The sequence below is a fragment of the Pseudomonas rhodesiae genome, from assembly GCF_007858255.1.
In the GTDB taxonomy this organism is placed as follows: domain Bacteria; phylum Pseudomonadota; class Gammaproteobacteria; order Pseudomonadales; family Pseudomonadaceae; genus Aquipseudomonas; species Aquipseudomonas rhodesiae.
The window spans coordinates 284,233-340,788 of sequence record NZ_VFEU01000002.1 but is presented as its reverse complement, the minus strand read 5'-3'; the positions used below and the strand labels follow the sequence as shown (position 1 = coordinate 340,788).

At 60.6% G+C, this 56,556-nt stretch carries 56 protein-coding genes and 1 other RNA gene (2 of these 57 cut by a window edge); 24 read left to right on the top strand and 33 right to left on the bottom strand.

Going from position 1 to position 56,556, the window contains the following annotated elements; genetic code table 11:
• Positions 1–1,115, top strand: partial view of a phosphoglycerate dehydrogenase gene (gene serA, locus FIV35_RS03830; RefSeq protein WP_034101340.1) — the 3' portion only. 115 nt of this gene lie to the left of the window's left edge; the window shows 1,115 of its 1,230 coding nt (coding positions 116–1,230); its start codon lies beyond the left edge, outside the window; its stop codon occupies positions 1,113–1,115.
• Between the two features lie 67 nt (positions 1,116–1,182).
• Here serA and FIV35_RS03825 read toward each other — a convergent pair whose 3' ends face one another.
• Entirely contained in the window at positions 1,183–1,623 is a 441-nt protein-coding gene (locus FIV35_RS03825; protein ID WP_034139712.1) for a DUF4399 domain-containing protein, read from the bottom strand.
• A 134-nt stretch (positions 1,624–1,757) separates the two neighbouring features.
• Between FIV35_RS03825 and FIV35_RS03820 the strand changes: the two genes are divergently transcribed.
• Positions 1,758–2,237 carry a transporter substrate-binding domain-containing protein gene (locus FIV35_RS03820; protein WP_034101343.1) on the top strand — a complete coding sequence of 160 codons (480 nt, stop codon included), beginning with the start codon at positions 1,758–1,760 and terminating at the stop codon, positions 2,235–2,237.
• A gap of 36 nt (positions 2,238–2,273) precedes the next feature.
• On the opposite strand, the gene FIV35_RS03815 is transcribed toward FIV35_RS03820, so the two are convergent.
• Positions 2,274–2,768, bottom strand: coding sequence for a 2-thiouracil desulfurase family protein (locus tag FIV35_RS03815; protein WP_034101344.1), 495 nt, complete (start codon positions 2,766–2,768; stop codon positions 2,274–2,276).
• A 2-nt stretch (positions 2,769–2,770) separates the two neighbouring features.
• Complete coding sequence (locus tag FIV35_RS03810; RefSeq protein ID WP_034139713.1) at positions 2,771–3,403, bottom strand: 2OG-Fe(II) oxygenase; 633 nt, start codon at positions 3,401–3,403, stop codon at positions 2,771–2,773.
• Between the two features lie 132 nt (positions 3,404–3,535).
• Here FIV35_RS03810 and FIV35_RS03805 point away from each other — a divergent pair, with 132 nt between their 5' ends.
• Positions 3,536–4,288, top strand: coding sequence for a DUF2059 domain-containing protein (locus FIV35_RS03805; protein ID WP_034139714.1), 753 nt, complete (start codon positions 3,536–3,538; stop codon positions 4,286–4,288).
• Positions 4,289–4,329: 41 nt separating this feature from the next.
• Here FIV35_RS03805 and bipL read toward each other — a convergent pair whose 3' ends face one another.
• Positions 4,330–5,271, bottom strand: a complete 942-nt coding sequence (bipL, locus tag FIV35_RS03800) for a phospholipase BipL (protein ID WP_034139715.1) — start codon at positions 5,269–5,271, stop codon at positions 4,330–4,332.
• 90 nt (positions 5,272–5,361) lie between these two features.
• On the opposite strand from bipL, the gene FIV35_RS03795 reads away from it, so the two are divergent.
• Both FIV35_RS03795 and FIV35_RS03790 read left to right on the top strand, forming a co-directional pair.
• On the top strand, positions 5,362–5,937 hold the full coding sequence (locus FIV35_RS03795) for a DUF6436 domain-containing protein (RefSeq protein WP_034139716.1): 576 nt from the start codon (positions 5,362–5,364) through the stop codon (positions 5,935–5,937).
• 31 nt (positions 5,938–5,968) lie between these two features.
• Entirely contained in the window at positions 5,969–8,323 is a 2,355-nt protein-coding gene (locus tag FIV35_RS03790; protein WP_083377932.1) for a penicillin acylase family protein, read from the top strand.
• A 132-nt stretch (positions 8,324–8,455) separates the two neighbouring features.
• Here FIV35_RS03790 and FIV35_RS03785 read toward each other — a convergent pair whose 3' ends face one another.
• From FIV35_RS03785 to FIV35_RS03755, 7 genes are all read right to left on the bottom strand, one after another.
• Positions 8,456–9,340 (bottom strand): ABC transporter permease subunit, encoded by an 885-nt coding sequence (locus tag FIV35_RS03785; protein ID WP_034101352.1) that lies wholly within the window; start codon positions 9,338–9,340, stop codon positions 8,456–8,458.
• A complete protein-coding gene (locus tag FIV35_RS03780) occupies positions 9,337–10,257 on the bottom strand; it encodes an ABC transporter permease subunit (protein ID WP_034139718.1) in 921 nt (306 codons plus the stop codon). The genes FIV35_RS03785 and FIV35_RS03780 overlap by 4 nt, the downstream gene beginning before the upstream one ends.
• Positions 10,254–11,396: an ABC transporter ATP-binding protein gene (locus tag FIV35_RS03775; protein WP_034101355.1), complete on the bottom strand. Its 1,143-nt coding sequence runs from the start codon at positions 11,394–11,396 to the stop codon at positions 10,254–10,256. Before FIV35_RS03775 ends, FIV35_RS03780 begins: the two co-directional genes overlap by 4 nt.
• Before the next feature lie 66 nt (positions 11,397–11,462).
• Positions 11,463–12,557 (bottom strand): polyamine ABC transporter substrate-binding protein, encoded by a 1,095-nt coding sequence (locus tag FIV35_RS03770; protein WP_034139719.1) that lies wholly within the window; start codon positions 12,555–12,557, stop codon positions 11,463–11,465.
• 150 nt (positions 12,558–12,707) lie between these two features.
• Positions 12,708–13,802: a polyamine ABC transporter substrate-binding protein gene (locus FIV35_RS03765; protein ID WP_034139911.1), complete on the bottom strand. Its 1,095-nt coding sequence runs from the start codon at positions 13,800–13,802 to the stop codon at positions 12,708–12,710.
• Between the two features lie 184 nt (positions 13,803–13,986).
• Entirely contained in the window at positions 13,987–15,351 is a 1,365-nt protein-coding gene (locus tag FIV35_RS03760; RefSeq protein ID WP_034101357.1) for an aspartate aminotransferase family protein, read from the bottom strand.
• Between the two features lie 58 nt (positions 15,352–15,409).
• Positions 15,410–16,768: a glutamine synthetase family protein gene (locus tag FIV35_RS03755; RefSeq protein WP_034139720.1), complete on the bottom strand. Its 1,359-nt coding sequence runs from the start codon at positions 16,766–16,768 to the stop codon at positions 15,410–15,412.
• 608 nt (positions 16,769–17,376) lie between these two features.
• On the opposite strand from FIV35_RS03755, the gene FIV35_RS03750 reads away from it, so the two are divergent.
• Both FIV35_RS03750 and FIV35_RS03745 read left to right on the top strand, forming a co-directional pair.
• Positions 17,377–18,753, top strand: coding sequence for a glutamine synthetase family protein (locus FIV35_RS03750; protein WP_034101359.1), 1,377 nt, complete (start codon positions 17,377–17,379; stop codon positions 18,751–18,753).
• Positions 18,754–18,976: 223 nt separating this feature from the next.
• Positions 18,977–19,606: a TetR/AcrR family transcriptional regulator gene (locus tag FIV35_RS03745; protein ID WP_034139721.1), complete on the top strand. Its 630-nt coding sequence runs from the start codon at positions 18,977–18,979 to the stop codon at positions 19,604–19,606.
• A gap of 115 nt (positions 19,607–19,721) precedes the next feature.
• On the opposite strand, the gene FIV35_RS03740 is transcribed toward FIV35_RS03745, so the two are convergent.
• From FIV35_RS03740 to argE, 10 genes are all read right to left on the bottom strand, one after another.
• Entirely contained in the window at positions 19,722–19,937 is a 216-nt protein-coding gene (locus FIV35_RS03740; RefSeq protein ID WP_003176783.1) for a TOBE domain-containing protein, read from the bottom strand.
• Between the two features lie 29 nt (positions 19,938–19,966).
• Positions 19,967–20,773, bottom strand: a complete 807-nt coding sequence (ssuB, locus tag FIV35_RS03735) for an aliphatic sulfonates ABC transporter ATP-binding protein (protein WP_034101361.1) — start codon at positions 20,771–20,773, stop codon at positions 19,967–19,969.
• Positions 20,770–21,558: an aliphatic sulfonate ABC transporter permease SsuC gene (gene ssuC / locus FIV35_RS03730; protein ID WP_034139722.1), complete on the bottom strand. Its 789-nt coding sequence runs from the start codon at positions 21,556–21,558 to the stop codon at positions 20,770–20,772. Before ssuC ends, ssuB begins: the two co-directional genes overlap by 4 nt.
• A 9-nt stretch (positions 21,559–21,567) precedes the next feature.
• A complete protein-coding gene (ssuD, locus tag FIV35_RS03725) occupies positions 21,568–22,716 on the bottom strand; it encodes an FMNH2-dependent alkanesulfonate monooxygenase (RefSeq protein ID WP_034139723.1) in 1,149 nt (382 codons plus the stop codon).
• Positions 22,717–22,741: 25 nt separating this feature from the next.
• Positions 22,742–23,710: a sulfonate ABC transporter substrate-binding protein gene (locus FIV35_RS03720; protein WP_034101364.1), complete on the bottom strand. Its 969-nt coding sequence runs from the start codon at positions 23,708–23,710 to the stop codon at positions 22,742–22,744.
• A gap of 96 nt (positions 23,711–23,806) precedes the next feature.
• On the bottom strand, positions 23,807–24,400 hold the full coding sequence (gene ssuE, locus FIV35_RS03715; RefSeq protein ID WP_034139724.1) for an NADPH-dependent FMN reductase: 594 nt from the start codon (positions 24,398–24,400) through the stop codon (positions 23,807–23,809).
• 257 nt (positions 24,401–24,657) lie between these two features.
• A complete protein-coding gene (locus FIV35_RS03710) occupies positions 24,658–25,296 on the bottom strand; it encodes a peroxiredoxin (RefSeq protein WP_034139725.1) in 639 nt (212 codons plus the stop codon).
• Positions 25,297–25,566: 270 nt separating this feature from the next.
• Positions 25,567–26,937 (bottom strand): OprD family porin, encoded by a 1,371-nt coding sequence (locus FIV35_RS03705; RefSeq protein ID WP_034139726.1) that lies wholly within the window; start codon positions 26,935–26,937, stop codon positions 25,567–25,569.
• A gap of 644 nt (positions 26,938–27,581) precedes the next feature.
• Positions 27,582–28,883 carry an amino-acid N-acetyltransferase gene (gene argA / locus FIV35_RS03700; protein ID WP_034139727.1) on the bottom strand — a complete coding sequence of 434 codons (1,302 nt, stop codon included), beginning with the start codon at positions 28,881–28,883 and terminating at the stop codon, positions 27,582–27,584.
• Between the two features lie 135 nt (positions 28,884–29,018).
• Entirely contained in the window at positions 29,019–30,167 is a 1,149-nt protein-coding gene (argE, locus tag FIV35_RS03695; RefSeq protein ID WP_034139728.1) for an acetylornithine deacetylase, read from the bottom strand.
• A 158-nt stretch (positions 30,168–30,325) separates the two neighbouring features.
• Between argE and FIV35_RS03690 the strand changes: the two genes are divergently transcribed.
• A complete protein-coding gene (locus FIV35_RS03690) occupies positions 30,326–31,693 on the top strand; it encodes a CYTH domain-containing protein (RefSeq protein ID WP_034101370.1) in 1,368 nt (455 codons plus the stop codon).
• A gap of 87 nt (positions 31,694–31,780) precedes the next feature.
• Here the strand turns inward: FIV35_RS03690 and FIV35_RS03685 are convergent, their stop codons facing one another.
• Positions 31,781–32,251 carry an Lrp/AsnC family transcriptional regulator gene (locus FIV35_RS03685; protein ID WP_003195279.1) on the bottom strand — a complete coding sequence of 157 codons (471 nt, stop codon included), beginning with the start codon at positions 32,249–32,251 and terminating at the stop codon, positions 31,781–31,783.
• Positions 32,252–32,377: 126 nt separating this feature from the next.
• On the opposite strand from FIV35_RS03685, the gene FIV35_RS03680 reads away from it, so the two are divergent.
• The 6 genes from FIV35_RS03680 to FIV35_RS03655 all read left to right on the top strand — a co-directional run bounded on the left by FIV35_RS03680 (position 32,378) and on the right by FIV35_RS03655 (position 37,622).
• Entirely contained in the window at positions 32,378–32,716 is a 339-nt protein-coding gene (locus FIV35_RS03680) for a hypothetical protein (protein WP_034139729.1), read from the top strand.
• An 83-nt stretch (positions 32,717–32,799) separates the two neighbouring features.
• The gene (locus FIV35_RS03675) at positions 32,800–34,464 is read left to right on the top strand and encodes a GspE/PulE family protein (protein WP_034139730.1); all 1,665 of its coding nucleotides are present in this window, start codon (positions 32,800–32,802) and stop codon (positions 34,462–34,464) included.
• 91 nt (positions 34,465–34,555) lie between these two features.
• Positions 34,556–35,476, top strand: a complete 921-nt coding sequence (locus FIV35_RS03670) for an SPFH domain-containing protein (protein ID WP_034139731.1) — start codon at positions 34,556–34,558, stop codon at positions 35,474–35,476.
• A 10-nt stretch (positions 35,477–35,486) separates the two neighbouring features.
• Positions 35,487–35,933, top strand: a complete 447-nt coding sequence (locus FIV35_RS03665; protein WP_034101373.1) for an NfeD family protein — start codon at positions 35,487–35,489, stop codon at positions 35,931–35,933.
• Between the two features lie 69 nt (positions 35,934–36,002).
• Positions 36,003–36,317, top strand: a complete 315-nt coding sequence (locus tag FIV35_RS03660) for a DUF2388 domain-containing protein (RefSeq protein WP_003176799.1) — start codon at positions 36,003–36,005, stop codon at positions 36,315–36,317.
• A 162-nt stretch (positions 36,318–36,479) separates the two neighbouring features.
• Positions 36,480–37,622: a DegT/DnrJ/EryC1/StrS family aminotransferase gene (locus tag FIV35_RS03655; RefSeq protein ID WP_034139732.1), complete on the top strand. Its 1,143-nt coding sequence runs from the start codon at positions 36,480–36,482 to the stop codon at positions 37,620–37,622.
• Between the two features lie 54 nt (positions 37,623–37,676).
• On the opposite strand, the gene gcvH is transcribed toward FIV35_RS03655, so the two are convergent.
• The 9 genes from gcvH to FIV35_RS03610 form a co-directional block, all read right to left on the bottom strand.
• Positions 37,677–38,060, bottom strand: coding sequence for a glycine cleavage system protein GcvH (gcvH, locus tag FIV35_RS03650; protein ID WP_034101375.1), 384 nt, complete (start codon positions 38,058–38,060; stop codon positions 37,677–37,679).
• A gap of 51 nt (positions 38,061–38,111) precedes the next feature.
• Positions 38,112–39,194, bottom strand: a complete 1,083-nt coding sequence (gene gcvT / locus FIV35_RS03645; RefSeq protein WP_034101376.1) for a glycine cleavage system aminomethyltransferase GcvT — start codon at positions 39,192–39,194, stop codon at positions 38,112–38,114.
• 155 nt (positions 39,195–39,349) lie between these two features.
• Complete coding sequence (locus tag FIV35_RS03640) at positions 39,350–40,966, bottom strand: ABC transporter permease (RefSeq protein WP_034139733.1); 1,617 nt, start codon at positions 40,964–40,966, stop codon at positions 39,350–39,352.
• A 164-nt stretch (positions 40,967–41,130) separates the two neighbouring features.
• Complete coding sequence (locus tag FIV35_RS03635) at positions 41,131–42,135, bottom strand: extracellular solute-binding protein (protein ID WP_034139734.1); 1,005 nt, start codon at positions 42,133–42,135, stop codon at positions 41,131–41,133.
• A gap of 105 nt (positions 42,136–42,240) precedes the next feature.
• Entirely contained in the window at positions 42,241–43,458 is a 1,218-nt protein-coding gene (locus tag FIV35_RS03630) for a 2-octaprenyl-3-methyl-6-methoxy-1,4-benzoquinol hydroxylase (RefSeq protein ID WP_170245398.1), read from the bottom strand.
• A gap of 9 nt (positions 43,459–43,467) precedes the next feature.
• Positions 43,468–43,953 (bottom strand): DUF4442 domain-containing protein, encoded by a 486-nt coding sequence (locus tag FIV35_RS03625; RefSeq protein WP_034139736.1) that lies wholly within the window; start codon positions 43,951–43,953, stop codon positions 43,468–43,470.
• A complete protein-coding gene (gene ubiH, locus FIV35_RS03620; RefSeq protein ID WP_034139737.1) occupies positions 43,946–45,133 on the bottom strand; it encodes a 2-octaprenyl-6-methoxyphenyl hydroxylase in 1,188 nt (395 codons plus the stop codon). Before ubiH ends, FIV35_RS03625 begins: the two co-directional genes overlap by 8 nt.
• Positions 45,130–46,452: a Xaa-Pro aminopeptidase gene (gene pepP / locus FIV35_RS03615; protein WP_034139738.1), complete on the bottom strand. Its 1,323-nt coding sequence runs from the start codon at positions 46,450–46,452 to the stop codon at positions 45,130–45,132. The genes ubiH and pepP overlap by 4 nt, the downstream gene beginning before the upstream one ends.
• Before the next feature lie 20 nt (positions 46,453–46,472).
• The gene (locus FIV35_RS03610; RefSeq protein WP_034115420.1) at positions 46,473–47,030 is read right to left on the bottom strand and encodes a YecA/YgfB family protein; all 558 of its coding nucleotides are present in this window, start codon (positions 47,028–47,030) and stop codon (positions 46,473–46,475) included.
• A gap of 137 nt (positions 47,031–47,167) precedes the next feature.
• Between FIV35_RS03610 and FIV35_RS03605 the strand changes: the two genes are divergently transcribed.
• From FIV35_RS03605 to FIV35_RS03590, 4 genes are all read left to right on the top strand, one after another.
• A complete protein-coding gene (locus FIV35_RS03605) occupies positions 47,168–47,377 on the top strand; it encodes a TIGR02449 family protein (RefSeq protein ID WP_034101384.1) in 210 nt (69 codons plus the stop codon).
• A complete protein-coding gene (locus tag FIV35_RS03600; RefSeq protein WP_034101385.1) occupies positions 47,374–47,691 on the top strand; it encodes a cell division protein ZapA in 318 nt (105 codons plus the stop codon). The genes FIV35_RS03605 and FIV35_RS03600 overlap by 4 nt, the downstream gene beginning before the upstream one ends.
• 31 nt (positions 47,692–47,722) lie before the next feature.
• Positions 47,723–47,901, top strand: a non-coding RNA gene (gene ssrS / locus FIV35_RS03595) — 6S RNA.
• 58 nt (positions 47,902–47,959) lie between these two features.
• The gene (locus tag FIV35_RS03590; protein ID WP_034101386.1) at positions 47,960–48,589 is read left to right on the top strand and encodes a 5-formyltetrahydrofolate cyclo-ligase; all 630 of its coding nucleotides are present in this window, start codon (positions 47,960–47,962) and stop codon (positions 48,587–48,589) included.
• Positions 48,590–48,596: 7 nt separating this feature from the next.
• Here the strand turns inward: FIV35_RS03590 and FIV35_RS29540 are convergent, their stop codons facing one another.
• A complete protein-coding gene (locus FIV35_RS29540; RefSeq protein ID WP_094064348.1) occupies positions 48,597–48,743 on the bottom strand; it encodes a hypothetical protein in 147 nt (48 codons plus the stop codon).
• Between the two features lie 195 nt (positions 48,744–48,938).
• Between FIV35_RS29540 and FIV35_RS03585 the strand changes: the two genes are divergently transcribed.
• From FIV35_RS03585 to FIV35_RS03570, 4 genes are all read left to right on the top strand, one after another.
• A complete protein-coding gene (locus FIV35_RS03585) occupies positions 48,939–49,388 on the top strand; it encodes an EVE domain-containing protein (protein WP_034139739.1) in 450 nt (149 codons plus the stop codon).
• A gap of 139 nt (positions 49,389–49,527) precedes the next feature.
• A complete protein-coding gene (locus tag FIV35_RS03580; protein ID WP_034139740.1) occupies positions 49,528–50,493 on the top strand; it encodes an HlyD family secretion protein in 966 nt (321 codons plus the stop codon).
• The gene (gene rbbA / locus FIV35_RS03575; protein ID WP_034139741.1) at positions 50,490–53,207 is read left to right on the top strand and encodes a ribosome-associated ATPase/putative transporter RbbA; all 2,718 of its coding nucleotides are present in this window, start codon (positions 50,490–50,492) and stop codon (positions 53,205–53,207) included. Before FIV35_RS03580 ends, rbbA begins: the two co-directional genes overlap by 4 nt.
• Positions 53,207–54,325 carry an ABC transporter permease gene (locus FIV35_RS03570; RefSeq protein ID WP_034139742.1) on the top strand — a complete coding sequence of 373 codons (1,119 nt, stop codon included), beginning with the start codon at positions 53,207–53,209 and terminating at the stop codon, positions 54,323–54,325. Before rbbA ends, FIV35_RS03570 begins: the two co-directional genes overlap by 1 nt.
• A 19-nt stretch (positions 54,326–54,344) precedes the next feature.
• Here FIV35_RS03570 and FIV35_RS03565 read toward each other — a convergent pair whose 3' ends face one another.
• Positions 54,345–54,761 carry a flagellar basal body-associated FliL family protein gene (locus tag FIV35_RS03565; RefSeq protein WP_034101391.1) on the bottom strand — a complete coding sequence of 139 codons (417 nt, stop codon included), beginning with the start codon at positions 54,759–54,761 and terminating at the stop codon, positions 54,345–54,347.
• Between the two features lie 149 nt (positions 54,762–54,910).
• On the opposite strand from FIV35_RS03565, the gene FIV35_RS03560 reads away from it, so the two are divergent.
• Together FIV35_RS03560 and glpT are read left to right on the top strand one after the other, a co-directional pair.
• Positions 54,911–55,888, top strand: a complete 978-nt coding sequence (locus FIV35_RS03560) for an NADPH:quinone oxidoreductase family protein (protein ID WP_034139743.1) — start codon at positions 54,911–54,913, stop codon at positions 55,886–55,888.
• A gap of 216 nt (positions 55,889–56,104) precedes the next feature.
• Positions 56,105–56,556 carry the 5' portion of a glycerol-3-phosphate transporter gene (gene glpT, locus FIV35_RS03555; protein WP_034139744.1) on the top strand. Its footprint extends 886 nt past the window's final position, so 452 of the gene's 1,338 nt are visible here — the first part of the coding sequence; the start codon lies at positions 56,105–56,107; its stop codon lies beyond the right edge, outside the window.

The window sequence follows — 56,556 nt, the reverse complement described above, 5'->3', positions numbered from 1 at the left end:
CCAGTTCTCTGCCGGAAGCCCAGCTCAAGGAAAAGATCGCCGACGCGCACTTTATCGGCATTCGCTCACGCACTCAGTTGACCGAAGAGATCTTCGATCACGCCAAGAAACTCGTGGCGGTCGGCTGTTTCTGCATCGGCACCAACCAGGTCGACCTCAACGCCGCACGCGAGCGCGGTATTGCAGTGTTCAACGCACCGTACTCCAACACCCGTTCCGTGGCGGAGCTGGTGTTGGCCGAGGCGATCCTGTTGCTGCGCGGCATCCCGGAGAAGAACGCTTCCTGCCACCGTGGCGGCTGGATCAAAAGCGCGGCCAATTCCTTCGAAATCCGTGGCAAAAAGCTGGGCATCGTCGGTTACGGTTCGATCGGTACGCAATTGTCGGTCCTGGCCGAAGGCCTGGGCATGCAGGTGTTCTTCTACGACACCCTGACCAAGCTGCCGCTGGGCAACGCCACTCAGGTGTCGAGCCTGACCGAGTTGCTGGGCATGTCCGACATCGTGACCCTGCACGTTCCGGAAACCGCTGAAACCCAGTGGATGATCGGCGAGAAGGAAATCCGCGCCATCAAGAAAGGCGGCATCCTGATCAACGCCGCGCGCGGCACCGTGGTGGAGCTGGACGCCCTGGCCGACGCGATCAAGGACAAGCACCTGATCGGCGCCGCCATCGACGTATTCCCGGTAGAACCTCGCTCCAACGACGACATCTTCGAAAGCCCGCTGCGTGGCCTGGACAACGTGATCCTGACCCCGCACATCGGCGGTTCCACCGCTGAGGCCCAGGCCAACATCGGCCTGGAAGTGGCCGAGAAGCTGGTCAAGTACAGCGACAACGGTACGTCGGTCTCGTCCGTCAACTTCCCGGAAGTGGCCCTGCCGGCTCACCCTGGCAAGCACCGCCTGTTGCACATCCACCAGAACATTCCGGGTGTGATGAGCGAGATCAACAAGGTTTTCGCGGAAAACGGCATCAACATCTCCGGTCAGTTCCTGCAGACCAACGAGAAAGTCGGCTACGTGGTAATCGACGTCGACGCCGAATACTCGGACCTGGCGCAAGAGAAGCTGCAGCACATCAACGGCACTATCCGTAGCCGCGTGTTGTTCTAAGGCTTTAACCGCTGCACAAAAAATGGGAGACCCGCAGGGGTCTCCCATTTTTTTGTCCGCAGAACGCTTACTTGACGTTAACGGTGATGACTTTCGAGGCGACCGTTGGCTCGAACTGGCGATGCACGTTGTCGCCCGCCACCAGTTGCAAGGTGTGCTTGCCGGGGGCCAGGGTGAGTTCGGTTTCGGTTTGCGCCTTGCCGAAGTGGATCGAGGTGGCAGTGGCCGGGATCGCCTCGTCGGCTTTAAGCGCCGTCACGTCCTGGTCGACCAGCAGGTGATGGTGGCCGGCGTTAGGCACTTGCTTATCGATAGGTTCCAGGTCCAGGTTCTTGACGCCGAATTTGACGGTGAAGGTTTTGTCGACGGTCGCGCCATCCTTCGGCGAGACGATAAACACTTCGGCACCTTCAGGCGCCGGCGTACGTGGAAGGTCGGCGGCGCTGGCCAACATCGAGGCACCCAGCAACAGGCTGGCAATCGTTGCACGGGACAAAAGGGCTTTCATTCGCTTCTCCAGTTTTTCTGTGAAATCTGTAGGTTTATGACAACTTCGCGGCAAATTGCTGTCCAAGGCACTCAACACCATAGCAAAGCGATGCTGAACGGCGCCTCGCACATTCGAATTCTCTAGGAGTGACCATGCGCTTTTCGCCTGGCCTGTTACTGCTGCTTCCTCTTCTGAGCCCTTTGGCCCATGCCGAACTGATCGACGATGTGAACGATCGCGGCGAACTGCGCATCGCCCTTGAAGCCACTCACCCGCCGTTCAACTTCAAGGAGGGCGACAAGCTCACCGGCTTTGAAGTGGAGCTGGGCGAGCAACTGGCCAAGGAAATGGATGTGCGCCCGTCCTTCATCACCACCGATGACACTGACTTGCTGCAAGGGGTGGAAAGCGGCAAATACGACGTGGCCATCAACCATATCGCTATGACTGCCGAGCTGCGTGATCGGTTCGATTTCAGCGAGAGCTATAACCAGGCGCCTGACCTGGCGATTCCGTTCCAGAAGGGCAATCCGGCGTTCAAGGCCAGCCTGGACAAAGCCTTGGAGCGGGTGAAGGCGGATGGGCGGTTGAAGGCGCTGTCCCACAAGTGGCTTGAAAGCGACGCCCAGTAACGCCAACGCGCTGGCAGCCCTCTCCCGCCTTTTTGATTAGGTCGGGATTGAAAGCTGAGCCAGCGCGGCGGCAGCCTCGGGCAACTCCAGCTCGCTGAACACCTGCACGCCATGGCGCTTGAGTAGCGCCGCCGTGACCCCTTCGCCGCTGACTTTGACGCCTGTGAACGTACCGTCATAGGTCAGCAGATTGCCGCAGGAGGGGCTATTGGCCTTGAGCACAGCGATACGGATGCCGTGGCGCTGCACCAACGCCAACGCCTGGCGCGCGCCGTCGAGGAACGCGGCGCTGAAGTCTTCGCCCGCGGCGGTGAGCACCTGGGCCCGGCCTTCCCACACATCGATGCCCTGCCCGCCCGGAATCTCCGCAGACGGACGCGGCGTCGGCAAGCCGCCCGCGACTTCCGGGCAAACCGCCACTACCCGCCCTTCTGCCTGCCAAGCCGCCAATTGGTCGAACGGCCCACTGGCCCCACCGTCGTAGCGCACCTTATGCCCGAGCAGGCAGCGGCTGATCAGTATCTTGTGCATGCTCAGAACGGCTCGTTGCCCCGGCGACGGAACCAGCCGGTCAGGGACAGCCGTTCGCGCGTGGCGGGCATGACTTCGTGGGGGATGACGCCGGACAGGAACACCACCAGACAACCGCCGACAGGGGTCACGTCGTATTCGATGTCGTCCTTAAGGTACATGCGCAACTGGCCGCCGTGTTCGGGCAGCCAGGCGTCATTCAGGTAGATCACCGCCGAGACCATGCGCCGGTCATCATCGCGAAAGCGGTCCAGATGCTTGAGGTAAAACGCCCCTGGCGGGTACATGGCGAAATGGCTTTCGAAATCTTCCAGGCCGAGGAACAGCCCCCGGTTCATGGCCAGGCGCAGGCTATCCATCACCGCCATGTAGGTGTCGCAGACGGCGGCGTCACCCTCCTCCAGCCATTGGATACGGTCGCCGCGAATACCCTCGCGGATCTCCTGGGCCGGGCCGCGCCCAACCGCCGCGGGCGCCAATTCACCTTCGGCGGCACGTTTACGGCACTCAGCCGCCAGTTCCAGGGTCAGAGCCTGGGGCAGGAAGCCGTTCTGCTGCGACCAACCTTTCTCGGCCAGGTCGTCGACAATACGTTGCAGCAGGGGATGATCGAAGGGTATTTGCATGGCGCGCATAGTATCCATACGCCTGAGAATCCGACAGAGCCGCCGAGCGTCTGAACACAGATTAGTTCATGTGACTGACAGGATTTCTCGACAAATCCTACGCCCCACACGGACAATAGTGGCCGACTGACAGGAGTCCATATGCGTCGTTTGTTTTTTTCCTTGCTGATGTTCTGCGTTTTGCCCGCCTGGGCAGACGGCCATGACCAGTTGTACAAGGTTGCCGGCTGGGCCGAACAACGTGCGCATTTCACCGATGCACTCGCGGCGGCCCAACAGCGCTACCGCAATAGCCTGCCGCCGGCGGTATATCAGGCACTGGTGGACAACAGCAACCAACGCTTCGCCGCCCAGGCCATGGATCAGCGCGCCGAAGCGCAGTTGCGCAAGCACCTGGCGGACCCGGCACCGGCGCTGGCGTTCTTTCAGTCACCCTTGGGGCGCAAGATCGTCGCCGCCGAATTACTCGCTACCCGCCGCGATCAATTAGCCAAAAACGCCCAGGGCCTGCCGAAGATCCAGGCCGACGCCACCCGCAGCCTGATCATCGGCCACCTGGCCCAAGCCCTGCCCGCCCGTGAGGCCGGCGCAGAGGTCAGCCTGGCGATTGCCGGCGTGGCGGCCGACAGCCTCAGCCAGATGATCCCTGGCCTGCTGGGCGGCGGTCAGGCCCAGGGCATGTTGAATGGCCAACGTGAGCGCTTGATGCAGCAGATCGGTAATGACCTGAACAACACGTTGCTGTACGTCTATCGCGATTTGTCCGACCCGGAGCTGGAAGAATTCGCCACGTTCGCCGAGTCGCCGGAGGGTAAGGCGTATTACCAGGCGGCGCTGGCGGCGATTCGCGCAGGCCTGGCAGTCGGCCAGAGCACCTCAAGCCTGGTGCAGTAGAAATGTGCGAGGGGCAAGCTCCCTCCCACATCTGCACCGTGTTATTTCAGATGGTCCGTCAAATACCGGAAGTACTCTTCGCGAATCTCTGGAATCTCATTGGCCAGGTGATGCCGTCCACGGGGCAGCATCAGCACCTCGGGCCGGTCGAACTTGCCGCGCAGCACGTGCAGGTTGTGCTGCCAGTCCACCGTCATGTCTTCCTCCCCCTGCACGATCACCGGCCGCCGCGTGCTGCGCGGGGCGGCCTCGATGCGTTTGATCCAGCGCGCCAGGGCGCCCACCCAGGCGGTGGGCAGTTGCCGCGGCTGCAGCGGATCGGCTTCCAGAAACGGCCGGAACGCCGGGTCGTTGGAGTTGTCGCTGAACCGCCGCGCAATACCTTTGACGAACGGCCTCAGCAGGTAATAGCTGACCTGGGACCAGCCCCACGCGCGCGGACGCACCAGCGGCGACAGCAGCAGCACGTTGCCTTGCGCCGGGCTCTGGGCGCCGTGGTACAGCAGATGATCCACCACGATCGCGCCGCCGGTGCTTTGCCCGAACAGGTGCCAAGGCTTGGGCAGTTGCAGTGCCTCGGCCTGGGTGAACAGGGCTTGAACCACATCTTGGTATACCGCGAAATCATCGATGCTGGCGCGCGCGCCACTGGACAAGCCATGCCCCGGCAAATCGCAGGCAATCACAACGAAGCCCTGGTCCAGTGCCCAGTCCACTACGTTGCGGTACAGCCCCATGTGGTCGTAGAAGCCGTGAAACAAAAACATCGTCGCCACCGGCACCGGCGGCCACCACACCTGCGCCACCACGTCGAAACCGTGTACCTCAAAGCGCCCCAGGCGACTCACCGCCGGCACTTTGCGCGCGGGCAGGTCCAGCCCGTAAAAACGCTGGTAGACCCGCGCCTCGGCGCTGAGCGGTTGCGCATCCGACAAGGGGCGCAAGCTGTCGCGCAGATGATCCGGGTCAAAGGTGACGGGCATAAAGGGTTTCCAGGCTCACAATATCGAGCTGCGATATTCATCTGTCAGGGCAGGCATGGCAAGCTACGCGACCTGCGAGGATAGATCCGAATGCGACAGACCTACCGTACCGCCCTGTTCGCCAGCCTGATCCTGATTATCAGCACCGGCGTGCTGTGGACGGCGTATGACTGGTTTCAGGGCCGCTATCTGCGCGCTTTCAGCGAGCACACGGCGGTTTTTTCCGGCGATGCGCTGCAACTGCCCGCCGAACTCAGCGGCCCAGGCCCGATCCGCCTGGTGCATTTCTGGGACCCGGCGTGCCCGTGCAATGTGATCAACCAGCAACATCTGGGCGAGCTGATCGAGCAGTACGCGTCCAAAGGCGTTGAGTTCTACGCCCTGCAAAAAGCCGGCAGCCATGGCCAATTACCGGACAACCTGCGCCAGATGAAAATCCTCACTGCCCTGCCCGGTGCCGACCAGGTGCCGGCCAGCCCCGCCGTGGGCATCTGGGACCGCAGCGGCAAGCTCGCGTATTTCGGGCCCTACAGCGAGGGCCTGACGTGCAACGCCAACAACAGTTTTATCGAGCCGATCCTGCAAGCGCTCGACGCCGGGCGCGAGGTGAATGCCACGCACACCCTGGCGGTGGGCTGCTATTGTTCGTGGTCAACCGGGCCCTAGGCCGCCACCCCATTCTTGGTAAGGACTCTTCATGAAGCGCGTCTTGCAGGCTCTCGCGGCTGTAGTGGTGCTGCTCGCTCTCGGCGCCGGTTGGTATGTGTACAGCAAACAACCCACGCGCCAGGGCACGGTGACACTGGCCCATCTGCAAGGCTCAGTCACCGTGCGCTATGACGACCGTGGCGTGCCGCATATCCGTGCCGAGAACGAAACCGATCTGTATCGCGCCCTGGGCTATGTACACGCCCAGGACCGGCTATTCCAGATGGAGATCATGCGCCGCCTGGCCCGTGGCGAACTCGCTGAAGTGCTAGGCCCAAAGGTGGTCGACACCGACAAACTGTTCCGCAGCCTGCGCATCCGCGACCGCGCCGCGACCTATGTGGCGCAGCTGGATCATGAGTCGGCGCACTGGAAGGCGCTGCAAGCCTATCTGGATGGGATCAACCAGTATCAGGACAGCCACGCCAGCCCGATGGAGTTCGACGTGCTGGGCATCCCCAAGCGGCCCTTCACGGCTGAAGACACCATCAGCGTGGCCGGGTATATGGCCTACAGCTTTGCTGCCGCGTTTCGTACCGAACCATTGCTGACTTACATCCGCGATCAATTGGGCAGCGACTACCTGAAGGTTTTCGACCTCGACTGGCAACCCAAGGGCGCCCTTAACCTGGCCGCCAGCGACTGGCAATCCCTCGGCGCCCTCGCCGCCCTGAGCGACCAAGCCCTGGCCGACAACGGCCTGCCGCAGTTCGAGGGCAGCAACGCCTGGGCCATCAGCGGCAGCCGTACCCGCAGCGGCAAACCGTTGCTGGCGGGCGACCCGCATATCCGTTTTTCCGTGCCGTCGGTGTGGTACGAGGCGCAACTGTCGGCGCCGGGTTTTGAGTTGTACGGCTATCACAACGCATTGGTGCCGATGGCATTCTTGGGGCACAACCTGGATTTCGGGTGGAGCCTGACCATGTTCCAGAACGACGACCTCGACCTGATCGCCGAGAAGGTCAACCCGGACAATCCCAATCAGGTCTGGTATCAGGGCCAGTGGGTCGACCTGATCCGCAGCGAACAACAGATCGCGGTCAAGGGCCAGGCACCGGTCACCCTAACCCTGCGCCAGTCGCCCCATGGGCCGATCATCAATGACGTGCTTGGCGAGACGGCAGGCAACATTCCCATCGCAATGTGGTGGGCGTTTCTCGACACTCAGAACCCGATCCTTGAAGGCTTCTACCAGCTCAACCGCGCCGATACGCTGGCCAAAGCCCGCGCTGCTGCGGCCAAGGTCTCGGCACCCGGCTTGAATATTGTGTGGGCCAATGCCAAGGGCGATATCGGCTGGTGGGCGGCGGCGCAGTTACCGATTCGTCCGGCAGGCGTGAACCCAGGGTTTATCCTCGACGGCAGTACCACCCAGGCCGACAAACTTGGCTTCTACCCCTTCAGCGCCAACCCCCAGGAAGAAAACCCGGCGCGCGGCTATGTGGTCTCTGCCAACGCCCAGCCAGCGTCGCCTACGGGCATGGAAATCCCCGGTTATTACAACCTGGCCGACCGTGGTCAGCAGTTGAACGCCCAGTTGAGCGACGCCCGAGTGAAGTGGGATGTGACCAACAGCCAAGCCTTGCAACTGGGCACCACCACCGCGTTCGGCCCGCGCCTGCTGGCACCGCTGCTGCCAGTGCTGCGTGAGGTGGTCAAGGACCCGGCGCAACTCAAGCTGGTGGACCAACTGGCCAACTGGAAAGGCGACTACCCGCTGGACTCCATCAGCGCCACGCTGTTCAACCAGTTCCTGTTCAACCTCGCCGATGCGGCCTTCCACCCCAAACTCGGCGACGCGATGTTCAAGACCCTGATCAGCACCCGCGTGATCGACGCTGCCTTGCCACGCCTGGCCGCCGCTGCGGACTCGCCCTGGTGGGACGGCAAACGCACCGACACCGTCAAGCTCGCCTGGGACAGCAGCCTCGCCCACCTCAAGGCCACCCTCGGCGACGACCCGAACCAGTGGCAGTGGGGCAAGGCACATACGTTGACCCACGGTCATCCGCTGGGCATGCAGAAGCCACTGGATAGGGTATTCAACGTCGGCCCGTTCCCCGCACCGGGCACCCATGAAGTGCCGAATAACCAATCCGCTGCCATCGGCCCGGCGCCCTGGCCAGTGACATACGGCCCATCCACCCGCCGCCTGATCGACTTCGCCGATGTAGCCCACGCCCTGACCATCAACCCCGTGGGGCAAAGCGGCGTGCCGTTCGACAAGCATTACGGCGACCAGGCCGAGACCTATATCGAAGGGGGTTATGAGCAGGCGCATTTGAGCGATGAAGAAGTCACGGCCAATACCCGCGGCACGCTGAAGCTATTGCCCGCTCGATAACGGCTAGAAGCGCGAGCAAAAAAGTGTGGGAGGGGGCTTGCCCCCGATTGCTGAGAGTCAGTCACTGCATCTGTAGACTGATTCACCGCTATCGGAGGCAAGCCCCCTCCCACATTTGGATCGCGTAGATCTTTAGACCGGTGCTGGCGCGCGGCGCTTGTCCGGTTGCTGCCAGCCGTCGGCGGCGGCCTCTTCGATGGCTTGTTGGATGGCCTTCTTGCGCATCTCTTCGGCACGCCTGCTGAAGAACCACACCAGGAAGGTCACCAGCGACACTGCCAGCAGAATCAGGCTGGCCACGGCATTGATCTCGGGCTTAACCCCCAGACGCACGGCCGAGAACACTTCCATCGGCAGGGTCGTGGAGCCTGGGCCCGACACGAAGCTGGCGAGTACCAGGTCATCCAGGGACAACGCGAACGACATCATGCCGCCCGCCGCCAATGACGGCGCGATCATCGGGATGGTGATCAGGAAGAACACCTTCCACGGCCGCGCGCCCAGGTCCATCGCCGCTTCTTCGATCGACAGGTCCAGCTCACGCAAGCGCGCCGACACCACCACCGCCACATACGCGGCACAGAACGTGGTGTGGGCGATCCAGATGGTCACGATGCCACGCTCCTGGGGCCAGCCGATCATCTGCGCCATGGCCACGAACAGCAGCAACAGCGACAGACCGGTGATCACTTCCGGCATCACCAGTGGCGCGGTCACCAGGCCGCCGAACAGGGTGCGGCCTTTGAAGTGACTGATGCGCGTAAGCACAAAGGCCGCCAGGGTACCCAGCGCCACCGCAGCGATTGCGGTGTAGCAGGCGATTTCCAGGGAGCGGGCCACCGAGCCCATCAATTGGGTGTTATCCAACAGGCCCACGTACCACTTGATCGACCAACCGCCCCACACCGTCACCAGTTTGGATTCGTTGAACGAGTAGATCACCAGAATCAGCATCGGCAGGTAGATGAACAGCAACCCCGCCACCAGCATGAAGCTTGAGAAACTGAAGCGCTTCATATCTTGCCCTCCATCTCTTTGGCTTGGCTGCGATTGAACAGGATGATCGGCACGATCAGGATAGCCAGCATCACCACCGCCAGTGCAGAGGCCACCGGCCAGTCACGGTTATTGAAGAATTCCTGCCACAACACTTTACCGATCATCAGGGTTTCCGGGCCGCCCAGCAGTTCCGGGATCACGAACTCGCCCACCACCGGAATGAAGACCAGCATGCAGCCAGCGATGATGCCGTTCTTGGACAGCGGCACGGTGATCTTCCAGAAGCTGTTGAAGGTGCTCGAACCCAGGTCAGACGCGGCTTCCAGCAGGCTCTGATCGTGCTTCACCAGGTTGGCGTACAGCGGCAGGATCATGAACGGCAGGTAGGAATAGACCACGCCGATGTACACCGCGATGTTGGTGTTGAGGATCTGCAACGGTTCGCTGATCAGCCCGATGGACATCAGGAATCCGTTGAGCAAGCCGTTGTTGCTGAGGATGCCCATCCACGCATACACGCGGATCAGGATCGCGGTCCAGGTCGGCATCATGATCAGCAGCACCAGCACGGTCTGCATCTCTTTGCGCGCGCTGGCGATGGCGTAGGCCATCGGGTAACCGATCAGCAGGCACAGCAGCGTGCTGAAGAACGCCATTTTCAGCGACCCCAGGTACGCGGCGATGTACAACTCGTCGTCGCCAAGCATCGCGTAGTTGGCCAGGTTGAGCACCAACTGCAGCTTCTGCTCAATGAAGGTGTAGATCTCGGTGTACGGAGGGATCGCTACATCGGCTTCGGCAAAGCTGATTTTCAGCACAATGAAAAACGGCAGGGCGAAGAACAGGAACAGCCACAGGAATGGAATCCCGATGACCACCTGCTTGCCGCTGGGGACGATGCGGAGCAAGCGCCGCTTAAGCTTCTTCATGTTCATGAGCGAAGCACCACGCCGCTGTCGTCTTCCCACCAGACGTAAACCTGATCACCCCAGGTGGGGCGCTGGCCACGGCGCTCGGCGTTGGCCACGAAGGACTGCACCAGCTTGCCGCTCGGCAGCTCCACATAGAACACCGAGTGGCCGCCCAGGTAGGCGATGTCGTGGACCTTGCCGCTGGACCAGTTGTGTTCGCAGGTCGGCATTTCGGTGGTAACCAGCAGTTTTTCCGGGCGGATGGCGTAGGTCACCGACTTGTCTTCCACCGAGGTGGCAATGCCGTAGCCTACGTAAATGTCGCGGTCCAGGTCCGCGCACTTGAGCACCGCGTGGCCTTCGGCGTCGTCCACCACTTGGGTGTCGAAGATGTTGACGTTGCCGATGAACTCGCACACCAGGCGGCTGGTGGGGGTTTCATAGATATCGATCGGGCTGCCGATCTGGGCGATCCAGCCCAGGTGCATGATTGCGATGCGCTCGGCCATGGTCATGGCCTCTTCCTGGTCGTGGGTCACCATCACGCAGGTCACGCCGACGCGCTCGATGATTTCCACCAGCTCCAGCTGCATCTGCGAACGCAGTTTTTTGTCCAGGGCGCCCATAGGCTCATCGAGCAGCAACAGCTTCGGGCGCTTGGCCAAGGAGCGGGCCAGGGCCACGCGCTGACGTTGGCCGCCGGACAACTGATGCGGCTTGCGCTTGGCGTACTGGCTCATCTGCACCAGCTTGAGCATCTCGGCCACGCGGGCGTCGATCTCGGCCTTGGGAATCTTGTCCTGTTGCAGGCCGAAGGCGATGTTCTGCGCCACGGTCATGTGCGGGAACAGCGCATAGGACTGGAACATCATGTTGATCGGCCGCTCATAGGGCGGCATATCGGTGATGTCCACACCGTCGAGGTAGATGCGGCCTTCCGTTGGCCGTTCGAAGCCCGCGAGCATGCGCAGCAAGGTGGATTTGCCCGAACCCGAACCGCCGAGCAAGGCGAAGATCTCGCCTTTCTTGATTTCCAGGGACACATCGTCCACGGCAATCGTCTCGTCGAACTTCTTCGTGACCCGGTCGATTTTGACCAGCACCTTTTTCGGTGTCTGGTCGCCCTCGAGGGCTTTCTTATAGGCGCCGGAGGCAACTGCCATTTACGAAACTCCCAAAAAAATAGACTGCGGTTCACCCGAGGCGGGCGAACCCAGGAAAGTTGTGCCTTATTTGCCCGTCTTGACCTTGGTCCAGCTACGGGTCATTAAACGCTGCACCTTCGGGGGTAGCTCGAAGTTGACGAATGTCCGGTCGAGAACCGCCTGCGGTGGGTAAACCGCTTCGTCGGTGCGTATCGATTGCTCCATCAGCTTGTCCGCCCCGGGGTTAGGGTTGGCGTAGCCGACGGCGTCACTGACCTGAGCGATCACCTCAGGTTGCAGCAAATAGTTGATGAAGGCATGGGCCTCCTTGACGTTGGTGGCATCCTTGGGGATGGCCAGCACGTCGAACCACAGGTTGCCGCCTTCTTTCGGAATGACGTAGGCGATGTTCACACCTTTGCCCGCCTCGCTTGCGCGAGCCTTGGCCTGGAACACATCGCCAGAGAACCCGGCGGCCACGCAGATATTGCCGTTGGCCAGGTCAGAGATGTATTTGGACGAGTGGAAGTAGGTCACGTAGGGCCGCACTTTCAGCAGCTTTGCTTCGGCCTTTTTGTAGTCTTCCGGGTTGGTGCTGTTGGGGTTCAGGCCCATGTAGTTGAGCACCGCCGGCAGCATTTCATCCGCCGAATCCATGAACGACACACCACAGGTGGCCAGTTTTTTCATGTTTTCCGGTTCGAACAGTACGGCCCAGGAGTCGATATGGTCGACGCCCAGCACTTCTTTGACTTTGTCGACGTTATAGCCGATGCCATTGGTGCCCCATAGGTACGGCACGGCGTACTGGTTGCCCGGGTCGTTCTTTTCCAGGCGCTTGAGCAGTGCCGGGTCGAGGTTGGCGTAATTGGTCAGCAACGATTTGTCGAGCTTCTGGAACGCCCCGGCCTTGATCTGCTTGCCGAGGAAGTGGTTGGACGGCACCACCACGTCGTAGCCGGTGTGCCCGGCCAGCAATTTGCCTTCCAGGGTTTCGTTGGAGTCGAACACGTCGTACACAGGTTTGATGCCGCTCGCCTTCTCGAAGTTGGCCAGGGTGTCGGTGCCGATGTAATCCGACCAGTTATAAATATGCACAGTCGGCGCAGCCTGCACGCTGACAGCCAGCGTGATACCAGCGCCCACCAACATGGCTTTGCGAAATAAAGAAATTGGCAAGTGGAGGTCCTCTTAAATAGTTGGGCCCAAAGTTGTTGCCCGGCAACAAAACCGGCGCGCAACTTACCCTCGATAAACCGATCCGGCAAAACTTTCTGTCATTTAATTAATGTGTGGGAGAGCGTTTCCCCCTCCCACAGGTTTCAAGGCTTACTTGCCCGATTTGATCTTGGTCCAGCTGCGTGTCATTTCACGCTGGGTCGCGGCTGGTAGGTCAGCAATGGCATAGAGCTTGGCTTGCACATCCGCCGGTGGATAGATGCCTGGGTCGCTGGTGATGTCTTTGTCGACCAGGGCGGTGGCCTTCTCGTTACCGTTCGGGAAACGCACGCTGTTGGTGATCGACGCCATGACTTCCGGCTTGAGCAGGTAGTTCATGAACTTGTAGGCCGCGTCGACATTCTCGGCATCCTTAGGAATGGCGACCATGTCGTAGAAACTGCCGGCGCCTTCTTTCGGAATGTCGTACGCCACTTTGACCTTGCCACCGGCTTCAGCCGCGCGGGACTTGGCCTGCTGGATATCACCCGAATAACCCACGGCTACGCAGATGTTGCCGTTGGCCAGGTCGGAAATGTACTTGGAGGAGTGGAAGTAACCGATCGAAGGACGGATCTTCAGGAACAGTTCTTCGGCTTTCTTCAGGTCGTCTTTCTTCTGAGTGTCGGTCGGCAGGCCCAGGTAATGCAGGGCAATCGGCAACATTTCAGTCGGTGAATCAAGGAAGCTCACGCCGCAGCTTTTGAGCTTGGCGATGTTTTCAGGCTTGAGCAGCGTGTCCCACGAGTCGATCTTGTCCACGCCCAGCGCAGCCTTGACCTTCTCCGGGTTGTAGCCGATGCCGATCGAGCCCCACATGTACGGGAAGGCGTGCTTGTTGTCAGGGTCGCTGACCGACACGGTTTTGAGCAGGGATTTGTTCAGGTTGTCGTAGTTGGACAGCTTGGACTTGTCCAGCTCCTGATAAACGCCGGCCTTGATCTGCTTGGCCAGGAAGTTGTTCGACGGTACGACGATGTCATACCCGGACTTGCCGGCCAGCAATTTGGCCTCCAGGGTCTCGTTGCTGTCGAACACGTCGTACACCACTTTGATGCCCGACTCTTTTTCAAAGTTGGCGATGGTGTCCGGTGCGATGTAGTCGGACCAGTTGTAGACGTGCAGCACTTTATCGTCTGCCTGGGCCGCGCCTGCCATTGCGCCCATCAGGGACAAGGCGAGGAGGGTCTTGCCCGCGTTCTTCAAACCTAATGCCTTCATTTGGTGATGCTCCAATTTTTTCTTTTTTTGGGCCACAAGCTATGTATGTTCCGCAGCCCAGCCAATGGGCAACAAAACAGGGCGACAGTCTGGCAAGTTCAGGGGCCGGCTTTCAACCAAAGCCCCCACATTTATAACCACTCGGTGCGCTGAGCACTGAGCCTAGCACTTAGCCTTGCAATGCCGCCAAAGTCAGGTCCAGGCACTGGCGGGCCTTGGTCACCAGCTCGTCGATTTCCGTCTTGCTGATCACCAGCGGCGGCGAAATGATCATGGTGTCGCCCACGGCGCGCATGATCAGGCCATTCTCGAAGCAGAACGTGCGGCAAATCATGCCAACGCCCTTGCCTTCGTAACGCTTGCGCGTGGCCTTGTCCTGCACCAGTTCAATCGCACCGAGCATGCCGACGCCACGCACTTCACCCACCAGAGGGTGATCCGCCAGCTCCCTCAGACGTTTCTGCAAATAGGGTGCCGTTTCGTCATGTACACGCTTAACAATCTGTTCATCGCGCATGATGCGGATGTTTTCCAGTGCGACTGCCGCCGCTACCGGATGACCGGAGTAGGTGAAGCCATGGTTGAAATCGCCGCCTTCGTTAAGCACGGCCACCACGTCATCGCGCACGATCAGGCCGCCCATGGGGATGTAACCCGAGGTCAGGCCCTTGGCGATGGTCATCATGTGCGGCTTGAGGCCATAGAAATCGCTACCGAACCACTCACCGGTACGGCCGAAACCGCAGATCACTTCGTCGGCGACAAATAGAATGTCGTACTTGGCGAGGATTTCCTTGATGCGCGGCCAGTAAGTCTCAGGCGGTACGATCACGCCGCCGGCGCCCTGGATCGGCTCGGCAATAAAGGCACCGACATTGTCCACGCCCAGTTCCAGGATCTTCTCTTCAAGCTGGTTGGCAGCCCACACGCCGAACTCTTCGGGGCTCATATCGCCGCCTTCGCCGAACCAATACGGCTGGGCGATATGGACGATGCCCGGAATCGGCAAATCGCCCTGCTCGTGCATATAAGTCATGCCGCCCAGGCTGGCGCCGGCCACGGTGGAGCCGTGGTAGCCATTCTTGCGGCTGATGATGGTTTTCTTGTTCGGCTGGCCTTTGATCGCCCAGTAGTGGCGGACCATGCGCAACATGGTGTCGTTGCCTTCGGAGCCGGAACCGGTGAAGAACACGTGGTTCATGCCGGCTGGAGCGATGTCGGAAATGGCCTTGGCCAGTTCCAGCACCGGCGGGTGAGCGGTCTGGAAGAACAGGTTGTAGTACGGCAGTTCTTTCATTTGCTTGGCGGCGGCGTCGGCCAGTTCATCGCGACCGTAACCGATCGCCACGCACCACAGGCCGGCCATACCGTCGAGGATCTTGTTGCCTTCGCTGTCCCACAGGTACACGCCGTGGGCTTTGGTGATGATTCGTGGGCCTTTCTCTTTCAATTGCTTGAAATCGCTGAACGGCGCCAGGTGGTGATCACTGCTCAAGGCTTGCCATTCACGGGTTTGCGGGTTGTTGCTGGACATACCGATCTCCTAGACTTTTCAGTGAAGGGCGCGCCGTTCAAAGGGCGCGCCCGGCGCATCAGACGGCAAAGAGCAGGAATTCCCGCTCCCACGAACTGATGACGCGCTTGAAGTTTTCATGCTCGGCCCGCTTGACCGCGACGTAGCCTGTGATGAATTTGTGCCCCAGGTATTTCTCGATGGTCTTGCTGTTTTCCATACGCTCCAGGGCGTCTTCGATGGTCAGCGGCAAGCGCAGATTGCGCCGCTCGTAACCACGACCCACCACCGGCGCGCTCGGGTTATGGCCTTCGACCATGCCGATAAAACCGCACAGCAGGCTGGCGGCAATCGCCAGATATGGGTTGGCATCGGCGCCCGGCAGGCGGTTTTCCACGCGGCGGTTCTGCGGGCCGGCATCCGGTACGCGCAGGCCCACGGTGCGGTTTTCTTCGCCCCATTCCACGTTCACCGGCGCCGAGGTATCCGGCAGGAAGCGGCGGAACGAGTTCACATTCGGCGCAAACAACGGCAGCAATTCAGGGATGAATTTCTGCAAGCCGCCGATGTGGTTGAGGAACAGCTCACTCATGGTCCCGTCCTCATTGGAGAAGACGTTCTTGCCGGTGGTGATGTCGATGATGCTCTGGTGCAGGTGCATGGCGCTGCCGGGCTCGCCGGTCATGGGCTTGGCCATGAAGGTGGCGGCCACATCGTGCTTGAGCGCGGCTTCACGCATGGTGCGTTTGAACACCAGAATTTGGTCGGCCAGGGACAGCGCATCGCCGTGACGGAAGTTGATTTCCATCTGCGCAGTGCCGTCTTCGTGGATCAGGGTATCGAGGTCCAGTTCCTGCAGCTCGCACCAGTCGTAGACGTCTTCGAACAGTGGGTCGAATTCGTTGGCCGCTTCTATAGAGAAGGACTGGCGACCGGTTTCCGGGCGACCGGAACGACCAATCGGCGGTTGCAGTGGGAAGTCCGGGTCTTCGCAGCGTTTGGTCAGATAGAACTCCATCTCCGGCGCCACGATGGGCTGCCAGCCTTTATCGGCGTAGAGCTTGAGGACTTTCTTGAGCACGTTGCGCGGCGACAGCTCGATGGGGTTGCCTTGCTTGTCATAGGTGTCGTGGATCACCTGTGCGGTGGGCTCGATGGCCCAGGGCACCAGGAACACCGCGTTCTGGTCGGGGCGACAGATCATGTCGATGTCGGCCGGGTCGAGCAATTCGTAATAAATGTCGTCTTCGACATAGTCGCCGGTCACGGTCTGCAACAGAACGCTCTCGGGCAGGCGCATGCCTTTTTCGGCGATGAACTTGTTGGTCGGCGAAATCTTGCCTCGGGTGATACCGGTGAGGTCGCCAATCATGCATTCGACTTCTGTGATCTTGTGGTCTTTCAACCAATCGGTGAGCTGGTCGAGGTTGTTACTCATAAATGCCTCTGGGCTGGGTTTCCTGGCATCCATTAAAGGCCAGGCGTTGGTTGACGCAGCATCCGCGTCGTTTCTTCACTCAGGGTAGGAGCTTACCTGCCATTTGGGGTGGTAATGCATTCCTCACGCCAAAGTCGTGCAGAATCATGAGCGGCACCCGGGGTCAGCGCCCTTCAGAGGCGAAGGCGCGGTGAGTGAGGGGGGAGAAAAAAGGTCGCCCGAGGCGTCAAGAATATTGGCCGGGGCATGGGTATTCACGCAGGATGAGTGAACGGATGACAAAGCCCGTGAGAAGCAGGCCGAGACGCCGATTAGCGGCAGGCGAGACATGAAGCACCCCGGTATTATTGCTGTTATGGGTTTGAATCGAGCTTAGCCTTGTTCATTTTTTTACACAACACCCCCGTAAAAAATACAACACGGCCCGCTCAAGCCTGCGGTGCCCAAGCCGTTCAAAGCGGAAAAAACGCCCCGAAAAGCCCCAAAAAAGCCGTCACGGCGCTTTTTTAGGGCAAAAAAGGCCTCGCTTGACTTCGGCATGCCGTTCGGGTTGACTGAAACCAGAAAAGATCAATGATTGATATTTTTAACAACAAAGGTGTTGCATCATGTCGGTACCCCCGCGTGCCGTTCAGCTTAACGAAGCGAACGCGTTCCTTAAGGATCATCCTGAGGTTCTGTACGTAGACCTTCTAATTGCGGATATGAATGGTGTGGTGCGCGGCAAGCGCATCGAACGCACCAGCCTCCACAAGGTTTACGAGAAGGGCATTAACCTGCCTGCCTCTTTATTTGCCCTGGATATCAACGGCTCGACGGTGGAAAGCACCGGCCTGGGTCTGGACATCGGCGATGCTGACCGAATCTGTTATCCAATCCCCGACACCCTGTGCAATGAACCTTGGCAAAAGCGCCCTACCGCGCAGCTGCTGATGACCATGCACGAACTGGAAGGTGAACCTTTCTTCGCCGATCCGCGCGAAGTCCTGCGCCAGGTTGTTAGCAAATTTGACGACCTTGGGCTGACCATCTGCGCCGCCTTCGAACTTGAGTTCTACCTGATCGACCAGGAGAACGTGAACGGCCGCCCACAACCGCCCCGCTCGCCGATCTCCGGCAAACGCCCACACTCGACACAGGTCTACCTGATCGACGACCTCGACGAATACGTCGACTGCCTCCAGGACATTCTGGAAGGTGCCAAAGAGCAAGGCATCCCGGCCGACGCCATCGTCAAGGAAAGTGCCCCGGCGCAGTTCGAAGTGAACCTGCACCACGTGGCCGACCCAATCAAGGCCTGCGACTACGCCGTACTGCTCAAGCGCCTGATCAAGAACATCGCCTACGACCATGAGATGGACACCACCTTCATGGCCAAGCCTTACCCAGGCCAGGCAGGCAACGGTTTGCATGTACACATTTCGATCCTGGACAAGGACGGCAAGAACATCTTTGCCAGCGAGGATCCCGAGCAGAACGCCGCATTGCGTCACGCGATCGGCGGTGTGCTGGAGACCCTACCCGCCCAAATGGCGTTCCTGTGCCCTAACGTCAACTCCTACCGCCGTTTCGGCGCACAGTTCTACGTGCCGAACTCGCCGTGCTGGGGCCTGGACAACCGCACCGTGGCGATTCGCGTACCAACCGGTTCGGCCGATGCGGTGCGTATCGAACACCGCGTGGCGGGCGCCGACGCCAACCCTTACCTGCTGATGGCTTCGGTCCTGGCAGGCGTGCACCACGGTCTGACCAACAAGATCGAGCCTGGCGCTCCGGTGGAAGGCAACAGCTACGAGCAAAACGAGCAGAGCCTGCCGAACAACCTGCGCGATGCCCTGCGCGAGTTGGACGACAGCGAGGTGATGGCCAAGTACATCGATCCTAAGTACATCGATATCTTCGTTGCCTGTAAGGAAAGTGAGCTGGAAGAGTTCGAACACTCCATCTCCGACCTGGAATACAACTGGTACCTGCATACCGTTTAAGCGGTTGCCGCGATAAAAAAACGCCACAGGCTTTGGGTCTGTGGCGTTTTTTTATGGGGCTGTTCTGAGAGACCGGGTCGGTCTTATCGGGGGCAAGCCCCCTCCCACATTTTTGATCTGTGAATACATACCAAGTGTGGGAGGGGGCTTGCCCCCGAGAGCTGCCTGGCAGACAACACAGATTCCTGCTCATACAATGCCCGCTGCCTTGTAGGAGACTTCCATGACCACCCGCCCCGCCGCCCCTCGCAAACCCCGCGCCCGCAGCCAGGCGCGGATCGATGCGATTCTCGATGCCGCCCGCACCCTGCTGGCCGCCGAAGGCGTGGCAAGTCTGTCGATCTACAGCGTGGCCGAACGCGCGCAGATTCCGCCGTCGTCGGTGTATCACTTCTTCGCCAGCGTGCCGGCGCTGCTGGAGGCGTTGACCGCCGATGTGCATGGGGCGTTTCGTGCGGCGATTCAGGCGCCCATCGATCATGAACCCCTCAAGCAATGGCGCGATCTGTCCTGCATCGTCGAGCAACGCATGCTCACCATCTACGACCAGGATGCCGCCGCGCGCCAATTGATCCTGGCGCAGCATGGCCTCACCGAAGTAACCCAGGCCGACCGCCAACATGATCTGGAACTGGGCGACCTGATGTTCAAGGTTTTCAACCGCCACTTCGAGGTGCCGACACTGCCCAGCGATGTGGATGTGTTCGCCCTGGCGCTGGAGCTGAGCGACCGCGTGTACGCGCGCTCGGTGCATCAGCATGGGCTGATCACGCCGCGCATGGCCGAGGAAGGCATGCGGGTGTTCGATGCGTATGTGGGGCTGTATCTGCCAGCTTACCTGCCCAAGCGTTGAGCCTTGCGTTGACTGGGGCGTTCCCATCGGGGGCAAGCCCCCTCCCACACTTTGACCTGTGAATACATTCAAAAGGTGGGAGGGGGCTTGCCCCCGATGACGACCTCAAGCCTGTTCACAACTTGGCGATCGACACCTCAGTTGATTTCACAAAGGCAATCACTTCACTACCAATGACCAGCTCCAGCTCTTTGACCGAGCGAGTGGTGATCACTGAGGTGACGATGCCGGAGGCGGTCTGCACGTCGATTTCCGACAACACGTCACCGACCACGATTTCCTTGATGGTGCCTTTGAACTGGTTACGCACGTTGATGGCTTTAATAGTCATGTCGTTCTCTCTTCATGGGGATAGGTGAGTTATTGCGCCCAACGCAATTGCGTCGGCAGCGGTGAAACAGGTTCGGGGTCGGGCGGTGTACCGGGCAGTGACAGCACGCGGTTGAGTACCTCGGCTTCCAGCGCGGCCAGGCGGTGGGAGCCACGGGCCCGTGGGCGGGGCAGGTCAACGATCAGGTCCAGACCGATTTCACCGTCTTCGATCAGGATCACCCGGTCGGCAATCGCCACGGCTTCGTTGACGTCATGGGTCACCAGCAGCACGGTAAAGCCATGCTGCTGCCAAAGGTTTTCGATCAGTTGCTGCATCTCGATGCGGGTCAGGGCATCCAGCGCGCCCAGCGGCTCATCCAGCAACAGTAGGCGCGGCTGGTGGATCAGCGCGCGAGCCAACGCCACGCGTTGCTTCTGGCCACCGGACAAGGCCGCCGGCCATTCATTGGCGCGCTCGGCCAGCCCCACCGCGTCCAAGGCTTGCAGTGCTTTGGCACGCCAGTCGCCTTTGAGGCCCAAGCCCACGTTGTCGATGATCTTTTTCCACGGCAGCAGACGCGCTTCCTGGAACATCAATCGCGTGTCTTCACGGGCCGCGCTAAGGGGTGCGGAACCGGCTAGCAGCTCTCCGCCGCTGGCGTCGTCCAACCCGGCCAGCAGGCGCAGCAAGGTACTTTTGCCGCAACCGCTACGCCCCACCACGGCGACGAATTGCCCCGCCGGAATGTGCAGATCGATGCCCTTGAGCACTTCCCGCGTGCCGAAGGCTTTACGCAACTTACGCACCGCCAGGGGAATCCCCTTGAGCAGGCGTGGAGGTTGTTGAGCGGTCATGCCGCACCTCCTTTATGCGTTTGGTACGCCGGATGCCAACGCAGCCACACCCGCTCCAGACCGCGCGCGGCCAGGTCCGCCAGTTTGCCGAGGATCGCGTACATCACGATCGCCAGCACCACCACGTCGGTTTGCAGGAATTCGCGGGCATTCATCGCCAGGTAACCAATACCGGAACTGGCCGAAATGGTTTCCGCCACGATCAGCGTCAACCACATAAAGCCCAGCGCAAAGCGCACGCCCACCAGGATCGACGGCAACGCACCCGGCAGGATCACCTGCCAGAACAGGCTGAACCCGGACAACCCATAACTGCGCGACATCTCCACCAGCGCCGGGTCGACGTTGCGAATGCCGTGGTAGGTGTTCAGGTAGATCGGGAACAGCGTGCCGAGGGCCACCAGGAAAATCTTCGCCGTTTCGTCAATGCCGAACCACAGGATCACCAGCGGGATCAGCGCCAGGTGCGGCACGTTGCGAATCATCTGCACCGAGCTGTCGAGCAGGCGCTCGCCCCATGTCGACAGCCCGGTGATAAAGCCCAGCGCCAGACCGATAGCGCCGCCGATCACAAAACCCAGGCCCGCGCGCCAGCCGCTGATGGCCAGGTGCGTCCAGATTTCACCGCTGCGCACCAGGTTAACCCCGGCCTCGATCACCGCGCTCGGCGCCGGCAGGATGCGCGTCGACAACCACCCCGCCGACACCGACACCTGCCACACCGCCAGCAACAGCAGCGGCAGCACCCAAGGCGCCACGCGATGGCTCACTTTTTCAAGGTTCATCGCGCCGCCTCAGCTCTGTGACGCCGCTTTGGGAAGGATATCGTTGGCGACCATTTCGCCGAACGGGCTCACGTATCCGGCGCTTTTCGGCAGTTCTGGACGTTCGATATCCAGGTGCGGGAACAGCAATTCGGCCACGCGGTACGACTCTTCCAGGTGCGGATAACCGGAGAAGATGAAGGTGTCGATACCCAGCGCTGCGTACTCCTTCACGCGCTCGGCCACGGTTGCGCCGTCGCCTACCAGCGCCGTACCCGCCCCACCGCGAACCAGGCCGACGCCGGCCCACAGGTTGGGGCTGACTTCGAGGTTGTCGCGGTTGCCGCCGTGCAAGGCGGCCATGCGATGCTGGCCCACCGAATCAAAGCGCGCCAGTGAGGCTTGGGCGCGGGCGATGGTGTCGTCGTCCAAGTGGGAAATCAGTTTGTCGGCAGCTTTCCAGGCTTCGTCATTGGTTTCGCGCACGATCACATGCAGACGAATGCCGAAGCGCACATTGCGCCCGAGTTTGGCGGCCTTGGCCCGCACTTGTTCGATTTTCTCGGCCACGGCGGCCGGTGGTTCGCCCCAGGTCAGCACCATTTCCACCTGCTCGGCCGCCAGGTCCTGGGCCGCTTCGGAGGAGCCGCCGAAGTACAGCGGCGGCCGTGGCTGCTGGATCGGCGGGTAGAGCAATTTGGCGCCTTTGACGCTGATGTGTTGGCCGTCGTAATCCACGGTTTCGCCTTCAAGTACGCGACGCCAGATACGGGTGAACTCCACCGAGGCCTGGTAGCGCTCTTCGTGGCTGAGGAACAGGCCATCACCGGCCAGTTCTTCGGGGTCGCCACCGGTCACCAGATTGAACAGCGCCCGCCCGCCGGATAAACGATCCAGGGTCGCGGCCTGGCGCGCGGCCACCGTCGGGGAAATGATCCCCGGGCGCAGTGCGACCAGGAACTTGAGACGTTGGGTCACTGGAATCAACGAAGCGGCCACCAGCCACGAGTCTTCGCAGGAACGCCCGGTGGGGATCAGCACCCCGCCGAAGCCCAGGCGATCGGCAGCCTGGGCCACTTGTTGCAGGTAACCGTGGTCCACGGCGCGAGCGCCTTCGGCAGTGCCAAGGTAATGACCGTCGCCGTGGGTAGGCAGGAACCAGAAAATATTGAGGCTCATGGAGTTGTCTCCTGAAGAAGTCGGATTACGGCGCTTTAGCAACAGCGGCCGGAGGCGTCCAGATCACGTCCTTGATGCTCAAGGGCTTGGGGATCAATTTGAGTTGGTAAAAGCTGTCGGCGATTTTCTGTTGAGCGGCCACCACTTGCGGGGTCAGGAACAGCGCGCCGTAGCCCTGGCGTTTTACCGAGGTGAGGGTGATGTCGGCCGGCAGGCCGAGCAGCGGTGCGACTTGGTCGGTGACTTCCTGCGGGTTGGCTTTGGACCACTCGCCCACGGCACGCACCTCTTCCACCAACGCGGTGATCACGTCGGGGTGCTGTTCGGCGTAGGGTTTGGTTGCCAGGTAGAACTGATGGTTGTCGGCGATGCCAGTGCCGTCACGCAGGGTACGTGCTTGCAGTTGTTGCTCGGCGGCGGCCTGGTACGGGTCCCAGATCACCCACGCATCCACACTGCCCCGCTCGAACGCCGCACGGGCATCGGCAGGCGGCAGGAATACTGTCTGCACATCGCTGTATTTCAGGCCGGCGTCCTCCAAGGCGCGCACCAACAGGTAATGCACGTTGGAGCCTTTGTTGAGCACGATTTTCTTGCCCTTGAGCTCGGCCACCGATTTGATCGGTGAGTCTTTGGGCACCAGGATCGCTTCGCTGGTCGGCGCCGGTGGCTCGTAGGCCACGTAGAGCAGATCGGCACCGGCCGCCTGGGCGAAGACCGGCGGAGTTTCGCCGGTCACGCCGAAGTCGATGGAGCCGACGTTCAGACCTTCAAGCAACTGCGGGCCGCCAGGAAACTCGGTCCACTGCACCTGCACGCCTTGGGCCGCCAGACGTTTTTCCAGGGTGCCCTTGGCCTTGAGCAGGACCAAGGTGCCGTATTTCTGATAACCGATCCGCAGGGTCTCGGCGGCGTGAGCTTGAACAATGGCGCCGAAGGACACAGCCGCAGCAAACAGTGCGACCAGACCACGACGCAAGATGACAGTGCGCATGGCGCTCTCTCCAAAAATGCGATGAGGGGTTTTGGCTGCACCTGCTTGGCCGTTGGCGGCTGAGTAAGGTGAGTGTTTCCAGGTTTCAGGTACGGCTTAAATGCTCCAGCGAGCACTCAACAAACGTTCATTCAATACATGCGGATCAAGGGGTTTCGGGCGACGGGCCATGGCGCCGTAGAGCGTCTCCAGCGCCTCGTACAACCGCTGCTCCAGCACCGGCACCAGTTGCGCCTGGGCGCTGCCTTCGCCATAGGCGATCTGGCTGTCTTCGGCAAAAATGCCGTGGAGCAACTCCTGCGCCTTGAGCGCCGACAGCACTGGCTTCAACGCGTAATCCACCGCCAGCATGTGCGCGATGCTGCCGCCGGTAGCCATTGGCAGCACCACCTTATGGGCCAAGGCCCGTTCAGGCAGCAGATCGAGCACGGTTTTCAACGCGCCGGAGAACGAAGCCTTGTACACCGGGGTGGCGATCACCAGGCCGTCGGCGTTGGCCACCTGCTCCAGCAGGTCGATGATCTTTGGGCTGTCGAACCGCGCGTGCAGCAAGTCTTCGGCCGGGAAGTCCCGTACCTGGTAACTCACTACTTCCACGCCTTTGTGTTGCAACCACTGACGGGTTTTTTCCAGCAAGACCCCGGATCGGGAACGCTGGCTGGGACTGCCTCCGAGTGTTACGACCAACATGCAGGAATTCCTTGAGCAAGTGCCGGCGGTTCGCTGAAGTGGCGATGGCGCCAAGATGGAACAGACCTTATCAGTTGATTCATATATCTATAAATCTTATTTTTTCATTTGTTTATTCCATAAAAACATATTGACTTTAACAATCGCCAGGCGAAAAAAAAGGCCGTGGAAACGGCCTGAAAACCCCTGCTTTGATTCAGTTACAGATGCGATGCATCGACGGTGGTAGGGGGCTTGCCACCAGAGCGATATCCGCGTCAACGATTGGGCTGCGGGGTCAGCCGCAAGTACGGCTTCACTGCTCGATAGCCTTTTGGAAAGCGTTTCTTGATCTCGTCCTCGTCCTTGAGCGACGGCACGATCACCACTTCATCCCCGTCCTGCCAGTTGGCGGGCGTGGCGACCTTGTGGTTATCGGTCAATTGCAGCGAGTCGATCACCCGCAGGATTTCATGGAAGTTGCGCCCGGTGCTGGCCGGGTAGGTGATGGTCAGGCGAATCTTTTTGTTCGGGTCGATTACGAACAACGATCGCACGGTGAGGGTATCGCTGGCATTGGGGTGGATCAGGTCGTAGAGATCAGAGACCTTGCGGTCGGCATCGGCCAGGATCGGGAAGTTGACGGTGGTGTTCTGGGTTTCGTTGATGTCTTCGATCCACCTGTGGTGCGAGTCCACTGGGTCAACCGACAGCGCGATGGCCTTGACGCCGCGCTGGGCGAATTCGTCTTTGAGCTTAGCGGTAAAGCCCAGCTCGGTAGTGCATACCGGCGTGAAGTCGGCCGGGTGGGAAAACAACACTCCCCAGCTATCGCCCAACCACTCGTGGAAACGAATTTTGCCGGCGCTGGAATCCTGTTCGAAGTCGGGGGCGATATCGCCCAGTCTTAGGCTCATGGTGTGGCTCCTGATGAGTGCTTATGGAGCCCACTGTGCATGGGTTGTGGCTATTTTAAAAAGAATAAATATCGATTTATCTAGATGATAAAAGAATATTAAAAATCGTTCATTGGACGCTCAACCGGGTGCAAGGCACCATCGTCACCAAGGTTCGAGAAGGCCTTGAGACGCTGTAAAAGAGGGGTTCAGGAAGGGCTTACGGGGGTGAGCCTGACTTGAAAAGCAAGACACCTTGCCCGGCGTTGCGCCGGGCAAGGTTTTACGCAGTTACTTGAACGCGTAGGTATAGCTGACGATTACACGGTTTTCGTCCTGGTCGCGCGCGGCGGCAACATCGTTGCGCCACATAGCGTTTTTCCAGGCCACGCCGACGTTCTTGAACGGGCCTTCCGGCACCACGTAGGCAACAGTGATATCGCGCTCCCACTCGGACTGGCCGGTGAACTCTGCACGGCTACCGTTAACGGTGTCGATGTCAGTACCTTTGAGGTACACAACGCCCGCTGTCAGGCCAGGCACGCCGACCTTGGCGAAGTCATACGCGTAGCGAGCCTGCCAGGTGCGCTCGCCGGCACGGGCGAACTTGGCGATCTGCATGTCGGTGGTGATGTAAGCCGAAGAACCGTCGCCTTGGTTCAGCCAAGGGAAGTCGCTGCTACCGTTGCTGACTTGATAACCACCACCGAAGGTGTGACCACCCAGGGTGTACAGGAACAGGCCGCTGTACAGGTTGTTATCGACCTTGCCGCGACCGGAGTTCACGCCGCTGTAGTTGCCCGAGGAGAAATAGGCCGACTCGTTGCCGTTCTTGCCGTCATCGGTGCTGTGGAAGTAGCGCAGGTCAGATTTCAACACGCCCGGGCCGATTGCCCAGTTGTGAGTCAGACCCAGGAAGTGCTGCTTGTAGAAGTCTTCCAGATTGCCGTAGTAGTACTGGGCAGTCAGGTCCTTGGTGATCTTGTAATCACCACCGGCGTAGTAGAACTTGTTGCTGTCACGCCAGTTGGCGCCGCGGGAGTTGGCACCGGAGATCGACAGGTTGTCGACGTTGCTGGAGTTACGACCTTTGGCTTTTTCGATCTGACCGGCAACCAGGGTCAAATCCTTGATGTCGTTGGTGGTGATCTGGCCACCCTGGAAGGTCTGCGGCAGCAGACGACCGTCGTTGGTCACGATGACCGGCAGCTTGGGCTGCAGAGTCCCCAGCTTCAGTTCGGTCTGGGAAATCTTGGCCTTGGCGGTCAGGCCCAGGCTCGAGTAGTTATCAACGGCTTCGCCGTTGGACTTGCTCGGGAACACAGTGCCACCGTAGGAAGAGGCAGTAGCACCGTTGGTGCCGCCACCGGAATCCAGGCGAACACCCAGCAGGCCGATAGCATCAAGACCGAAGCCTACGGTGCCTTGGGTGTAACCGGAGATGAAACGCAGGTCGAAGCCTTGGCCCCATTCTTCCTGCTTGCTTTGAACACCGGCGCGCTTGTTGGCAGCAGAGCCAGCAGCCGAATCACGGTTGTCGGTGTTGATGTAAAAGTTACGCAGACCCAGGGTTACTTTACTGTCATCGATGAAACCAGCAGCGCCTGCTTGCTGAGCGATTGCGCCCAGGGCTACAGCCAGTGCCAAGGTGGACTTCTTCATGTACCGCTCCTCTCGTTTCTAATTTTTGTAGTTCTTTGGTCTCGGGTCTGACGCCCTCGATCCACAGATGCGCGATTAGCGCCAGATAGTGACTACCAAGTCAATCGTAACCTAGTGTGTCTGCTACTTTCGTCTAATCGCCGTTGATTTGGTCCCTGCAGGGTAATGAGTTTTTCATACACCCAAAAAGAATTGTTTCATTCTTTTTAATACAATTATGGAATAAGCCTTTGCGTAGATCGGGTTGGTCAGCGTAGACGAACCTGTCGAAATGCTAATTCCTAAAAAGTATTTTTTAACGCCATTTAGACCAGTAAAGAATAAACGTAACGCTGCAAACGTCACCTACGATCAAAAAAGCGACGCCATGATGGCCAAACGCATATCCTCCAGTCAATTTGTTACAGTTTTGTATCGGAATAGTTTCTTTTGATGACAAGCCCGGACACTCAAGGGCCGAGCAACACCTTCTTCACGCAATCTACTCCTTGCCGCGCTTACCGTATCGGCCCTTACCGAGCGTTCTGAAGGGTTTATAGCCCTTTATGACAGCCACGTTGTCGCACCCCGGCACACGGCGAGGTCTGAAGGAACCTAAAAAGGTTGGCGCGAGCTAGCTCGCGCCTGCAACAAGGTCGCGAGGGTTAGAGGGCTTTTTCGAAAATCTTCGAATTGCGCTGGTAGTTGTACAGCGAGGCGCGCGCGGACGGCAGACGGTCCACGCTGCTTGGCACAAACCCACGCTCCCGGAACCAATGGGCAGTGCGGGTGGTGAGCACGAACAACGTTTTCAAGCCCTGGGCCCTGGCGCGGGTTTCAATGCGCTCAAGCAGTTCATCGCCGCGCCCGCCGTGGCGGTATTCGGGGTTCACTGCCAGGCACGCGAGTTCACCGGCATCCGAATCGGCGATCTGGTACAGCGCCGCGCAGGCGATGATCATGCCTTCGCGTTCGACCACGCTGAACTGCTCGATTTCGCGCTCCAGCACTTCCCGCGAACGGCGCACCAAAATGCCCTGTTCTTCCAACGGGCTGATCAGGTCGAGCAGGCCACCGACGTCTTCAATCGCCGCCTCGCGTACCAGTTCGAATTGCTCCTGAGCCACCAACGTACCGCCACCGTCGCGGGTGAACAGTTCGGTGAGCAGCGCGCCGTCTTCGGCATAGCTGACGATATGGCTGCGCCCTACCCCGCCCCGGCAAGCCTGGGCCGCTGCGTCGAGCAATTCGGCCTGGTAGTTGCTGCTGCCCAGGCGCTGCAGATGTGCCGGCACCTGCTGCGGACGCAGCTCGCGCACCAAACGCCCATGTTCATCGATCAGGCCGAGATCGGCACCGAACAGCAGCAATTTATCGGCCCCCAAGTCGATCGCGGCGCGAGTAGCGACATCTTCACAGGCCAGGTTGAAAATCTCTCCGGTGGGCGAGTAACCCAAGGGCGACAGCAAGACGATAGAGCGTTCGTCCAGCAGGCGATTGATGCCCTTGCGGTCGACCCGGCGCACTTCGCCGGTGTGGTGGTAGTCCACGCCTTCGAGTACGCCGATGGGGCGTGCAGTTACCAGATTGCCGCTGGCCACCCGCAGGCGCGAGCCCTGCATGGGCGAAGAGGCCATGTCCATCGACAGGCGTGCTTCGATGGCGATACGCAGATGGCCGACCGCATCGATCACGCACTCCAAGGTGGCGGCATCGGTGATGCGCATGCCTTCGTGGTAAGACGGGGTGAGGCCGCGCGCTTCAAGGCGCGCTTCGATCTGTGGACGCGAACCATGCACCAGCACCAGACGCACGCCCAGACTGTGGAGCAGCACCAGGTCGTGGACGATATTGCCAAAGTTAGGATGGTCCACACCATCGCCCGGCAACATGACCACAAAGGTGCAGTCGCGGTGGGCATTGATGTAAGGGGAAGCATGACGAAGCCAATTGACGTATTCGGGCATAACACCTGGGCCTGTAATAAAAAGCAGCCAAAAAAGGATGAATCGTGAAAGCGCACGGCGGGCTGATGGTTATCGTCGGAACAGGCTTGGCGACACGCTCACTCTCCTTCTATGTACGAACAGGCAGGGGTTAATTTATGCGGGTTTCAGGCAGTAATGTTCGATCAATTCCCGCAATAGACGCACTGTAGGCGTCAGGCGTGACATTTCGAGGTATTCGCCCGGCTGGTGCGCACAGGCGATATCGCCAGGGCCGAGCACCAGGGTTTCACAACCAAGGCGCTGAAGATAAGGCGCTTCGGTGCCGAACGCTACTGCTTCGGCACGATGACCGGTCAAACGTTCCGCAACCCGCACCAGCTCGGCGTCTTCCGGCTGCTCGAATGGCGGCACCGCCGGGAACAGCGGCGCGTAGTCGATCTTGACTTGATGGCGCTCGGCCAACGGTTGGAGCTTCTGCCGAATGGCATCGCGCAACACTTGAGGGTCCATGCCGGGCAGGGGGCGCAAATCGAACTCCAGGGAGCATTGGCCACAGATGCGGTTGGGGTTGTCACCACCGTGGATGCAGCCGAAGTTCAGGGTCGGTTGCGGCACGCTGAATTGCGGATTGCGGTACTCGCGCTGCCAGGCCAGGCGCAGGCCGCGCAGTTCACCGATAGCATCGTGCATAGCCTCAAGGGCGCTGCGGCCGAGGCTGGGGTCCGACGAATGGCCGCTGCGACCGAGAATGTCGATGCGCTCCATCATCACGCCTTTATGCAGGCGGATCGGTTTAAGGCCCGTCGGCTCGCCGATCACCGCCGCGCGGCCCAGCGGGCGACCGGCCTCGGCCAGCGCACGGGCGCCGGACATGGAGCTTTCCTCATCGCACGTAGCGAGGATCAGCAAGGGCTGCTTGAACGGTTGATCCAGCAGCGGCAACAGCGCCTCGATGATCAAAGCGAAAAAGCCCTTCATGTCGCAACTACCCAATCCTACCCAGCGACCGTCGATTTCCGTCAGTTTCAGCGGGTCGGTTTTCCACAACGCGGGGTCATAGGGCACGGTGTCGCTATGCCCGGCCAGCACCAGGCCGCCAGGGCCGCTGCCGAAACTGGCGAGCAGATTGAATTTGCCTGGGCTGACGGTCTGGATGTCGATGCTGAACCCCAGATCGCCCAGCCAGCCGGCAAGCAGGTCGATCACGGGGCGGTTGGTCTGGTCCAGGGACGCCTGGGTGCAACTGACCGACGGCGCGGCAATCAACGCGGCGAACTGCTCTTTCATGGACGGCAACGGCATATACAGTCTCCCCACTTCCCGGATGAACCTCACTATAGAGGCATCTGCACGACACAATAAACCGTTGCGGCGCGTTGCCGGGCTCAGTCCTGTACACTGCACGACCTTGGCAGCCACTCTTTTCCCCGGCTGCGCTCCCGATCCTGGATTTTCCGGCCATGCAGAAAGAAACCGAAATCAAGCTCCGCGTCAGCCGCGAAACACTCGCCGCGCTGCGTGAGCACCCGTTACTGAAAAAACGCAACAAAAGTGGCTGGGAACGCCGTGAGTTGATGAACCAGTATTTCGACACCCCCGAGCGCGACCTGGCCCAGGCCAAGGTTGCCCTGCGCCTGCGCAAGGACGGTGACGACATCATTCAAACCCTCAAGACCCGTGGCCAGAGCGTCGCCGGCTTGTCGGAACGCAACGAGTACAACTGGGACTTGCCCAAAGCCAAGCTCGATGTGAAGAAACTTGACGGCGAGTGCTGGCCCGAGCAACTGGCCGAACTGGACAAAAAAACCCTCAAGCCGATTTTTACCACCGACTTCGTGCGTGAACGCGCCGAAATTGCCTGGGGCCGCGGCAAGGCCAAGGTGGTGATCGAAGCGGCTCTGGACCTGGGCCATGTAGTGGCCGGCAAACAGAAAGAAGAAATCTGCGAGCTGGAACTGGAACTGCGCGAAGGCGAGCCGGCCGCCCTGCTGGAACTGGCCGCCGAACTGGCCGCCACCCTGGCGCTGATGCCATGCGATATCAGCAAGGCCGAGCGCGGCTACCGCCTGTATGACGCCAGCAGTTACTCCCTGAGCCTGCCGGCGCCACAGCTACACGCCGAAATGCCGCTGGACGATGCTTTCGCCGCCCTGATGTGGCACCTGCTCGGCAGCAGCCAGCGCCTGGCTGAACAATACCGTTTCAACGGCCACTGGCGCCTGCTGCAGGACTGGGTCGATAACCTCGGCGAACTGCGCGCTCTGGTCGGCAGCCTCGGCCAGGCCGCGCCCCGCCAGTCCACCAGCGAACTGCGCACTGCGCTGGACGCGCTGTTGGAAGACTGGCGCCCACTGGTGCAGGCCGGTGACGATGATGAAGACATCCGTAAAGCCGCACCGGAACAATTCGCCGAAGAATTGGAAGACGTGCGCTGGGGCCTGTTCTCACTCAACACGTCGCGCTGGCTGATGGCCCGCACCTGGACCGCCGACCGCAACGTACGTGGCAACCGCCAGGGCGCCGCGCAAATCGCCAACTGGTTGCCGCGCCTGCTGGCCGACGACGCCGTCGCCTTGCAACTGCCACGCTACCAACAGCAGCCGGAAGACTTGGCCGAGCAACTGCCACGTATCGAACGCATCCAGGCCTGGCTGCACCACGCCCGCCATGTGCTGGACATTCCCGAACTGGATCGTCTCTACGGCGAGCTGAACAAGTTGGCGCTATTGGCCAACCAGCCGATCACTGATGAGTCGCTGGATGCGCGGATGCACCAGGCGATTGCGGTGTATCAGAACCGTGCGTGGAAGACCCTGCTGCGTTTGTAACATTGCAATCGGCCGCCAGCCCTCCTCCCACATATGAAATGCATTCCAAGTGTGGGAGGGGGCTCGCCCCCGATAAGATCCACCCGATCAGCGCAATACTGGCAGGCTGGTGGTCGACTTGATTTCAGACAGCGCCACAATCGAATTGACCTCCTGAATCCCGGGCACCATCGACAGCTTCTCGAAGAAAAACCGTTCGTATGCTTCGATGTCCGACGTCACGATGCGCAGCAGGAAATCCACCGCGCCCATCAGCACATAACACTCCAACACTTCCGGAAAGCCGCGAATCGCCTCGGTGAATTCGGTGAAGTTGGAACGGCCGTGGGCATTGAGTTTGACCTCGGCGAATATCTGCGTGTTAAGGCCGATTTTCTTGCGATCCAGCAATGTCACCTGACCGCGTATCACCCCTTCTTCCTTGAGCCGTTGAATCCTGCGCCAACAAGGCGACTGGGACAGACCGACCTGCTCAGCGATCTGCGCGCTGGACAGCGACGCATCTTCTTGCAGCAAGGCCAGGATGCGGCGATCGTAGGCGTCCAACTCACTGTGCATAAAAATACCTTCTTTGGACCTTCTATTGGATTGAATACGTTTTTATGTCCGTATTCACGCCAATATTAGATAAGAAATCTCCGAGGTTGGATGTAAAAATTCCTCCACTCAATCTGGAGAGTCAGCATGCACGCCGTCGAAACCACTCTGCCTGTCACCCGCGTCGATGCATGGGCCGTCAACACCGCCCACTGTCAGGCCCACTACCAGATCGTCGCCGAAGCCGAGCCCGATGTGCTGTGCCGCGTGCTCAACTATTTCGCCCTGCAATTTCTTACGCCTCGGCAGGTCTCGGTGAGTCGAGACGTAGACGTACTGAATATCCAAATTGTGCTCGATGGTCTGAGCTGGCATCGGGCCCAGGTGATCGGAGAAAAGATTCGAAACCTGATCAGCGTATGTTCTCTGGACGTGTGGACGCCCGATGCACTGGGGGCCGGCGTCCAGATGGCGGTCGCCAGGTAAAAACCTGCAACACAGGTTGACGGGGCGAGCGTCGGAGGCTGACTAGCCTGGGAGAACATCCAAGGCCATCCGGAAACCTCATCATGCCTGCTGATCGTCGTTTGGAACTGCACCCGTTGCTGCCACCCTTGGTGGAATATGGGCTGATTACGCCCGACATCGCGCACCGCTTATCGGCGTTGCCAGCCGATACGACCCGCCACCCACTGGAGCGCATCGCGGAGCTGGGGCCATGCCTGGAACGCCTCACTCAGTGGCTTGCCGAGCAGGCCGGGCAAATCTATCTACGCATCGACCCGCTGAAGATCGACGTCGCGACGGTGGTGCCGCTAATGTCCCATGCGTTCGCCCAACGCCACGGCATCCTGGCGGTGGCCGTGGACGCGCAAACCGTCACCGTTGCCAGCGCGCAACCCTATGTGACCTGCTGGGAGGCCGGCCTGGCGCAGGTGCTCAAGCGTTCGATCACGCGCGTGGTGGCCAACCCGCAGGATATTCAGCGCTGCATCGGCGAATTCTATCGACTGGCAAAATCGGTCAACGGTGCTGAGCAGAAGGTCACCGCGCCAGGCCATCCGGACCTGCTCAACCTTGGGAGCAGCGATCAGGAGCCGGACGCTAACGATGCGCACATTGTCCATATCGTCGATTGGCTGCTGCAGTACGCCTTTGCCCAGCGGGCCAGCGATATCCATATCGAACCCTGCCGGGATCAGGGTCGCGTGCGCTTGCGCATTGACGGGCTGCTGCACGATGTCTATCAATTCCCACCCCAGGTTGCGGTGGCTGTGGTCAGCCGCCTCAAGAGCCTGGGCCGCATGAACGTGGCGGAGAAACGTAAACCCCAGGACGGTCGGGTGAAGACCAAAAGTCCGGCGGGTATGGAAATCGAGTTACGCCTGTCGACCCTTCCCACCGCCTTCGGCGAAAAACTGGTGATGCGGATTTTCGACCCTCAGGTCCTGCTCAAGAATTTTGACCAGCTGGGTTTATCGGATGACGACCGGCACCGCTGGAATGCCATGACGCGCCAGACCAACGGCATCATCCTGGTCACCGGGCCTACCGGCTCAGGCAAAACCAGCACGCTCTACACCACGCTTAAACAGCTCGCGACCCGTGAGGTCAACCTGTGCACCGTGGAGGACCCGATCGAGATGGTCGAGCCGGCGTTCAATCAGATGCAGGTGCAACACAATATCGACCTGACCTTTGCCAGCGGCATCCGCGCCCTGCTGCGCCAGGACCCGGACATCATCATGATCGGCGAGATCCGCGACCAGGAAACCGCAGAAATGGCTATCCAGGCCGCGCTGACCGGGCATCTCGTGCTGTCCACCCTGCACACCAACGACGCGCCCAGCGCCATTAGTCGGCTACAGGAACTGGGTATTGCTCATTATTTGATCAAGGCTACCTTGTTGGGGGTGATGGCGCAGCGCTTGGTACGGGTGCTATGTCCTTATTGCAAGCGCATGGGCGATGACGGCCATGAAGCGGTGGGGTGTGCGGAGTGCCGTCATAGCGGTTACCGGGGAAGAGCCGGTGTTTACGAAATTATGATATTGAACGAGTCGCTCAAAGCCCTGATTACCCCGGGCGCCGATGTTCAAGCCCTGCGTCAGGCAGCGATGGCGCACGGGATGTGCAGCTTGCGCATGGCGGGCATGCAGAAGGTCAGGACGGGGCAGACCTCCTTGGCTGAAGTGCTGCGGGTCACCCCCTCAGATTCAGTAACAAATCCCTAGATTACGGCGCGGACAGATCGTTCTTATCGCAGACAACACCATTACAATCAGCAAACGTTGCGTCACTGACATCATCAGATAGGGAATCGTCATGCAAATCGGAACCGTACTGCTGCTCTTTGTAGGATTGGCCATCGCCATTCTGTTCATGGGCTTCAAAGTCGTGCCCCAGGGTTACCAATGGACGGTCGAGCGCTTTGGTCGCTATACCAACACCCTCAAGCCAGGCCTGAACATCATCATCCCGGTCATGGACCGTATCGGTCGCAAGATCAACGTAATGGAAAGCGTGCTGGATATCCCGCCGCAGGAAGTCATCACTGCCGATAACGCCACCGTGCAGATCGATGCCGTGTGTTTCTTCCAGGTGGTCAATACCGCTCAGGCTGCCTACGAGGTCAACAACCTCGAACACGCCATTCGGAATCTGCTGCAAACCAATATCCGAACCGTACTCGGCTCGATGGAACTGGATGCCATGCTGAGCCAGCGCGATGGCATCAATGAAAAACTGCTGAAGACCGTGGACGAAGCCACCGCGCCCTGGGGCATCAAGATCACACGTATCGAAATCAAAGACATCAGCCCCCCGGCCGACCTGATGGCAGCCATGTCCGGTCAGATGAAAGCCGAGCGGATCAAGCGTGCGCAAATCCTCGAAGCTGAAGGGCTGCGGGCATCGGCGATCCTCACCGCAGAGGGCAAAAAGCAAGCCCAGATTCTGGAGGCCGAAGGTAGCCGGCAAGCGGCGTTCCTCGAATCCGAAGCCCGCGAACGCCAGGCCGAGGCCGAAGCACGGGCGACCCAAGTGGTGTCGGAAGCCATCGCCTCGGGCAACGTGCAGGCGGTCAACTACTTCGTGGCGCAAAAGTATATCGACGCCCTGGGCAAGCTGGCCTCGGCCAACAACAGCAAGGTCATCCTGATGCCGCTTGAAGCCAGCCAGGTGATCGGTGCGGTCGGTGGCATCGGCGAGATCGTTAAGGCAACGTTCGATCACAAGAAGGGCTGAGGCCATCGCCATGTGGGATTTCCTGCTGCACCTGTCGTTTTGGGATTGGCTGGCCTTGGGCACGGTGCTGTTGATTCTTGAGGTCTTCGGCGCCGGTGGTTACCTGCTATGGATGGGTATCGCAGCGGCAGCCGTGGGCGTGATCAAGTTTCTGGTTCCGCCCCTCGCGCTGGAATGGCAACTGCTGTTGTTTGCCGTGCTGTCGATATTGACGGCGGTGTACTGGTGGAAGCGCCAGCGCAGTAGCGCCAAGGTCAGTGACCAACCGGGGCTGAATGAACGCGGCTCAGAGTTGATCGGCCGCACATTCGTGGTGCACCAGGCGATTGTGGATGGACGAGGTAAGGTGAAGGTCGGCGATGGTGTGTGGATGGTCAGCGGCCCCGACTGCCCGGTAGGCGCTCAAGTACGCGTGATTGCCCAGGAAGGCGTGGTGTTGAAGGTTGAAACTGTTTAGTCAATGACGGAACTCGATTGGGCTAACCACGATCCAAACGTACAGATCACCCACCCGGAGTCACCCATCATGCGTCTCAAATATGCTGTCGCAACCCTCGCTGTGCTTTCCCTTCCTGTCGGTTCAGCCATGGCCGACAGTTTCTGGCGCAATGTCATCTCCTCCGGTGCCACCACCGGCTCGACCTACCTGACATTCAAAGACCACAAACTGGTGGTCGCCGCTCAAGATGACGCCGGCAGCTTCGTAGCCAGCGACGGTGGTATCCGTGGCCCTTACCTGGAGGCCGCAATGCAGAAAGTCCGCGCCGACAACCCAGGCTTGCAAGCCACGGACATGGAGTTGGCCAACGCCATCCTCGCGAAAAACGCTGTCACCGAGTGATAGCTTCTCGCTGAAAAATGCCGCTTTTGAAGCGGCATTTTTTTGCCCGTAAGGTGACGATTCATTCACAGGCGACAGGCTATATTCAGTCGAACCGTGCAACCATGCCGGTGCGCACACGCCTCACCACCATCGCCAATCAGAACGGATGCCGTCATCGTCATGAGCCAACAGCCTTTCCTGCCGTTTTCCAAACCCACCATCGATGAAGCCACCATTTCGGCGGTAGGCGACGTATTGCGCTCCGGCTGGATCACCAGTGGGCCGAAGGTGCAGGCGTTCGAGGCGCAACTGTCGGAATATTTTGGCGGCCGTCCGGTGCGCACGTTCAACTCCGGCACCTGCACCATGGAGATTGCCTTGCGCATCGCGGGCATCGGGCCGGGCGATGAAGTCATCACTACACCGATCTCTTGGGTAGCCACCGCCAACGTCATTCTGGAAGTCGGCGCCACACCGGTATTCGCCGATATCGACCCTGTTACCCGTAATATCGACCTGGCCCAGGTGGAAGCCGCGATCACACCACGCACCAAGGCAATCATTCCTGTCTATCTGGCCGGTTTGCCGCTGGACATGCCGATGCTTTATGCACTGGCCAATAAGTACAACTTGCGTATCGTCGAAGATGCCGCCCAGGCGCTGGGCTCTACCTGGGACGGCGAGCGCATCGGCGCCACTGGAGATTTCGTGTCGTTCAGTTTCCAGGCAAACAAGAACATTACCTGCTCCGAGGGCGGCTGCCTGGTGCTGAACAATGCCGATGAGGCGCGGCTGGCCGAAAAGTACCGCCTGCAGGGCGTGACCCGTACCGGCTTCGACGGTCTGGATGTGGATGTACTAGGCGGCAAGTTCAATATGACCGACATCGCTGCCGCCATTGGGTTGGGACAATTCGCTCATATCGAGCAGATCACTGCCCATCGCCAGAATCTTGCGCGTCACTACTTCAACTGTTTTGGCAGTGACTTCGAAGAAAAGTACGGGGCGCAACTGCCGCCGGCCGACTTCGAAAACAGCAACTGGCACCTGTTCCAACTCGTGCTGCCGGAACGCCAGGACGGTTTGCCCGCCCGCGCCACATTTATGGAGCGGATGCAGGCCCACGGTGTTGGCATTGGCTATCACTACCCGCCGATCCACCTGCTGAGCCTGTATCGGGCGCAGGGGTTCAAGGAAGGCATGTTCCCGGTGGCGGAAAAGGTCGGGCGCTTGATCGTGTCGTTGCCGATGTTCACGGCGATGACGGAGGCGGATGTGGAGCGCTCGGTGGCGGCGGTAAAGGCCGTCTTGACGGCGAGCTGAACACTCACGGCTCAATGTGGGAAGGAATTGTCGCCCTCCCACATGAGACGTGCGTTATTCGCCGATGGAAGCTTTGTAGCCGGCGGCATCCAGCAGCTTGTCCAACTCAGCCGGATTGCTTGGCTTGAGCTTGAAGATCCATGCCGCGTACGGGTCGGAGTTCAGCAGTTCAGGGCTACCGCTCAATTCCTCGTTGACGGCAGTCACTTCACCTGCGATCGGGGCGTAGATATCCGAAGCCGCTTTCACCGACTCAACCACCCCCGCCTGGCCACCGGCCGCGAACGTGGCGCCCACCTCAGCCAACTCAACAAACACCACATCCCCCAACGCTTCCTGGGCGTGATCGGAAATACCGACGGTCACCGTGCCGTCAGCTTCCAAACGGGCCCATTCATGACTCTCGGCAAAACGCAGGTCGGCTGGGATATTGCTCATTGTCTGTGTCCTCAAGAAGAAATGTCAGCGGCCATTGGCCCGCCGGAATAGTTAGATCAAGGTTTTGCCATGACGTACGAAGGTCGGTTTGACCACTCGAACCGGGTACCACTTGCCGCGGATTTCCACTTCGGCCCGGTCGGCGGTTGCCTTCGGTACACGCGCCAGGGCAATGGATTTGCTCAGCGTAGGAGAGAAACTACCACTGGTGATCTCCCCTTCGCCAACATTGGCGATACGAACCACCTGATGAGCGCGTAAAACCCCACGTTCTTCCAGCACCAGCCCCACCAATTTGAACTGCACACCCGCCGCCTGCTCTGCTTCCAGCGCGGCGCGACCGATGAAATTGCGCTCGGCCGGCTCCCAGGCGATGCTCCAAGCCATATTGGCTGCCAGGGGCGAGACGTCTTGGTGGATGTCCTGGCCATAGAGGTTCATACCGGCCTCAAGGCGCAACGTGTCACGAGCGCCCAGGCCGATGGGCGAGATGCCGGCGCCAACAAGGTCGTTGAAGAAACCCGGCGCCTGATCGGCAGGCAGCACAATTTCCAGGCCGTCTTCGCCGGTGTAACCCGTGCGGGCGATAAACCAATCGCCATCGGCCTGGCCTTCGAAAGGCTTGAGTTGATGAATCAAGGCGCCACGCGACTGAGTGACCAGCTCGGCAATTTTATGCCGGGCCTGGGGGCCTTGAATGGCCAGCATCGCCAGTTCCGGCCGTTCACGCAGTTGCGCTTGGTACTCGCCCAGTTGCGCCTGCATCCAGGCCATGTCCTGGTCACGGGTGGCGGCGTTGACCACCAGCCGGTAACCGGTTTCGGTGCGGTACACGATCATGTCGTCCACCACACCGCCCCGCTCGTTGAGCATGGCGCTGTACAACGCATGGCCGCAGCCATGCAAACGACCGACATCATTGGCCAGCAGGTGCTGGAGCCATTCCTTGGCCTGGGGGCCTGTGACATCGATCACGGTCATATGAGATACATCGAACACCCCGCAGTCGCGTCGCACCTGATGGTGCTCTTCAACTTGCGAGCCGTAGTGCAAAGGCATATCCCAACCGCCAAAATCGACCATTTTCGCGCCGAGGGCGAGATGCAGGTCATACAGAGGCGTACGCTGTCCCATGGGTTTCTCCTTCCGGGCTTGGCGAAGGTGCGCAGCGTTACCAAGCGTGCTGGAGGCCTTGAACGACAAGGTCTGCATGACGCTCAGCGCGCCGATCCGAAGGATGGACCGCACCGAATGCCGCGCATTGTAGCCGCAAGCCGTAGGACTGGCACCTAACCGATTTGCCGAGCTGAACGACGGATCAGCCCGATGACCGGCAGCAGCCCCACCAACACCAGCGTCAATGCCGGCAGAGAGGCCCGCGCCCACTCGCCCTCACTGGTCATTTCAAACACGCGTACCGCCAGCGTGTCCCAGCCGAACGGGCGCATCAGCAGGGTCGCGGGCATTTCCTTGAGCACATCGACAAACACCAACAACGCCGCGCTCAAGGCGCCGGGAAGCAACAGCGGCAGATACACTTTGCAAAACAGTCGCGGACCACTCACACCCAGGCTGCGCGCAGCCTCCGGCAACGACGGACGGATTCGCGCCAGGCTGTTTTCCAACGGCCCGAACGCAACCGCCAGGAAGCGCACCAGATACGCCAGCACCAACGCGGCGAGGCTACCGAGCAGCAACGGTCTGCCCCCACCGCCCAGCCAGCCAGACAGCGGCACCACCAGTTCGCGGTCCAGATAGCTGAAGGCCAACATGATCGACACCGCCAGCACCGACCCCGGCAAGGCATAGCCCACATTGGCCAGGCTGATCCCGGAACGAATCGTCCGAGTCGGCGACAGACGATTGGCGAAGGCCAGCACCAAGGCCACGCTCACAGTAATCAGCGCCGCGATACCGCCGAGATACAGGGTGTGGACGATCAAGCCGGCGTAGCGCTCATCCAGGTCGAAGCGACCGCGTTGCCAGAACCAAGCCACCAGCTGCAGCAGCGGAATCACAAAGGCGCACGCAAATACCAGCCCGCACCAGGTACTCGCCGCCGCCGCTTTGAACCCTCGCAGGTGATACAGCGCCTTGCTCCGCGGCCGTTCATTGCTGGGGCGGCTGGCACCTCGCGCGCGGCGCTCACCGTAGAGCACCAGCATAACCACCAGCAGCAACAAGCTAGCCAGCTGGGCTGCGCTGGACAGGCTGAAAAATCCGTACCACGTCTTGTAGATGGCGGTGGTGAACGTATCGAAGTTGAACACCGACACGGCGCCAAAATCCGCCAGGGTCTCCATCAGGGCCAGGGCCACACCCGCCCCGATTGCCGGTCGCGCCATGGGCAGCGCCACACGCCAGAACGCCTGCCAGGGCGATTGCCCCAGCACCCGCGCGGCTTCCATCAAGCCCTTGCCCTGGGCCAGGAACGCGGTGCGTGCCAATAGGTAGACATAGGGATAGAACACCAGCACCAACACGATGATCACGCCACTGGTGGAACGCACCCGGGGCAGGCGCAGGCCCGTACCGAACCACTCACGCAGCAGCGTCTGCACCGGACCCGAAAAGTCCAGCAAGCCGACAAAGACAAAAGCCAGCACATAAGCCGGAATGGCGAAAGGCAACATCAATGCCCAGTCGAGCCAGCGCCGTCCGGGAAATTCGCAGAGACTGGTCAGCCAGGCCAGGCTAACCCCCAGCAGCGTCACGCCTACGCCCACACCCAGCACCAACGTGAGGGTATTGCCCAGCAGGCGTGGCATCTGGGTATCCCAGAGGTGAGACCAGATTTGCGCGTCGATGCTTTGCCAGGACAACACCAGCACGCTCAGCGGCAGCAGCACCAGGGCGGCGACGGTAAAGACCGGCAGGTACCAGCGGCGTTGGGCGGGGTGGGCCAAAGGGGGGCTCTCGGTAATGAATATCTTGAAATCACCGCAACCCAATGTGGGAGGGGGCTTGCCCCCGATGGCGGAGTGTCAGTCTACTGATCAGTGACTGATCCACCACCATCGGGGGCAAGCCCCCTCCCACAGTTAAATCTGCGGCGTCCTACAAATTGTACTTAGTTCCAGCCGGCGCGATCCATCAACCGAATGGCTTCTGCCTGACGTTTACCTGCGACTTCCACCGGCAGGGTATCCGCAACGAACTTACCCCAGGTCGCCACTTCGGCCGACGGCGGCACTGCCGGGTTGGCCGGGAACTCCTGGTTCACGTCGGCGAAGATCCTCTGTGCTTCAGGAGTGGTCATCCACTCCACCAGGGCCTTGGCCGCGTCCGGATGTGGCGCGTATTTGGTCAGGCCGATGCCAGACAGGTTCACATGCACGCCTCGGTCGCCCTGGTTGGGCCAGAACAGTTTTACCGGCAGGTCAGGCTTCTGTTTGTGCAGACGGCCGTAGTAGTAGGTGTTGACGATGCCTACATCGCACTGGCCCGCATTGATGGCCTCCAACACGGCGATGTCATCGGAGAACACGTCGGTAGACAGGTTATTGACCCAGCCCTTGATGATTTCTTCGGTCTTGGCCGCGCCGTGGGTTTCGATCAGGGTCGCGGTCAGGGACTGGTTGTAGACCTTTTTCGCCGTGCGCAGGCACAGGCGGCCTTCCCACTGCTTGTCTGCCAGGGCTTCGTAGGTGGTCAGATCGCTGGGTTTGACCCGGTCGGTGGAGTACGCGATGGTCCGCGCGCGCAGGCTCAAGCCGGTCCAGGCATGAGCCGATGAGCGGTATTGAAGGGGAATGTTCTTGTCGATCACCGGGGAGGTGAACGGTTGCAGGATGCCCATTTGCTCGGCTTGCCAGAGGTTGCCGGCGTCGACGGTGAGCAACAGATCGGCGGTGGCGTTTTCACCCTCGGCCTTGATGCGCTGCATCAGCGGGGCTTCCTTATCGGTAATGAACTTCACCTTCACGCCGGTCTTTTGGGTATAGGCGTCGAACACCGGCTTGATCAGTTCGTCGATGCGCGAGGAGTAGACCACCACCTCATCAGCGGCCTGCGCGGCGCAGGTGCCGACGAGCGTAAGTGCCAGGGCAGTCAGGAGGCGCTTGGGTACCAGCATGGGGGCGGTCTCTCATTTGCAAATAGAGGGCAAATGATAAGGACTCACATTTGGTACCTCAATCAATCGCTCGGCGGAGGCGTTACCAGATGTTGCACGACCCGTTCAGGGCCTGGCCAACTCCGGCAAGTCCCCGCTTAAGCCCAGGGCCTGACGCACGAACAGCGCTTTGGCTTCCGGCATCTGGTCGACCATTTTCAAGCCCGCATTGCGCAACCAGCGCAGCGGCAGTTGGTCGGCCTGGAACAACCGCTCGAATCCCTCCATCGAGGCCATCAGCGCCAGGTTATGCGGCATGCGGCGCCGCTCGTAGCGGCTCAGCACTTTCACATCCGCCAGGCGCTCACCGCGCTCAGTGGCCGCCAGTAGCACTTCGGCCAGCACCGCCGCGTCGAGAAACCCCAGGTTCACGCCCTGCCCCGCCAGCGGATGGATGACGTGGGCGGCATCGCCGATCAGCGCCAGGCCTTCAGCCACGTAGCGTTTGGCATGGCGCTGGCGCAATGGCACGCACACCCGCGGGTCGGCGCTCACCACGCTGCCCAGGCGGCCTTCGAAGGCGCGCTCCAGTTCAAGGCAGAAGCTGTCTTCATCCAATGCCATCAAGCGTTCGGCTTCAGTCGGCGTGGTCGACCAGACAATCGAGCACCAATCCTGCTGGCCGTCACGCTCCAGCGGCAAAAACGCCAGGGGGCCGGTATCGGTAAAGCGCTGCCAGGCCGTGCGCTGGTGCGGCTGGCTGCTGCGCACGCTGGTGACGATGGCGTGATGCAGGTAATCCCACTCACGGGTCGCGGTGCCTGTGAGGCGGCGAACGGCGGAGTTTGCTCCGTCGGCAGCCACCACCAGCGGCGCCCGCAGCGTGCGGCCATCGGCCAGGGTCAGCAGCCATTCATCGCCGGAGCGCCGCATCTGCTCAAGTCGCGCATTGGCCAAAAGCCCGAGGTCGCAGTCGTGCAGGCGGTCGAGCAAAGCGTCCTGAACCACGCGGTTCTCGACGATATGCCCGAGCACCTCGGCGTGCACGCTGGCCGCCGAAAAGTGGATCTGCCCCGTGCCACTGCCGTCCCACACCTGCATCTGGCCATAGGGGCTGGCGCGGCGCGAGGCGATGCCGTCCCAGGCACCCAGTCGCTCGAGAATGCGCTGGCTGGCGGCCGACAACGCGCTCACACGGGGTTCGAACGCCGCGTCGCGGTCGAACGGCTTGACACTCAGCGGGCTGCCATCGAGCAGCAGCACCTGTAGGCCGCTGCCTTGCAACGCCAGCGCCAGGGCGCTTCCGACCATTCCGGCCCCGACAATCAGCACATCTGCGCGCATGTCCATGCTTTAAGCCTGTCTCGCTGGCGGCTTGCGCCGCACGTAAAGGGTTTTGTCGACTCGCGCCACCAGGGTGCCGGAGCCGTCATGAATCTGGACCTTGAGGTGGGGCAAGTATTTCTCGCCCCCTTCGGTCTGGCGACGCACCTCGTCGAGCAAGGTGTCGTCGATAAAAAACTCGGCATACACCGGGCCTTTACCCGGCGAGATGAAATCGATGCTGGCCGCTTTGTCCCAGACGATGTAATCGCGCCCCAGGTTCTCCATGAGCATCAGCATGTAGAACGGGTCGACCATCGAATACAGGCTGCCGCCGAATTGCGTTCCCACATAATTGCGGTTGTACCACCCCAGGCCCATACGCACTTTGACGTGCCGAAAGTCGGCGCTCATGTGCTGCACGCTGATGCCCGCGCCCAGGTACGGCGGGTACAGGGTCATGACCCAGCGCAACAGGCGCGCCTTGCCCAGGCGCTCGATCAGCCAGTTACGCATCGGGGCGCGTACCCAGGCCCATGGCCTGACGGGCAAACCAGCGCTTGGCCGGCGGTAGAAGATCCAGGCCCAGCAGGCCCACATTGCGGCCCAGCGCCACCAAGGGTTGCGCGCTGCCGAACAAGCGCGTGACCTGGTCGGAGAAGCCCACGGTAAGCTTCTGGTCCATACGTTGGCGGTCACGATAGGCTTGCAGGGTCGCCAGATCGCCTGGCACGGCCGGCCCAGCCAGCAGCGCTTCGGCTAAAGCATGGGCGTCACGTAGGGACAGGTTGAAACCCTGTCCGGCAATCGGGTGCAGGCTGTGGGCGGCGTTGCCGATTATGGCCAGGTGCGAGCGCACTTGTTCTTCGGCTTCCACCAACGTCAGCGGATACAGATGACGCGCGCCAACCTGCTTGAGTGTGCCCAGGCGATAGCCGAACACGCCCTGCAACTCGCTGAGAAAACTGCGCTCGTCAAGGTCGGCCAGGCGCTGGGCGTCCATGCCGACACGGGTCCACACCAGCGCGCAGCGGTTGTCCGGCAACGGCAGCAAAGCCATCGGACCATCATCGGTGAAGCGCTCGAAGGCTTCGCCGTTATGGGCTTCACTAGGGGTGATATTGGCGATCAACGCACTCTGGTTGTAGGGCCGGGTTTTCACGCCGACGCCCAGTTGCTCGCGCAAACCGGAACGGCCGCCATCGGCCAGCACGGCCAAGTCGCACTCCAGCTCGGTTTCATCGTCGAGGGTCAGGCGATAGCCATCGGGCAGCGGCACCATGCGGGTAACTTGCGCGGGGCAGCGCCAGCTCACCACGTCGCTGTCCAGGCCTTGCCACAGGCACTGGCCCAGCCAGGCGTTTTCCACCACATAGCCCAAGGCCGGCACGCCCTCTTCCATGGCGGACAAGCGCGCAGTGGAAAAACGCCCACGGTCCGACACATGAATCTGCTTGATCGGCTCGGCGCGGCGGGCAATGGCCTGCCACAGGCCCAGCCGCTGGTAGATCTGCCGAGCGCCAAACGACAGCGCCGAGGAGCGCGCGTCGTAGCTGGGCTGGTAACTGTCGCCGGGGGCGAACGGTTCGATCAGCACGATCTTCCAACCGCGCGCCTTGGCCCCGGCCTGCAACGCCAGCGCCAGGCTGGCGCCCACCAAGCCGCCGCCGATAATCGCCAGGTTGACCCGGCTCATCGGGCGGCCGCCATCAATGCTTCGATATCGGCGACGGTCTTGGGCACGCCGCCGGTCAGGATTTCACAGCCTTGCTTGGTCACCACCACGTCGTCCTCGATGCGCACGCCAATGCCACGCCATTTCTTTGCCACGTTCTGGTTGTCCGGCGAAATATAAATCCCCGGTTCCACCGTCAGCGCCATGCCGACTTCCAGCACGCGCCACTCACCGCCCACTTTGTACTCGCCCACATCGTGCACATCCATGCCCAGCCAATGGCCGGCGCGGTGCATATAGAAAGCTTTGTACGCTTCGCTGGCGATCAATTCGTCGACATCTCCTTGCAACAACCCCAGCGTCACCAGCCCGGCGGTGATCACCTGCACGGTGGCCTCATGGGCCTGGTTCCAATGCTTGTTGGGGGCGATCTGCGCAAACGCGGCCTCCTGGGAGGCCAGCACGATTTCATAGATCGCCTTCTGCTCCGGCGAAAACCGGCCATTGACCGGCCAGGTGCGGGTGATATCGCTGGCGTAGCAGTCGATTTCACAACCGGCGTCGATCAACACCAGATCGCCGTCCTTGAGCAGTGCGTCATTTTGCTGGTAGTGCAGGATGCAGCTGTTGCGACCAGCAGCGACGATAGACCCATAGGCCGGCATCTTTGCGCCGCCCTTGCGGAACTCGTAGTCCAGCTCGGCTTCCAGGCTGAACTCGTACAAACCAGCGCGGCTGGCCTGCATCGCTCGCACATGGGCGGCGCAGGAAATCCGTGCAGCTTCGCGCATCACCTTCAGTTCCGCCGCCGATTTATACAGGCGCATGTCGTGGAGCAAATGATCCAGGGCAACGAATTCGTTCGGGGGCTGGGCACCCAGGTGGGCCTTGGAGCGGATCACGTTGATCCATTCCATCAAATGCCGGTCGAATTCGGCATTGCTGCCCATGGCCGAGTACACGCGGTCGCGGCCCTCAATGAGGCCCGGCAGGATGTCGTCGATATCGGTGATGGGGAAGGCGTCGTCGGCGCCAAAGTCACGGACCGCGCCTTCAGTGCCGGCGCGCAGGCCGTCCCACAGCTCGCGTTCGGCATTGCGCTCGCGGCAAAACAGCACGTACTCGCCATGTTGACGACCGGGCATCAGCACAATGACTGCTTCTGGTTCCGGGAAACCGCTCAGGTATTGGAAGTCGCTGTCCTGGCGGTAAACATGCTCCACATCGCGATTGCGGATAGCTACGGCGGCGGCTGGCAGGATCGCGATGCTGTTGGGTTCCATCTGCGCCATGAGCGCCTTGCGGCGTCGGGTGTATTCCGCTTTGGGGATATGGATCATGGGCAGATGGGCTTCCTTTCTCAGTGCAGCGACGGCTTGGGCGCGGCAGGTTCAGCGGATTTCTTGGTCTCGGTGAACAGCAGCAGCGGCGCGACGCGCAAGTATTCCATCACTTCCATGTAATCGCTTTCGCCGTCCTCGGACTCTTCCAGAGCGTCTTGCACCTGAGAGATGGCGGCCAGGTCCTGCAACACTTCCTTGGCGTCGGTGCTCAGCTCCAGGCCGGCGGCGTTCACGCCGAAACCGTGGAGAAAGCCCTGGCACCATTGGCCCAGCGCTGCGGCGCGGTCGGCCAGCGGTGCGTCGTCAGTCGGCAGCAGCAGGACCACGGTGATGTCATCACCGGTCAGTTCGCCCTTGACCATTTCCTGCAGGCCGACCAGCGCATTGCGCACGTTATCTTCGGGCTCTTTTTCCAACAGTTCGGCCACATCGGCCAACCAGTTGTCGGGGTCGAAGCCGACACCGGTGCAACTGCGGCCCAACAGCACGCCGTGCAGTTCGGCCGGGGAGCAAGGGTGGCCGCTGGCGTTCAGCAGAGCGGAGAAAGCGTCGTATGGGGAATTCTTAATGGGCATGATGAGCTAGGCGCCAGGCGGCGCGATGTCTAGAATGAAGCGCTGTATCCTAGCACCGGCAGACGCACCCGACTATCAAGGGCGTCAGATCGTTTATCCTGCAGTTGCCATTCATCAGACAAATCCAGTGGAACCCAATGGAAGACACCGACCTGCAAGCGCTGATGGCCAGACTCGAGCTGCTAATTACTCGGGTCGAGCAACTTAAGAGTCAAAACAGACTCCTATTAGCTCAGGAAAAGACCTGGCGCGAGGAACGCGCTCACCTCATTGAAAAAAACGAAATCGCCCGGCGTAAGGTCGAATCGATGATTTCGCGCCTGAAGGCCCTGGAGCAAGACTCATGAGTTCAAGCAATAGCGTCACCGTGCAGATCCTGGATAAAGAGTATTCGATCATCTGCCCCCAGGAAGAGCGCAACAACCTGGTGAGCGCCGCCCGCTACCTGGATGGCAAGATGCGTGAAATCCGCAGCAGCGGCAAAGTCATCGGCGCCGACCGCATCGCTGTGATGGCTGCGCTGAACATTACCCATGACTTGTTGCACAAGCAGGAACGCCCGGACGTACAGGCCAGCGGCTCGACGCGCGAGCAAGTGCGTGACCTGCTGGAACGCGTGGATCTGGCGCTTGCCAGCGACTCGGATGCACCCAAGGGCTGATTGCCGCGTCTGTTTAAGGTATACTCGCCCTCACTCCCTGGCGTGTTTGCCAGTCGGCGATGTCCCTGAGCCGATTCGCACTACCCTGGAAGTTGCACGTTGGGCTGGTGTGCATGTCCGCTAGACGGAAAGCCTTAAAGCCTACTGCTTCTTCCACCTTGAACTTTCGGGTTCAAGGGCTAAGTCGACAGCGGCTCTGTCGGGGAGCCTGAATTCCAAAACTCAATGCCAGTCCCAGGACTGGCATTGTTTTATGAGCCGAAAAGCCATGACCGAAACTGCGCCGCTTTCCCGTCCGCAACTTCGACGCCTGTTGCGCAAGGCCCGCCGCGCCCTCACGCCGAGCGAGCAACGCCAGGCCGCTCAGGGCCTGTACCGGCAGCTGGCACAGCACCCGCTGTTTCGCCGGGCCAAACATATCTCCCTTTACCTGCCCACCGACGGTGAAATCGATCCGAGCCTGCTGCTGCGTGCTGCGCAGCGCCGGGGCAAAGCCACGTATCTGCCGGTGCTTAGCGCTTGGCCGCGCACGAAGATGGTATTCCAGCGTGTGCGCCCCGGGGAAAAGCTGCTGCCCAATCGCTTTCGCATCCTGGAGCCACGGGTGAATATCCGCCGGCAACGCAAGGTGTGGGCGCTGGACCTGGTGCTGATGCCGCTGGTGGGATTCGACGATGAAGGTGGCCGCCTGGGTATGGGTGGGGGTTTCTATGACCGCAGCCTGGCGTACCTCGCACGCCGCCAGCGCTGGCGCAAGCCGACGTTGCTGGGCCTGGCCCATGAATGTCAGAAAGTCGATCGGTTGGCGCAGGCAAGTTGGGATGTGCCGATGGCTGGCACGGTGACGAATAAGCAATGGTATATCGCAGAAGCGTCGCTGGAATCAGCGACGCCTTGAAGTCGTATTAACGCTTGTACTGTTGTTGCACTGGTGACAATTCAACTGGGGCATCGGTCTTGTTCGACCACAAACTTTGCGCATAGCCGGTGGTCACGACGCCCAGACCAAACAAAATAACCAATATCCATAGTAAATCCGGTTTACGTTGCATCGATTGCCCCCCTTCAGGCACCTCGTACACGATGACAACAACGTTCCAAAGTAGTCCGTTGCAGCTGAGTCAAGCTTAAAATCCCGGCATTTTGCGTTAACGTGAACCAACACGCAAACCTTGACGCCAACCGACTGTCGGTTTGTACGGCAATTGCCCGACAACTTGCCCAATGCCTGTTTGAGGAGCCTAAAGATGGCCTACTGGCTGATGAAATCCGAGCCCGACGAACTGTCCATCAGGGGCCTGGAAAAACTCGGAAAAGCCCGCTGGGATGGGGTGCGCAACTATCAGGCACGTAACTTTCTGCGCGCCATGGCGGTGGGTGACGAATTCTTCTTTTACCATTCCAGCTGCCCCGAACCGGGCATCGCCGGCATCGGCAAAATCATTGAGGCGGCCTACCCGGACCCGACCGCACTGGAGCCCGACAGTCATTACTTCGACGCCAAGGCCAGCCCGGAGAAAAACCCGTGGAGCGCGATCACGGTCGCCCATGTCCAGACCTTCCCCAAGGTGCTGGGCCTGGGTTACCTGAAACAGCAGGCGGCACTCGCCGAACTGCCCCTGGTGCAAAAAGGCAGCCGCCTCTCGGTCATGCCGGTGACCGCCGAGCAATGGGCCGCCGTACTGGCACTGCGCTAGGCGCCAGAACCCTACAGTCACGCTCGCGACGCATGCGCTTGGGCCGCAATCGCGCTAGGCTTGCGCTTCATTTGACCGGTATCAACGCCCACAGCGGCAATACCGTCAAACTAGGACGCTAACGCCGCAGGATGCTTCCATGTCGACGAACCATCGCGCCTCTCAGTTGTTTGCCACACTCCTGATCGCATTGCTGCTCGCCGCCGGCGGGTTCGGTTACTGGAAATCCACTCAAGACCGCCTGCCCGAAGGCCTGAGCATGGGCAATGGTCGCCTGGAATCCACCGAAGTGCAGATCGCCGCCAAAATTCCCGGTCGCCTGGCCGAAGTGCGGGTGGACGAAGGCGACAAGGTGCTCAAGGGCCAATTGCTGGCGCGCATGGACACCCGCACGCTGGAGGCCCAGCGCGCCCAGGCCGAAGCCGAAGTGTTGCGCGCCAAGGAAAATCTCGCCGCCGCCGAAGCCAATGTGCAATTGCGCCAGAGCGAACAGTTGCTGGCCAACCAGGAACTCAAGCGCACCCAAGAGCTGTACAAGCGCGGCTTCGCCAGCAGCCAACTGATCGATCAGCAACAGGCGCGGCACAACACCGGCAATGCGGCCGTAGTCGCCGCACAGGCCCAGGTCAATTCGGCCAAGGCCGCCATCGGCGCCGCCCAGGCGCAGGTGGCCCAACTCAGCAGCGAAATCGATGACAGCAGCCTGCGCGCCCCCATCGACGGCATCATTCAACTGCGCCTGGCCGAGCCCGGTGAAGTGCTGGGTGCCGGTGGCCGCGTGTTGCTGCTGATCGATCCCGAAGATCAATACATGAACCTGTATTTGCCCGCGTCGGTGACCGGTCGCCTGACGGTGGGCAGCGACGCCCGCATCCTGCTCGATGCCCTGCCCCAGCAAGCGCTGCCGGCGAAAATCACCTTTGTCGCGGCCAAATCGCAGTTCACCCCCAAAGAAGTGGAAACCCGCGATGAGCGGCAAAAACTGGTGTTCCGCGTCAAGCTGCGCCTGACCCAACCCAGCGCCGTGCCCCAAGCCAAACCCGGCATGCCGGGCGCAGGTTACGTGCGCACGGCCGACATAGACTGGCCGGCCAACCTGCAATGACCGGCCTGGCGCTGCACGCCACGGGGATCAACCACCGCTATGGCCAGCAACAGGCGCTGGTCGATATAGCCTTCAGCCTGCCCGCCGGTACGCGTTGCGGGCTGATTGGCCCGGACGGCGCGGGCAAGTCCAGCTTGCTGGGCTTGATTGCCGGGGTTAAAAAGCTGCAGGACGGCCAGCTCGACGTACTCGGCGGCGCCATCACCGACCGCCGCCACCGCAACAGCTTGTACCCGCGCATCGCCTTCATGCCCCAGGGACTGGGCGGCAACCTGTACCCCGAGCTGTCCATCTGCGAAAACATTCGCTTCTTCGCCACTCTGTTCGGGTTGTCGAAGGCCGAGTGTGACCAGCGCATGCACAGCCTGCTGCTGGCCACCGACCTTGAACGCTTCGCCGAGCGCCCTGCCGGCAAGCTGTCCGGCGGGATGAAACAAAAGCTCGGCCTGTGCTGCGCGTTGATCCATGAACCAGACCTGCTGATCCTCGACGAGCCCACCACTGGTGTCGACCCGCTGTCGCGCCGACGTTTCTGGGAACTGGTCGAAACGGTGCGCGGCGAACGTCCGCAACTGACGCTGCTGGTCGCCACCGCCTACATGGAAGAAGCCGAGCAGTTCGAACACTGCCTGATGCTTGATCGCGGCACGCTGATCGCCAATGGCTTGAGCCGTGAACTGGCCGCCGCCACTCCCAGCGGAAAATTGGATGAAGCATTCACCCACTTTCAGGGCGACGGCGCTCACGACAAACCGCCGCTGGTGATTCCACCGAGGGAAAGCACCAGCGCCGACATCGCCATCGAGGCCCACGACTTGACCCTGCGCTTTGGCGACTTCACTGCGGTCAACAAGGTCAGCTTCGCGATTGGCCGAGGGGAAATCTTCGGTTTCCTCGGTTCCAACGGCTGCGGCAAGACCACCACCATGAAGGTCCTCACTGGGCTGATGCCCGCCACTGAAGGCAGCGCGAAACTGTTGGGCAAGACGGTGGACGCCAAAGACCTGGCCACCCGCAAGCGCGTGGGGTTCATGTCCCAGAGTTTTTCCCTGTATGGCGAACTCAGCGTGCGCCAGAACCTGGCGCTGCACGCCCAACTGTTCGACTTGCCCAAGGCCGACAGCGGCCCGCGCATCGACGAACTGATCCAACGCTTCGAGTTGGGCGACGTGGCCGGGCAACCGTCGGGGGAGTTACCCCTGGGCCTGCGTCAGCGCCTGTCCCTGGCGGTCGCGGTGCTGCATCGCCCGGAAGTGCTGATCCTCGATGAGCCGACCTCCGGCGTCGACCCGGCCGCCCGGGATGATTTCTGGCGGTTGCTGATCGAGCTGTCCCGCGAGCAAGGGGTGACGATATTTCTGTCCACCCACTTCATGAACGAGGCCCAGCGCTGCGACCGCATCTCACTGATGCACGCAGGTAAAGTGCTGGCCTGCGACACGCCGCACGCGCTGCAACAACAATTCAAGGGCGAGACCCTGGAAGCCGCGTTCGTCACCTGCCTGGAGCAGGCTCAAGGCGAAGCCGAACCCGCCGCGCCGAGCCAAACCGCCAGCGAAGCCAGCGCACCGCCGCAGAGCAAGCGCGGCTTCAGCCTGGCGCGCCTGTTGGCGGTGGCCAGCCGTGAAGGCAAAGAGCTGTTGCGCGACAAAGTGCGCATGGCCTTCGCGCTGCTCGGGGCGATGTTCATGATGGTGATCTTTGGCTACGGCATTTCCCTGGATGTGGAAAACCTGGCGTTCGCCGTTTATGACCAAGACCAGACCCCGCAAAGTCGCGCCTACTTGGAAGCGTTTCGCAGCTCGCGCTATTTCGCCGAACGACCGCCCATTCAAGATGCGAACGAACTGCACCGGCGCCTGCAACGCTCGGAAATCAAACTGGCATTGGAAATCCCACCGGGCTTTGGCCGCGACCTGTACGCCGGGCGCCAACCCACGGTGGCCGCATGGCTCGACGGCGGCATGCCGTTCCGCGCGGAAACCAGCCGTAACTATGTCGAAGCCGTACACCTGGGCAATCTCCAGCAATTGGCCGAGCTGAGCAGCCTGCCGCGCGGCAGCCAGGGCGCCGCCAAACTCGAAACCCGCTTTCGCTACAACCAGGACGTGGTCAGCGTGAACGCCATCGGCCCTGGGGTGATGGCACTGATCCTGGCGTTTATCCCGGCCATGCTTACCGCGTTGGGCATCGTGCGGGAAAAAGAGCTGGGCTCGATCACTAATTTTTACGCAACACCCCTGACGCGCCTGGAGTTTCTGCTGGGCAAACAGGCGCCATACCTGGTGGTGAGTCTGGTCAACCTGGCCGTGCTGGTGGCCATGAACCGCTGGCTGTTTGGCGTGCCGTTCAAGGGCAGCGGCCTGACGCTGGCGTTCGGTGGGCTGCTGTATGTGCTGGCCACCACCAGCATGGGCCTGCTGATTTCTGCATTCACACGCACCCAGATCGCGGCGATCCTCGGCACGATGATCATCACCAGCCTGCCGACCATCCAGTTCTCCGGGCTGATCGTGCCGCGCTCATCCCTGGAAGGCGCCGCGGCGCTGATGGGCATGCTGTTTCCGGCCGGGCACTTTTTGGATATCGCGGTGGGCACCTTTACCAAGGCTCTGGATCTGCGCCAGCTGTGGCCGCAATGCCTGGCGCTGTTCGGGTTCTTTGTCGGGTTCACCGGGTTGAGCCTGGTCATGCTCAAGAAGCAGGAGGTCTGATGCATAAGTTCGCGCACATCCTGCGCTTGGGCCTGAAAGAACTCACCAGCCTGCGCCACGACAGCGTACTGCTGCTGTTTCTGTTCTACGCGTTCACCGTGGCCATCTATATGCCCGCCGCCGGCTCAGTGATCGGTGTGCATAACGCCAGCGTGGCGCTGGTGGATGAAGACCACAGTGCCCTGTCCCGACAACTGGGCGAAGCACTGCAACCGCCGGAGTTCCAGACGCCAGCGCCGTTGCCTTACCACCTGTTGGACAAGGCCATGGACAGCGGCGAGTACACGTTCGTGATCAATGTGCCGGCCAATTTTCAAGCCGACTTGCTGGCCGGGCGCCAACCCAGCGTGCAGGTCAACGTGGATGCAACGGCCATGAGCCAGGCATTCATGGGTGCCGGTTACATTGGCAGGATTTTCCAGCGCGAATTGTTGAGCTACAGCGGCCAGGCCGATGCCGCCGCACAGACACCGGCGCTGCTGACCACCCGCTCGCTGTTCAACCCCAACCTGGAAGGCGGCTGGTTTTTGGCAGTGATCCAGATCGTCAACAACATCACCATCCTGGCCATCGTGCTGACCGGCACCGCCCTGCTGCGCGAACGCGAACACGGCACGCTCGACCATTTGCTGGTGCTGCCCCTGACGGCGCTGGAAATCATGCTGGCAAAAATCTGGAGCAACATGCTGGTAGTGGTGCTGTGCACGTGGGTGTCATTGGAAGTGGTGGTCAAAGGCTTGCTGGGTGTGCCGCTGGCCGGCTCATTGGGGTTGTTTCTGTTTGTGACGGCGTTGTACCTGTTCGCCAGTACGGCGCTGGGGATTTTCCTCGCCACCCTCGCCCGCTCGACCCCGCAATTCGGGCTGCTGGCGATTCCGGTGATCATCCCGATGCTGTTGCTATCAGGCGGCAGCACGCCTTTGGACAGCATGCCGGAGTGGCTGCAATGGGTGATGCAGGGCTCGCCGTCGACGCATTTTGTGAGTTTGAGCGCGGCGATTCTATTCCGCGATGCGGGGGTAAGCGTGGTATGGCCGGATTTGCTGGCGCTGGCGGGAATCGGCCTGCTGTTTTTCGCCGTGGCGCTGGCGCGGTTCAGGAAGAGCCTGGCGTCCTGAGACCGCGCACCTGGCGCGCTTACTGGATGATCAAGTTGTTGAACAACAGGTCTTCGACCATGGGCTTGCCGGTCTCGTCGTTCATCACTTGCTGGGTTTGCTTCAGGGCTTCCTGGCGCAGTTTTTCCTTGCCCTCCACGGTGCTCATCGCCTCGTTGGTCTGCTGGGTGAACAACGCCACCAGTTGGTTGCGGATCAACGCGTCGTTGGCTTTAACGGCGGCGGCGGCTTCGGTGCCGGTCACGCGCAGGGCGATGTCGGCCTTGAACACCTTGAGTTTCGCCGTGCCATCCAGGCCGTAATTACCCACGAACGGCGGGCTCAAGCTGATATAGCTGACTTTCGGCGCCTCGCCCTCTTTGCCTTCCTTGGCTTCTTCGGCCTGTACCGCCATCGGCAGGATCAGGGCCAGCATCAACAGAATCCGCGCTTTCACAATTCATTCCTCACATTCGGTGCCCGGTAGCATAACGCTAGCAAGGCTGAGCACAAGCTTATGGCCACTTATCAGGCCGGGGCATGCTTGTTGACCCTGGGGCCTGCCCTCCTACACTTATCGGCCACGACGCCAAAAGGAATAGTCCGATGAAAGCTGTGCTGTGCAAAGCCTTCGGCCCCGCCGAAACCCTGGTGCTGGAAGATGTCGCCAGCCCGGCGATCAAGAAAAACGAAATCCTGCTGGACGTGCATGCCGCCGGGGTCAACTTCCCGGACACGCTGATTATCGAGGGCAAATACCAGTTCAAACCGCCCTTTCCGTTCTCGCCGGGTGGTGAAGCCGCAGGGGTGGTCAGCGAAGTGGGGGAGAAAGTCAGCCACTTGAAGGTCGGCGATCGGGTCATGGCCTTGACCGGCTGGGGCAGCTTTGCCGAACAGGTCGCAGTGCCCGGCTATAACGTGCTGCCGATCCCTGCCAGCATGGATTTCAACACCGCCGCCGCGTTCAGCATGACCTACGGCACCTCAATGCACGCGCTCAAACAACGGGCCCACCTGCAACCCGGCGAAACCCTGCTGGTGCTCGGTGCCTCCGGTGGCGTGGGCCTGGCCGCGGTGGAAATCGGCAAAGCCATGGGCGCCCGGGTGATTGCTGCCGCCAGCAGCGCCGACAAGCTCGCAATCGCCAAGGCTGCGGGCGCCGACGAATTGATCAATTACAGCGAAGCCAGCCTGAAGGATGAGATCAAGCGCCTCACCGACGGCAATGGCGCGGATGTGATCTACGACCCAGTGGGCGGCGACCTGTTTGACCAGGCTATTCGCGCGATTGCCTGGAACGGCCGCCTGCTGGTGGTGGGGTTTGCCAGCGGGCGCATTCCCGAGCTGCCGGTGAACCTGGCGCTGCTTAAAGGCGCGGCGGTGGTCGGCGTGTTCTGGGGCTCCTTCGCTCAGCGCCAGCCGCAGGATAACGCGGCGAATTTCCAGCAATTGTTTGGCTGGTATGCCGAGGGCAAGCTCAAGCCGCTGGTGTCGCAGGTGTATCCGCTGGAACAGGCGGCCCAGGCTATCAACGATCTTGGGCAGCGCAAGGCTGTCGGGAAGGTCGTCGTCCAGACCCGCTGATCGCCATCTGAATGTGAGTAATGTGGGAGGGGCAATCCCCCCACATTTCCTAGAAAAGCCTAAAACGACATAAACCTGCCTATTTGCGGCATGTTCATAAAAGAACATGCAGTTACGCCGTTTTCCTGTGTTTGACCTCAAGAGGCGATGCTATTTTCGGTAACGAAACTGTAACATTCGCATCCGCAGTCAAAACAAGAAATCTGGAGCTCTTGAATGTTTGCTTTCTTTCGTCCTGCCGCGCACCAGGCGCCCCTGCCTGAAGAAAAAATCGACAGTACTTACCGACGTCTACGCTGGCAGATCTTCGCTGGCATTTTCTTCGGTTATGCCGGGTACTACCTGCTGCGCAAAAACTTCTCCCTGGCCATGCCTTACCTGATCGAAGACGGTTACAGCCGCGGCGAACTGGGCTTGGCGATGTCGGCTATCGCGATTGCCTACGGCCTGTCCAAGTTCCTGATGGGCCTGGTATCCGACCGTTCCAACCCGCGCTACTTTTTGCCCTTTGGCCTGTTGGTCTCGGCGGGCGTGATGTTCATTTTCGGTTTCGCGCCTTGGGCGACGTCCAGCGTGACCATGATGTTCATATTGCTGTTCATCAACGGCTGGGCCCAGGGCATGGGTTGGCCGCCGAGCGGGCGCACCATGGTGCATTGGTGGTCGCA

Coding starts and splice junctions, on each gene's coding strand:
- gcvH (WP_034101375.1), bottom strand. CDS start 38,060: ATGAGCAATATCCCAGCCGACCTGCGTTTTGCCGAGAGTCATGAATGG.
- FIV35_RS03585 (WP_034139739.1), top strand. CDS start 48,939: ATGGCCTACTGGCTGATGAAATCCGAGCCCGACGAACTGTCCATCAGG.
- FIV35_RS03675 (WP_034139730.1), top strand. CDS start 32,800: ATGCCTGCTGATCGTCGTTTGGAACTGCACCCGTTGCTGCCACCCTTG.
- FIV35_RS03635 (WP_034139734.1), bottom strand. CDS start 42,135: ATGCTGGTACCCAAGCGCCTCCTGACTGCCCTGGCACTTACGCTCGTC.
- FIV35_RS03685 (WP_003195279.1), bottom strand. CDS start 32,251: ATGCACAGTGAGTTGGACGCCTACGATCGCCGCATCCTGGCCTTGCTG.
- FIV35_RS03740 (WP_003176783.1), bottom strand. CDS start 19,937: ATGACTATTAAAGCCATCAACGTGCGTAACCAGTTCAAAGGCACCATC.
- FIV35_RS03610 (WP_034115420.1), bottom strand. CDS start 47,030: ATGCCCATTAAGAATTCCCCATACGACGCTTTCTCCGCTCTGCTGAAC.
- FIV35_RS03720 (WP_034101364.1), bottom strand. CDS start 23,710: ATGCGCACTGTCATCTTGCGTCGTGGTCTGGTCGCACTGTTTGCTGCG.
- FIV35_RS03560 (WP_034139743.1), top strand. CDS start 54,911: ATGAAAGCTGTGCTGTGCAAAGCCTTCGGCCCCGCCGAAACCCTGGTG.
- FIV35_RS03760 (WP_034101357.1), bottom strand. CDS start 15,351: ATGTCCAGCAACAACCCGCAAACCCGTGAATGGCAAGCCTTGAGCAGT.
- FIV35_RS03600 (WP_034101385.1), top strand. CDS start 47,374: ATGAGTTCAAGCAATAGCGTCACCGTGCAGATCCTGGATAAAGAGTAT.
- ubiH (WP_034139737.1), bottom strand. CDS start 45,133: ATGAGCCGGGTCAACCTGGCGATTATCGGCGGCGGCTTGGTGGGCGCC.
- argA (WP_034139727.1), bottom strand. CDS start 28,883: ATGCCCGAATACGTCAATTGGCTTCGTCATGCTTCCCCTTACATCAAT.
- FIV35_RS03745 (WP_034139721.1), top strand. CDS start 18,977: ATGACCACCCGCCCCGCCGCCCCTCGCAAACCCCGCGCCCGCAGCCAG.
- FIV35_RS03790 (WP_083377932.1), top strand. CDS start 5,969: ATGAAGCGCGTCTTGCAGGCTCTCGCGGCTGTAGTGGTGCTGCTCGCT.
- FIV35_RS03710 (WP_034139725.1), bottom strand. CDS start 25,296: ATGAGCCTAAGACTGGGCGATATCGCCCCCGACTTCGAACAGGATTCC.
- ssuD (WP_034139723.1), bottom strand. CDS start 22,716: ATGAGCCTCAATATTTTCTGGTTCCTGCCTACCCACGGCGACGGTCAT.
- FIV35_RS03755 (WP_034139720.1), bottom strand. CDS start 16,768: ATGAGTAACAACCTCGACCAGCTCACCGATTGGTTGAAAGACCACAAG.
- FIV35_RS03670 (WP_034139731.1), top strand. CDS start 34,556: ATGCAAATCGGAACCGTACTGCTGCTCTTTGTAGGATTGGCCATCGCC.
- FIV35_RS03780 (WP_034139718.1), bottom strand. CDS start 10,257: ATGAACATGAAGAAGCTTAAGCGGCGCTTGCTCCGCATCGTCCCCAGC.
- FIV35_RS03625 (WP_034139736.1), bottom strand. CDS start 43,953: ATGCGTAACTGGCTGATCGAGCGCCTGGGCAAGGCGCGCCTGTTGCGC.
- FIV35_RS03795 (WP_034139716.1), top strand. CDS start 5,362: ATGCGACAGACCTACCGTACCGCCCTGTTCGCCAGCCTGATCCTGATT.
- FIV35_RS03590 (WP_034101386.1), top strand. CDS start 47,960: ATGACCGAAACTGCGCCGCTTTCCCGTCCGCAACTTCGACGCCTGTTG.
- FIV35_RS03705 (WP_034139726.1), bottom strand. CDS start 26,937: ATGAAGAAGTCCACCTTGGCACTGGCTGTAGCCCTGGGCGCAATCGCT.
- FIV35_RS03750 (WP_034101359.1), top strand. CDS start 17,377: ATGTCGGTACCCCCGCGTGCCGTTCAGCTTAACGAAGCGAACGCGTTC.
- FIV35_RS03820 (WP_034101343.1), top strand. CDS start 1,758: ATGCGCTTTTCGCCTGGCCTGTTACTGCTGCTTCCTCTTCTGAGCCCT.
- FIV35_RS03660 (WP_003176799.1), top strand. CDS start 36,003: ATGCGTCTCAAATATGCTGTCGCAACCCTCGCTGTGCTTTCCCTTCCT.
- FIV35_RS03690 (WP_034101370.1), top strand. CDS start 30,326: ATGCAGAAAGAAACCGAAATCAAGCTCCGCGTCAGCCGCGAAACACTC.
- pepP (WP_034139738.1), bottom strand. CDS start 46,452: ATGATCCATATCCCCAAAGCGGAATACACCCGACGCCGCAAGGCGCTC.
- FIV35_RS03570 (WP_034139742.1), top strand. CDS start 53,207: ATGCATAAGTTCGCGCACATCCTGCGCTTGGGCCTGAAAGAACTCACC.
- bipL (WP_034139715.1), bottom strand. CDS start 5,271: ATGCCCGTCACCTTTGACCCGGATCATCTGCGCGACAGCTTGCGCCCC.
- FIV35_RS03605 (WP_034101384.1), top strand. CDS start 47,168: ATGGAAGACACCGACCTGCAAGCGCTGATGGCCAGACTCGAGCTGCTA.
- gcvT (WP_034101376.1), bottom strand. CDS start 39,194: ATGGGACAGCGTACGCCTCTGTATGACCTGCATCTCGCCCTCGGCGCG.
- argE (WP_034139728.1), bottom strand. CDS start 30,167: ATGCCGTTGCCGTCCATGAAAGAGCAGTTCGCCGCGTTGATTGCCGCG.
- FIV35_RS03805 (WP_034139714.1), top strand. CDS start 3,536: ATGCGTCGTTTGTTTTTTTCCTTGCTGATGTTCTGCGTTTTGCCCGCC.
- FIV35_RS03810 (WP_034139713.1), bottom strand. CDS start 3,403: ATGCGCGCCATGCAAATACCCTTCGATCATCCCCTGCTGCAACGTATT.
- FIV35_RS29540 (WP_094064348.1), bottom strand. CDS start 48,743: ATGCAACGTAAACCGGATTTACTATGGATATTGGTTATTTTGTTTGGT.
- FIV35_RS03785 (WP_034101352.1), bottom strand. CDS start 9,340: ATGAAGCGCTTCAGTTTCTCAAGCTTCATGCTGGTGGCGGGGTTGCTG.
- FIV35_RS03775 (WP_034101355.1), bottom strand. CDS start 11,396: ATGGCAGTTGCCTCCGGCGCCTATAAGAAAGCCCTCGAGGGCGACCAG.
- ssuB (WP_034101361.1), bottom strand. CDS start 20,773: ATGACCGCTCAACAACCTCCACGCCTGCTCAAGGGGATTCCCCTGGCG.
- FIV35_RS03665 (WP_034101373.1), top strand. CDS start 35,487: ATGTGGGATTTCCTGCTGCACCTGTCGTTTTGGGATTGGCTGGCCTTG.
- ssuE (WP_034139724.1), bottom strand. CDS start 24,400: ATGTTGGTCGTAACACTCGGAGGCAGTCCCAGCCAGCGTTCCCGATCC.
- rbbA (WP_034139741.1), top strand. CDS start 50,490: ATGACCGGCCTGGCGCTGCACGCCACGGGGATCAACCACCGCTATGGC.
- FIV35_RS03815 (WP_034101344.1), bottom strand. CDS start 2,768: ATGCACAAGATACTGATCAGCCGCTGCCTGCTCGGGCATAAGGTGCGC.
- FIV35_RS03655 (WP_034139732.1), top strand. CDS start 36,480: ATGAGCCAACAGCCTTTCCTGCCGTTTTCCAAACCCACCATCGATGAA.
- ssuC (WP_034139722.1), bottom strand. CDS start 21,558: ATGAACCTTGAAAAAGTGAGCCATCGCGTGGCGCCTTGGGTGCTGCCG.
- FIV35_RS03630 (WP_170245398.1), bottom strand. CDS start 43,458: ATGCGCGCAGATGTGCTGATTGTCGGGGCCGGAATGGTCGGAAGCGCC.
- FIV35_RS03825 (WP_034139712.1), bottom strand. CDS start 1,623: ATGAAAGCCCTTTTGTCCCGTGCAACGATTGCCAGCCTGTTGCTGGGT.
- FIV35_RS03680 (WP_034139729.1), top strand. CDS start 32,378: ATGCACGCCGTCGAAACCACTCTGCCTGTCACCCGCGTCGATGCATGG.
- FIV35_RS03580 (WP_034139740.1), top strand. CDS start 49,528: ATGTCGACGAACCATCGCGCCTCTCAGTTGTTTGCCACACTCCTGATC.